Source organism: Pseudomonas bharatica, from assembly GCF_048586865.1.
Taxonomy (GTDB): domain Bacteria; phylum Pseudomonadota; class Gammaproteobacteria; order Pseudomonadales; family Pseudomonadaceae; genus Aquipseudomonas; species Aquipseudomonas bharatica.
In genome coordinates this window covers 56,001-111,889 of record NZ_JBMAWR010000007.1, presented here as the reverse complement: position 1 = coordinate 111,889, position 55,889 = coordinate 56,001, and the positions used below count along the sequence as shown (strand labels likewise).

The window sequence follows — 55,889 nt, the reverse complement described above, 5'->3', positions numbered from 1 at the left end:
CGGCAAGGAACTTGGCCGAGTTGGCCTTGCCCTGGCCGATCTTGCTGCCCTGGTAGCTGTACCAGGCGCCGGATTTCTCCAGCAGACCGTGCAGCACGCCCAGGTCGATGATCTCGCCGTTGCGGTAGATGCCCTTGCCATAGAGGATCTGGAACTCGGCCTGACGGAACGGAGGCGCGACCTTGTTCTTGACGATCTTGACGCGGGTTTCGCTGCCGACCACTTCGTCGCCTTCCTTCACCGCGCCGGTACGACGGATGTCCAGGCGCACCGAGGCGTAGAACTTCAAGGCGTTACCACCGGTGGTGGTTTCCGGGCTGCCGAACATCACGCCGATCTTCATGCGGATCTGGTTGATGAAGATGACCAGGCAGTTGGCGTTCTTGATGTTGCCGGTGATCTTGCGCAGGGCCTGGGACATCAGGCGGGCCTGCAGGCCCACGTGCATGTCGCCCATCTCGCCTTCGATCTCGGCCTTAGGCACCAGGGCCGCGACGGAGTCGACGATGATCACGTCGACGGCGTTGGAGCGCACCAGCATGTCGGTGATTTCCAGGGCCTGCTCACCGGTGTCCGGCTGCGAGACCAGCAGGTCGTCGACATTGACGCCCAGCTTGCCGGCGTATTCCGGGTCCAGCGCGTGCTCGGCGTCGACGAAGGCGCAGGTGGCGCCGGCTTTCTGGGCCTGGGCGATGACCGAGAGGGTCATGGTGGTTTTACCGGACGATTCCGGACCGTAGATCTCGACGATACGGCCTTTTGGCAGGCCGCCGATGCCGAGGGCGATGTCCAGGCCCAGGGAGCCGGTGGAAATGGCCGGGATCGCCTGACGTTCATGGTCGCCCATGCGCATGACCGCGCCTTTACCGAATTGACGTTCGATTTGACCCAGGGCCGCAGCCAAGGCACGCTTCTTGTTGTCGTCCATTGAAGTCCTCACGTAATCGATAGGGCCTGACGGCCAGAAACAACTGTATAAGTAGCCAGTATTATTCCACAGGGTTTTGTTTCCGCCTACCCCCGATTCGTGAATTACTCCGCACCAAGCTGTAACAAGCCCTCTAGCGCGGCTATTACCGTTTGTCGGCGCACGCTTTCGCGATCGCCGTCGAAGTGCCGGCGCTCGCTGCTGACGTGCTCGCCGTCGGCCCAGGCCAGCCATACCGTGCCCACCGGCTTGGCGGCTGAACCACCATCGGGCCCGGCCACGCCGCTGACCGCCACGGCGAACCGCGCGCCGCTGGCAGCACGGGCGCCGCGGACCATGGCCTCGACCACCTCCTGGCTGACCGCGCCGACCTGGTCGAAAAGCGCTTCCGGCACCTGCAACTGACGGGTCTTCTGCGCATTGGAATAGGTCACGTAGCCAGCCTCGAACCAGGCCGAACTGCCGGGCACGCGGGTGATGGCCTCGGCGATGCCGCCACCGGTGCAGGACTCCGCGGTGGTGACCTGGGCATTGAAATGACGCAGACGTCCGCCCAGGCGGATGGAAAGAACGGTGATCGGGTCCATGGCAAGCTCCTTGGGAAAACCGCCCTACCCTACACCACTCAGAAGGCCAGTGCGCGTACGTAGGCCTGGCAGGCATGCAGGGCGATCAATCCTTCGTCGCCGTCGGCGGTGATGGCGATAATTCGTTGAGCATGCGCCGGGTCAAGTCGGGCTCGCGAGGGGCCATGAACCAGGCCGCCGGCGGGGGTGGTGGCAGGCACAATGGTGGAGTCGGTGTCGCTGGCGAGGAGGACTGACAACCGCAGATCAGCAGTAGCCAGGCGGTCGCGCAGGCGCGCCTGAGTCTGTCGGGCATCGATAAGCTCCCGGGAATGGGCCTGGTCAGCGGACTGGATGCGTTGTTCAAGGGCCAGGCGACGGCCCTGCTCATCCTGCAACCGTGCGGCAAAGGCCTCGGCCTGTTGCCGACGCTCGTCGGCGTATTCGTTTTCGCGCACGGCCATGGCCCGCTCATGACGCCAGGCCTGGACCTGCCAGGTCAGCGCGCAGGCCGCCAGCACCAACAGGGCCAGCGCGATCAGCCGTGCACCGGTCAACACAGCACCTCCCGTGCCCGGGCCCAGAGCTTGAGGCGATCCTCCAGCCCGTTGAGCCCGCCATTGATGTGCCGGGTAATGCGATTGAACTCGCCCAGGTCGGCCAAGCGATTGAGCCCGCGCGAATGCCAGAACCAGGCGGCAGACTCCGTCGCCCACTGGGGTTCCTCAAGCATCTGCGGACGCGCCAGCAGGCGCTCGTCCTGGAACAGCGCCATGCTGCAGGCACGGTAGTTGTTGCGTCCGGTGATCTGGATCAGGCCGCGGCCGCAGTACAGTTGACCATCGCCGTCGGCCTCGGGGGTGTTACCCAGGCGCAGGGCCAGGGTGCCGGTGTCGTAGCGCGCCAGGTAGTGGTCCTGGCCCAGTTCCTTCACGTAGCGCAGTTGCCCGGACTCGTGACCGATCTGGGCGAGAAAGGCGGCCATGCGGCGTGGTGTGTCGATGGACCAGTGCGCCATGGCAGCATTCAATGGCGCAACGAAAACGCCCGCTGAGGTGCGGGCGTTGGGATAGATGCGGAACAGCTCGGATTCTGTCAGGTTCATTTGGGCTCCTTGCTCTGCGTAACCTTGAGCGGCTTGCTCTGCCGGGTCTTTTGGCTTTTCGCCGTGGACTTGCCCTGGTTGGTGCCGTTGCATTGCACGGTGGTGTCCCAACCCGAAACGGTGAAGGTCTGGGTTACCGTGTCGATCAGGTAATCGCCATCCAGCCCATCCTTGAAACCCTGCACCCGCAGCATGCGCTCGGCAAACAGGTCGGTGCGTCCGGCCATTTCCAGGGACACCGTGGCGGTACTGCGCTTGAAGGCCTCCATACGGGCCTTGGCTGCCTGTTCCGCGGCGCTTCTGTTCGGATAGATATGCCGCTCGGTAAAGACCGCACCGACATCATCGGGCTTGTCTTCGTTTTCCACCCGGACGGCCTGCTGCTGGCCGCTGGCCGGGTCCTGGTAATGGGTCTGGGCCGCCTTGTACGTAGCCCGGTCCTTCAACTGGAACTTCCAGCGGCGCACATCATGCAGCGCTACCCCGACCACCCCGAGGTCCTTGCCACTGGCGCTCTTGCCAGCCTGGCGGGGCAACACCAACAGCGCACCGTCGGCGATCTTGGCGGTACAACCGTATTGCTGCGCGATGCGGGTAATAAAGTTGAAATCCGATTCCTTGACCTGTTCGACCCGAGGAATGGCGGTGGTCACCGGGCACTGTGGCTGCCAGCCATTGCGCGCGGCGATGTCGCGGACAATCTGCTGCAGCGTCCTGTTCTCCCAGCTACCACTGCGAATGGTCTTGCCGGTCCCGCGCATATCCGCTGCCTTGCCGCGGATTTCCATGGTCTGGGCCGGTCCGCTGAGATCGATCTGATCCACCGTATAGCGCCCCAGCCGTGTCAGCTCCTGACCGGAATAGCCGAGGTAGACCTCCAGTTGCGCTCCCCGCGCCGGCAGGGCCAGGGCACTGTCACGGTCATCGAGCCTGAGCTCGAAGTCATCGGACTCCATCCCCGTCTTGTCGGTAGTACGCAGGAGCAGGACACGGTCGTTGATCAGCGCCGTTATGTCCTCGCCGTCGGCGATGATGCGAAACACAGGTTGCATGTTCAGGCTCCCGAAAAAGCAGACCCCGCACGAGGCGGGGTCTGACACTGCAAATGACTCAATCCCACAGCATGAGCGTGGAGTCGCTGGCGCCGGACAACACCGGCAGCCTGATCAGCACGCCAGCGCGAAACGGCTGGGCTTCGTCGGCCAGGCCCTGGTTGGCTGCCAGCACCGCCTCGACACTGCCGCGCAGATGCCCGTAGTAGTGCTGGCACAGGGTATCGAGCAGATCCCCTTCAGAGGTTCGGCATATCGTCGCCATAGCTCACGAACTCCAATGTGAAGGCTTGCTTGCCCGGGATGCCGCCTGCCAGGAAGCTGTCCTGGGCTTCGGTCACGCTGACCAGGCACCAGTTGCCGAGGATCTCCCCGTAGCCGGTAGTGAGGCTGAAGGGCTTCAGTTGCTGGCCGATGCTGCGCAGGCGCTCCAGTTGACCGAGCCCGCCCTTGAAGGAAGGAAAGACCGCGCCTTCCAGGGTGATCTTGTCATCCCCCATGGCCACGGCCTGCTGCGCCCTGCTGCGCGACAGGCGATCCTGACCGGCCCAGTTGAACGCCTTGGTGCGCTTGAACTGGTTGAACGCTGCGGTATCAAGGTTGAAGTAAAAAGCTTCCGCGCCGTTTTCCAGCGGTTGCAGAACCAGCAGGTGTGGAAAGGGCTTGACCGCTTCTTCCGCCGGGGTCGTCCGGGGCGCGAAAGCGCCGGTCGGCAGGATCGCGCCCAGCGACGGGCTGACCTTGCCGGCAACCCGGTTGATCGCTGCGGCGGCCTTGCCGGCTTGCTCGGAGAAACTCTCCAGCCGGCCCTCGACCTCGCTTATGACACTGACCGCCCGGTTGTACGTCGCCGCAACCGTCCCCACCGTCGATTGCGCCACCTCGATGGCGCGCAGGGTGCGTTGCAGCTTCTTGCCGATGATTTCGCCCACGAAGGGCAGGTTTTCCAGCTCGGTGGCCGCACCGGTGATATCGCTGACGGCGCCATTCAAGGGCCCCAGCATTTCATCGGCACTGCGCCGCCCGGCCTCGCCCGCCGCTACCAGTGAGCGCAGGCTGGATTGCATCGATTCCATATAAGCCATGATTGCTCCTCAGGCGACAAAGGTGACGGCAGGTGTGTCCCAGATATGTCCGCCGCTGTTGGCCTGCGCGGCGTAGCCGTTGAACAGGCGCTGGATCTCCGGTTGCAGGATCCGAACCAGTTCGGCAGGGTCGGTCACGCTGCCCTGGATATTGATGGCAATGGTGGGCGACACCGCAAAATGCTGCGGCATGCTGGTGGTGATCGACACGGGCGCGGAAGCAGAGGGCGCCGGCAAGCCGGCAGCCGACGGAACCGCTTCGCCCAAGGAGCGGACCACGTCACCGCTTTTCAGAGGCAAGGGAGGTCGCTCACCTGCCGGTTGCCCAATCGCCGGATTGGGGCTGTCGATCCTCGCGCCCCGGAACGGGATGACCGGTGCCAAAGGACGAGCGCCCTGCCCCGGATCAACCGTTTCGCCGGGCGCCTTGAGCAACAGGGCAGCCGCCTCGGGCGCCTTGACGACCGTCAGCAACTTGCCGGCATCCGCCCCGGGCAGTTCCGCCAGGGGAGGCCTGGCGCCAGACGTATCCGGCCTGGCCTCGTCGCCCCAGAGTTCATTGACCTTGCGCCCCGCAACCTTTCCGAGCTTGCCACCGATGTAACCACCGGCTAGCGCCCCGACAGGCCCGAGGAACGCGCCAAGCAGGCCCACGGCCAATGCCCCCGCGGCCTCACCATAGCCTTCGGCTTTTTCCCGGCCGGTTTCGGCGTTCTGGTAAGTATTGATCGCCATGGCCGCGCTGCCTGCTACCGCCAGGGCGCCGCCCAAGAGTTTCGACACAAGCGGCACCTTGGAAGGGCGCGGAACTTCTGGCAGAAGCGTCCCGACCTTGGCCACAGCCTGCCCGACACGCGCGCGCCACCCAGGCGCCCCGGGTGCCGGCTTGAACACCGTCGCAGCGGCCTCCGCCAGCACCTTGCCGCGCGGTCCCGCGACCGTCCGTACCGCCTCCAGCAATGCCTTGCCCTTGGCCAGCGCGGCGAACGAGGTCAGCAAAGCGGCCCCACCCACCACGACCCCGCCAAGCACGGTCACCACCGCGCCCAACTGCTCGACCACCGTGCCCAGGATGTTGGCGCCGGTGGTCATCAGGGAGGTCCATTGCGAGTAGAGGGGTGCCAGGGCTCCGCCTACCGCAACCGAGACCCCGTCGTTGGCGGATTGCTGCGCCTTGCCTTGCCACTCGAGCGTTTGACGGCGGTCCGCCAGATCATTTTCGATGTAGTTCGGGGTCGTCCCCTTGGCGCTCGACGGCATGAACGCCTGGCCGTACCGGCCCATGTCGGCCGCGGAATTGCCTCTCTCGCGCTGGTACTCGAGAAAGAGCGCTTTGGAATTGCTGACGATGTCGTTGTAGTTCCCGGTCTTGCCGGATTCCTGTTGAAGAATCGCCGAGAGACGAATGGCGTCCTGCGGATCTCCTCCCACTTGCGGAAGCAGCCGCGTGATCGCCTCGGCTGTCTGGGAAATGCCAAGCGATCCGGTGCCAGCCTGGCCGACAAGGGTATTGAGCAGGCGTTCGAGCCCATCGCTGCCCTGCCCCGGGGAAAGGGTACGAAACAGTCCGGCAGTCACGCCTTCGCTCACCTGCTGGCCATCGCTGAACCTGGCGGCAAGACGCCCCTCCGGCACCAGCGCGTTGAGGCCCATGCCGGCATCGAACATGCCCAGGAGCTGGCTGGCCGCTTCGGTTTTGCTCAGGCTGGTGCCATAGGTCATCCTGCCGATCTGCGCCTCGATCCTTGCCCTCTGTACCTCTCGCTGCGCGGGATCCTTCTCTCCCTGGATCACCAGCTTGCTGACGATGCCCTCGTAGGTGGCGAAACGATCCACTGCACCGTCCGCCGACTGCAGGACGGTTCGGGATGCATCGTTAACCCGTTCCTGCGCATCCTCCCTGCCGGATGACTGCCCGGCAGCCGGAAAACGCACGGCCCCCATGGCCTTGCCCAGCTCGTCGTAGGATTTGGTCAACCTGGGCAAGGTCTCCAGTTGGGTGGACAACCTCTTGCCGATCTCCCCCAGGGAGGCCTGCCATTTCTGCGCCGACTCCGCCGCCGCGTCGTTGGTCATCCTCAAGGCCGAGGCAAGCGGTAACGCCTGCTCGGTGGCGCGCCTCAGAGCCTCGCCGATGCGCAATGCCAACGACTCGATCCGCACCACCTGGGCCTCGACCAGGTCGAAGACCTGGCCAAGGACAGGTTCGACGGCACCTCCTATGTTTATCTGGACTTTCAGTTCGCCCGCCATATGTCCTCCATGCGCGCAAACCGGCTCACTCTGTGAGCCACCAGACCATGTCGGAATACGACATGGTCATGATCTCGGTGGCAGAGAAATTCAGCTCTCTGGCGAGCCGCTTCGCTGCCGCTTTCTGACGCGAGGGATCAAAGCTCGTCGTCCTGCACCAGGCGAAAATAGCCGGCCTGCAGACGGCTGTAGTCCTTCAGGGCCAGGCCTTCCAGATCCTTGACAGCGACTTCGGCGAGGGAGGCGAACAGGTTCAGCTCCCGGGTTTCGTCGTCGGCACCGCCCGATTGCGCGGCGCGCAGGTCACGCACCGTGGGCGCCCGCAGCGACAGGCTGTCGACCTGAATGCCGTTGGCCTCGGTGGCGCGGCTCAACTTAACCACCACGCTGTCCGCGCTGACGGTCAGCCAGGCGGGTACCTTCGTTGCTTGCTTCATACGAGCTTGTCCTTGTGTCAGAGGCCGAGGGCGGTACGCTGGGCGGCGAGCTGGTCAACGCCGTTGACCACGCGCTTCATGCCCAGCGGGTCGATCTCGTACAGCAGCCGGCCATCGATCTCCAGCTTGTAGTAGGTCAGGGACACGACGTGATTGGTCTCCGGCTTTTCGGAGGCTTTCCAGTCACCCATCTCGACCTCCTTGAGCATGCCGCGCAGGGTCACCACCACCGGCGTGATCGCCCCTTTCAGGCCCTTGAATGCACCACGGAACGTGCCGTTGAATGCCGAGCTGTCGGCCAGGCCGAAGAACTTCAGCGCTTCACGGCGAACGCCGGTGGTCTTGAAGCTCGCGCTCAGCGCCTCCATGCCCTGGTCGATCTCGATCGCGGTATCCATGCCACCGACACGGTGGCTCTCGACCTTGATGGCGAGCTTGGGCAGGGTCAGGCTGGTGACGTCGCCCTGGAAGCTGACGCCATCGACGAACAGGTTCAGGTTCGCCAGGGTTTGCGGAATCATTGCCATCTGTTGTTCTCCTTAAGCGTTTTGGTCGAGGACTTCGGTCAGCCACTGGTTGGTGACCTCGACGCGGAAGTTGGGGTTTTCGGCAGGCGGTACGTCGGTGAAGCGGATGTTCCAGTAGACCTTGCCCTGCTCCAGCTGGCTGGCGGTGTTCAGGTCCGGGTCGGCGTAGACCTCGAAATTGATGATCGCGCCCTGGGCCTTCAGGTCGCGCATGAAGTTCTCCAGGCCCTCGGTCACGTCCTTGACGTAGGTCGCGGTGATCGAGCGGTCAACTGCCCATTTGTGGCCGTAGAGGATCGCGTCCATGACGATGTCCATGGTCCGCACGCGGGTGACGAAGGCCCATTTCGGATCGCTGGACAGGGTACGGTTGCCCCACAGGCGGAAGCCGTCATCACGGATGATGGTGGTGATGTTGGCGTTGTTCAGCAGATTGGCCCGGCAGCTTTCATCACCGTCGAGGAACTCCACGGCACGGGTGGTACCGGTGATGCCGACGAACTCCTTGTTCGATGGCGAGGCCCAGAAGCCGTATTCGTTGTCGGTCCAGGCGAACAGACCGGCGACCCAGGCCGAGGCCGGTGCATCGACGGTGGCGTCGGCGCCGGTGTCCCAGTACTGCACGCCCGGATCGACCATGAACGCGCGCTTGGCGCCGAAGTTTTCCGCATAGGCCAGTGCGGCCTCGTCGGTGGTGCCCGGACCGTCGATGATGGCCAGGCCGCGCAGCTTGTCGGCCAAGGCCACCAGGGCGGTGCCGACAGCCTGGGTGGCACTGTGTTTCGGGGTCACCAGCAGACGTGGCTGGGCGTTGAAACGGCTCTTGCCGTCGAGCAGCGCCTGCAGGCCAGTACGCTTGCCGTTGGCCTCGACGCCGCCGATGATCGCCGAGGTCTGCTCGGCGGCATCGCTCAGCCTGGCCACGCCGCAAGCGACGATGACCGCCTTGGCCCGGGCAAAGACAGCCTGGCAGGACTTGGTAATGGCGGCATCGGCGCCGAACGCGGCAACGGCTTCACGCTCGCTGGTGATCAACACCAAGTCGTTGGCCTTGGCCGTGGCGGTCGGGCCTTCGGTGAAGGTGTCGACCAGGCCGATGATGGAAGAAGACGGCAGCGCGATGCTGCGCGCACCGGTGTCGACGTTGGTAACGGTAACGCCGTGGAAGAATCCACTCATAGATATTTCTCCAGATGTGAAAAGGCCCCGTCGGTGCGGGGCCTTCGTAGTGTGTTGCGGGTAAGAAAAAGCCCCGGCGGTGCGGGGCTTCATTGGGTTTGAAGAGAGATCCAAAGCGGCGCTTCAGGCCGCTGCTCACTGTCGGGGAATGCCTCGGAAGCAGGCCAGTCGCGCAGGTGCTGCCGGTATTCCAACAATGCGGAATACTCCTCAAGCGAATTCGACGTGGTCAGCTCGAGGCTGCGCTCTTCGCTGTAGCGCGCGACGAGCCATTGCGTTTCATTGAGCTGACGGTCCCGCCAGGCACGCTCGATTGCGGCGAGTTCCCCCACCGATAGCGGTGGGCGCTCGACCAGGACAGGCAAGCCTTGCTCGTCGTGATCGCGGACTTTCGAGGGATCGGGGTTGCGAATGACCTGGTCATAGCAATCGTCCGAAATAAGGACCGCATCTTGCGGAATGTCGCTATGCAGCCCTTCCAGATAGGTAGCTCCGGTACTGCAGCTATAAAAACGTTTCACGGTGATCTCCTAGTAACCAATGGCGAACCATACACATCCTGAAAGCACTGAGGCGCCGACCCATGTACTCGCATTGCGGTTGTAGGCACCGATATTCAATGCGTTGAAGCCAGTGCTCGTAACGTCGCGGAATTGCCAGAATGTCATGGTGGCTCCGCCAGTCCCGGTCCGGTCATGCTCCAGCAAAGCCAGGCACTTGGTCGGAAAGGCGATGGGGAAGGAAATGGTAGTGTTGTCCGTGACATTCGGGCCGGTACCAAACTGGATGACCAATCCACCCAGCCAGCTCGGGAAAGCAATGTAGCTATTGGTTCCAAAGGACGACGAGAAGCCCCAACGAAGTTTCTTCGGCGTGACGATCGTGGCGTCATCTGTACCGGCATTGACTTGTGCCTGAGTAGCGACCTTGGCAGTGAGCGTGTTCTGGACGAACTCCGTATTGGCCACCTGGAACGAACTATTGCCGAGATTCGCCGTGGAACAGGTCGGCACGCCGGTCATCTGGGCATCCGCCACGTTGAGTTTTCCAACCATCGCATCCATGACGAACTTGGTGCTGGCAACCTGATCGGTCGACGTGCCGGACGCAGCGTTTGGCACTCGCGGGGTGCCGGTAAACGTCGGGCTGGCGAGGTTGGCCTTGAGTGCCGGGGTGAAATTCGCCTCGGTCCAGAGCTTTCGGAACGTACCAGCGCCTTGGTAGCAGGTACGAACGAAGAACTCCTCCTGTCCGTTCAGCGCGCCGAGAAAGTCCACGCACTGTTCGCCTCCCCCCCATGTAACGTGCAGACCGGCCGCGTAGGTAATTCCCGTCGGTCGATCGTCGGTGGCTGCGATAGTCGAAATGAAGCGGGTTTCAGGGATCGCGCTGATACGGCCTTGAACGGCGCCAGCCTGGCTGAGCAGCCCCCCTGCCCCCTTGGGCATGGCATCGGTGATGCCATAACCGGCCAGCGTGGTCGGGTTGGACCCGTCCTGTACCACGCCGCGATCATTGATCCGCACCTTCGTGTAGGTGCCGGCCACCTTGTTCTTCGGCAGCACGCTGATGATCGAGCTGTCGACATACTCCCGCGTCGCCAGCACCACGGCCGGGTCGATCTTGAGTTGCACGTTGGCGGTACTGGTCACCACCAGGTTCAACCGCACCACCTGGGTCTTGCCGGTGCCTTGCGCCAGCAGCGGCTTGTAGCTCGGCGCGCAGTTGGCCACGGCAACCAGGTCTCCGGCCGCATCGTAGAGGCCGATCTCGCGGATCCACCAACCGCCGACGTCCGGCGGAATCACCTGCTCGGCGATGATGATACTGGCATCCTTCGGGTCCACCGAAAGCTGGTTGAGTGGCGCCCGACGGCGCTCGTTGATCAGTCTGGTCTGGGTGCGCGAAGGCACCGGGTCGGTATTGTTGGCATCGCCAACGCCCATCTGGGCGAAGGTCCAGGCCACGCCCAAGGCATTCGCATTGGCCTGCTTGGCCTCCCCCACCGCAGTGAGGATCGCGAAGAACTGGCTGTTCTGGTCAGTCATGAGTAAACGTCCAGGGTTTCGATTTGATGATCACGGCCAATGAAGCCGTGGTTGCCGCGAACCTCGATATCGCGCAAGGCAGGCGGGTAGATGTCGATGACGTCGCCTTCGCTGAGGCCGAGGGCGCTGCGCAGGTAACCCTTGCTGTCGAGGGTGATGGCAAGGCCGATCAGATGCCGGCTTACCGGCCTGGCGTCGTCGATCAGCGCGGTGAGTTCGTCGTAGGTTTCTTCGCTGATACCGGACTCGGAAACACCGATCTTCAGCGCGAAGGTGCCCGGCACTCCCGGCGGTACGGTGTTGAACCATTCGGCGACTTCGATCAGGTAGCCGAACGGTTCGACCACCCGCCGCAACGCACCCAAGGTGCCCTTGCGAGCGTGGACGCTGAACGAACCCCGGATCACCGCGCGCTTGACCGATTCCGGCCAGTTCTCGTCCCAACGGTCCACCGACCAGGCCAGCGCCAGTTGGTGCAGCAAGTGCGCGGGGCAGGTGTCGGGGTTGTACAGGGTACGCAGGGGAATCTCGGTCACCTGCGCAGAGGCCTCTTCGAGCGCCCGCTCCAGCAACGTGCTGTTAAGTGGCAGGAGACTGGTCATTTCAGCCTCCCGCGATGACGTTGAACCCCGTGCACCAGGCCGCCTGGCCCTTGCTCGGACGGATGTCCTGCCAGTCGACCAGTTCGACACGGCCAACACCGCTGATATGCAGTTGGGCGTCGATCCCCGAGCGGGCGACTTCCACGCCGAGACGCCGGCGAGGATTGATCCAGGCCTGCAGGCGGCGTCGACATTCGACCAGGGTCGCCTCGGTTTCCGGGCCATTGCTGGCCATGTGCAGGATCGCGTCGATCCGGTAGGGCAGTATCTCGGCGCTGCGCACAGTCAGGCGGTCTGCCACCGGCCGTACTTCGTCATCGTTGAGGTAGGCGGCGACCTGAGCCAGGAGTTCCGGGCTGGCGACGCCGTCGTCGTCGAAACTGAGCACCGTCACGTCCACCACAGCCGGCGACGGGCTTTCAGCCGTGGCATCGGCGACCTGGCCGGAAGCATTGCGGGCGTGCAGGATGTAGCTGTTGCGCGGGCCAGCGGTAGTCAGTCCTTCATAGACCAGTTCGATGCGCTCGCGCAGCGCGTCGTCTTCTTCCAGTACCTGCTCGGTTGGAGGCACGGTGCTCGGGTCAGCGGCACGTACCACCAGGCGTTGCAGTTGCACGTTGGCGGCCAGTTGGTCCAGGTCGCTACCCTGCGCATACGCCAGCAGCAGTGCCTTGGCCGCATCGTTGACCCGAGCCCGGTTGAGCAGGGTGCGATAGGCACCGACCTCCAACAGCTTGGTCACCGGGTCGCTTTCCAGTTGCGCGGTCCAGCTGTCGCCCATGTGCGCCCGAAAGGTCGCCAGGTCAGCCTGGAAGATGTCCTCGAAATCCAGGTCTTCCAGGACCTGCGGCGCGGGCAGCGCCGAAAGGTTCACGATGCTCATGCCGTCACCTCCAGGATCTGGCTGTCACCCATGTATTGCCCGGTGAGTTGCAGGCTGATCTGTCCGTTCACCACTGCAATCACCCGCACCCGTTCCAGCTTCAGGCGAGGCTCCCAGCGCACCAGCGACCTGGCTACTTCAGCCTGTACCGCGCTTTTCCAGCCTTCGTTGACGGGAAGGTCGACGAAGCGGCGCAGCTTGCTGCCGTAGTCGGGACGCATGCGCCGGCTGCCCAGCGGTGTGGTCAGGATGTCCTCGATGGACTGGCGCAGGTGGGCGAGACCGGAGAGCGGTTGACCAGAGCGGCGATCCATTCCGATCATGGCGCTACTCCTGTACTTGATTGGGGTTGTGCACCGCGGCGCGGACGCCGGGTGCGAAATACTTGTTCGTGGGCGCCATGGCGTTCCTCCGTGGCATGAAAAAGCCCGCAGCAGGCGGGCTTCAGTGCTTGTGGTTCGGCGTGTTGCCTGCGGTATCGATGATCGTGCCGCCGCCGTGGATATTTCCCGTTACCTGTAACGCGCCGTTGATCTGCACCGGGCCATTCAAGGTCAGGCTGCCAGAGGTCAGCGTGATGGAATCGGGGGTGGCCGTCAGCGTGGTGCCGCCGACCTTGAGGGTGATGCTGCCGCGGGGCAGTTCGACGGTGTAGGCACTGGCTTGCCAGTCGTAGACCAGCGAGCCGCCATCGTCGAAACGCCAGGTTTCGACATGCTCGCGGTTGTCCGGCGCGCTGCCGGCGTTGCCATAAAGGCCGGGTATGAAGGTGCCCTGGGCCGGTTCGCCACTGGGACTGATGAGCATGCCTTGCTCGTCCAGGCTCGGTGCCCGCCAATGCCTGGCCTTGCCGGCAGCATGGCTGTGCCAGCGCAACCAGGCGCTGGTCCAGCCGGCGCCGTCGGAAACCCGTACCCGTGCCGCCGCGAGATCGACTGCAACCACCCGGCAGGGAATCAGCAGGCCGGCGATCATGCGGTCGTGCATAGCGCTGACGTAGCTCATGCGAAATCCTCCGGGGCCTTGTAGCCGCTCTCATGTTCTGGTCCGGTGTCAGGGTCGAAAGCAATTACCAACGACCCGGGCGGCTGGTTCGGCCAGAGCCATTGCACCTCGCCGAGGTGCAGCGCCTGTTGCCATTGCACCGTCCAGGTCGAGGATGAGGTGGTCGTCGGCATCGCCTGGATGGCCACGGCTTCCTCGACGAAATCGATGTCCCAGTACTGCTTGCGCAGCAGCACCATCAACTGTGTCGCCAGGATCACGGCGTCCAGCGCCGCCTGCCCATCGCAGCTGATACGGGCTTCGAACGTGGCTACGAGCCGGGAATGACCGTCCACAGGATCGGCGCCCGGCTTTATATCGACGATGCCGTGAAACAACGCAGGTAGCGGTGTGTCCTGTTGCACGCCGGCATAGCTGCCGACCGTCGCCAGTTGCGGCATCGCCGCGTGGATGGTTGCGCTGATGGCCTGATGCAATGCATCGAGGTCGCTCATGATCTCTCCTTGCTGTCGGTGCCGAGCCCCAGGCGCTTGGCGGCCCAGCGCTCGTACAGCCCCATGGTGATGTCCGCGCCGCCTACGGCGGTCAGGCAGCCCAGGGCACTGGCCGCCCACATCGACAGGCCGCTGGCGTACAGCAGCATCACGGTGGATACGCCGCAGACCATGCAGGCCCCCGAACGCAGTACCAATCGCCTGAGCAGGGCGCCGCCGCGCGCCCCTGCCTTGTCCGCTCGCCACATCTCGCCGGAAACCCCGCCCAGCAGCGCCAGGACGATCACCAGCCAGATCGGCATTTCCAGTAGCGTTTGTTGTTCGCTTGTCACGGTCCTGCCTCCTTTCTGTTTCCCGCACGGCGTCGTGCCGAACGGGGAATGGGACCGAGTGTTCACTCGGCATTCCAAAAAGCCCGGGCATGCCCCGGGCTTTTCAGTAATGCGTCGTAGAGATGCCCGCCACTACTGGTGCGCTGGGCATCTGCGCTTCGAATTGTTGACTCCGACCGCGGCCACCTGCCCGCCGGATAACTGCTTCTGGTGCTTTACGCTGCACACCCGGGCCAGTTGCCAACCCTCTGAACAGTCGAGGCCTGTTCATCGCTGCCTTTCTCGTCGCCGGTGTCTGACCGGCTTGAGACAAAAGATATGCATGTATGCATATACAGTCAATGCATTTTTGGAAAAATTTGCACATAGGGATTTGCTTAAATGCATGGAAGCCTTGTCCTACCTGCCTCCAGGCAGTTTCCGACAGGCGAAAAAAAACCCGCCGAAGCGGGTTTTCGATAACTCGTGAAGGGATCAGCGGGCGTACATGCCCCACCAGAACACATGGCCGAGGATGGAAATCTGCTCTTCCTGCATCTGCTGGAAGCTGTAGTCCTCGTCGGGATGTTCGTCGCGATTGAAGCTGCGCAGACGGATGCCGGTGGGCATGCGATACAGCTGTTTTACGCGGAGCTGGCCATTGTGATTGATGGCATAGAGATCACCATCGATGATGTCGCCAATCGAGCACTTGCCCGTATTGACCCCCACGGTGGCGCCATCACGCAGCACCGGCAGCATGCTGTTGCCACGCACCGTCACGCACTTGGCCTGGTCGAACTGCACCCCGTTATGGCGCAGGCTGCGCTTGCCAAAGCGAAGGCGGGCGCGTTCGCTTTCCTCGATGACGAATCTTCCTGATCCTGCTGCCAACTCGACCTCACGGAGAAAAGGAACGGACACCTCGTCGTCCTCGACGGGGGTTTCATCGTCCCACAGGCTGATATCGCGCAATTCATCGTGCCCTGGCTCCCGCTCGGGCACCTGGCTGTCGCCCAGCTCGGCGCGCCCGCGCAACTGATCGGTGCTCACCCCGAAGTACCCGGCGATCTTCGACACATGCTTGTCCGAAGGATCGACGATCTTCTCGCTGAGAATCCGCGACAGGGTAGATTGAGGCACGCCGGTACGACGGTGCAGCTCCGTGGCGGAGATTCCGTGGCGATCCAGCAGTGATTTAAGGACGGTTGCTACATTGCGCTTGTGCATGGCGTGCATAGTGCCGAGGGTTGAATGGAAATGCAATTGCAAAAATGCATCGACCCACAGGCCGGCCAAGGTCGACGCAGCCTGATGCAGACCCGTCGCCCTTCGGTCTCGGCACCTGCTGGAGAATCCCTGTACTATTAGCCGTTTCATACCCTTTCGACGACACCCTGCTCCAAGGCCTTGAATGTCCGATCTTTCCGCACACACTCCGATGATGCAGCAGTACTGGAAGCTGAAGAACCAGCATCCGGACCAGCTGATGTTCTACCGCATGGGCGATTTCTACGAGATCTTCTACGAAGATGCGAAGAAAGCCGCGAAACTGCTGGATATCACCCTGACTGCGCGTGGCCAGTCGGCAGGCCAGTCGATTCCCATGTGCGGTATTCCCTTCCACTCGCTTGAAGGTTATCTCGCCAAGCTTGTGAAGCTGGGCGAGTCGGTGGTGATCTGCGAGCAGATCGGCGATCCGGCTACCAGCAAGGGGCCCGTTGAGCGCCAGGTGGTGCGCATCATCACTCCGGGTACGGTCAGCGACGAGGCGCTGCTGGACGAGCGCCGTGATAACCTGATCGCGGCGGTGCTCGGCGACGAACGCTTGTTCGGTCTGGCAGTGCTGGATATCACCAGCGGCAATTTCACCGTGCAGGAACTCAAGGGTTGGGAAAACCTGCTGGCCGAGCTGGAGCGGACCAATCCGGTGGAACTGCTGATTCCGGACGATTGGCCACAGGGCCTGCCGGCTGAAAAACGCCGCGGTTCCCGCCGTCGCGCGCCATGGGATTTCGATCGCGATTCCGCGCGCAAGAGCCTGTGCCAGCAGTTCGCGACCCAGGACCTGAAAGGCTTCGGTTGCGACAAGCTGACCCTGGCCATCGGTGCTGCCGGTTGCCTGCTGACCTATGCCAAGGAAACCCAGCGGACCGCCCTGCCCCATTTGCGCAGCCTCAAGCATGAGCGCCTGGACGACACTGTCATCCTCGATGGCGCCAGCCGCCGCAACCTGGAACTGGATGTCAACCTGGCCGGCGGTCGCGACAATACCCTGCAGTCGGTGATCGATCGCTGCCAGACTGCCATGGGTAGCCGCTTGCTGACCCGCTGGCTGAACCGCCCGCTGCGCGATCTGAAAGTGCTCCAGGCGCGCCAGGGTTCGATCCGCTGCCTGCTCGACAACTACCGTTTCGAGCGACTGCAACCGCAATTGAAGGATATCGGCGATATCGAGCGGATCCTCGCCCGTATCGGTCTGCGCAATGCCCGTCCCCGCGACCTGGCACGGCTGCGTGATGCCCTCGGCGCCCTGCCCGAGCTGCAGAACGCCATGGCCGAGCTGGAGGCACCGCATCTCGCGCGCCTGGCAGCCATCGCCGGTACTTATCCGGAGCTGGCCGACCTGCTGGACAAGGCAATCATCGACAACCCGCCTGCGGTAATCCGCGACGGCGGCGTACTGAAGGCCGGCTACGATGCCGAGCTCGACGAGCTGTTGTCGATAAGCGAAAACGCCGGGCAGTTCCTGATCGATCTGGAAGCCCGGGAGAAAGCCCGTACCGGCCTGGCCAACCTCAAGGTCGGTTACAACCGCGTCCACGGCTACTTCATCGAACTGCCAAGCAAACAGGCCGAACAGGCCCCGGCCGATTACATCCGCCGCCAGACCCTCAAGGGCGCCGAGCGCTTCATCACGCCCGAGCTGAAAACCTTCGAAGACAAGGCGCTGTCGGCCAAGAGCCGCGCCCTGGCGCGGGAAAAGATGCTCTACGACGCGTTGCTGGAAACCCTGATCAGCCATCTGGCACCGCTGCAGGACACCGCCGCCGCGCTGTCCGAGCTGGACGTGCTGAGCAATATGGCCGAGCGCGCGCTAACCCTGGACCTGAACTGCCCGACCTTCGTCGACGAGCCGTGCATGCAGATCAGCCAGGGACGTCACCCGGTGGTCGAGCAGGTCCTCACCAGTCCCTTCGTGGCCAACGACCTGGCCCTGGACGACAGCACCCGCATGCTGATCATTACCGGCCCGAACATGGGCGGTAAATCCACCTACATGCGCCAGACCGCGTTGATCGTGCTGCTCGCCCATATCGGCAGCTACGTGCCGGCGGCCAGTTGCACACTGTCGCTGGTGGACCGCATTTTCACCCGTATCGGCTCCAGCGATGACCTGGCCGGTGGCCGTTCCACCTTCATGGTGGAAATGAGCGAAACCGCCAACATCCTGCACAACGCCACCGATCGCAGCCTGGTGCTGATGGACGAAGTGGGCCGTGGCACCAGCACCTTCGATGGCCTTTCGCTGGCCTGGGCTGCCGCCGAGCGCCTGGCACAGCTGCGCGCCTACACGCTGTTCGCTACCCACTACTTCGAACTGACCGTATTGCCGGAAAGCGAACCGCTGGTGGCCAACGTGCACTTGAATGCCACCGAGCACAACGAGCGCATCGTTTTCCTGCACCACGTCCTGCCCGGACCGGCCAGCCAGAGCTATGGCCTGGCAGTGGCGCAGCTGGCTGGCGTGCCGACGCCGGTGATCCAGCGCGCCCGCGAACACCTGGGCCGCCTGGAGACTTCCAGCCTGCCCCATGATGTGCCCAAGGCCGCGACCAACAGTCGCAGCGCGCCAGCCGTCCCGCACCAGAGCGATCTCTTCGCCAGCCTGCCCCATCCGGCCATAGAGAAGATCGGCAAGCTCGACGTGGACAACATGACCCCGCGCCAAGCTATCGAAATGCTCTATGAACTGAAGACTCTGTTATAACGCGCGGCCTCACAAGCTGCTAGAATCCCGCGCGGTTTGGCGGAGCGTCGAGTTATTAGCCTGGCTCGCCGCAACCTACCAGACCGAGCGGCCCTGACTGGAAAGGGCATCGCTGCCGTCGCCTGAGGAGAAAATTAGAAATGACCTTCGTCGTCACCGACAACTGCATCAAGTGCAAGTACACCGACTGCGTAGAAGTCTGTCCGGTGGACTGCTTCTACGAAGGCCCGAACTTCCTGGTCATTCACCCGGACGAGTGCATCGACTGTGCGCTGTGCGAGCCTGAATGCCCTGCCCAAGCCATCTTCTCGGAAGATGAAGTCCCTGACGACATGCAGGAATTCATCGAGCTGAACGCCGAGCTGGCAGAGATCTGGCCCAACATCACCGAAAAGAAAGACGCACTGCCGGATGCCGAAGAGTTCGACGGCGTCAAAGGCAAAATCAAGGATCTGGAGCGCTAAGTCCCGGACTCGCTCCCGACCAACGAAAAAGGCCCTCGCGGGCCTTTTTTCATTTTCACCGGGCAAAAAAAAGGGGCGGTTTGACCCGCCCACATTTTTTCCGTAGTCCCTGTATTCCCTATCATCATCCTGATGAATCGCATCCTGCGATGTCCTTGGTCGTCATCCTGACAACCTGTGTCAGTCCGTAGACACAGGGCAAATATTAACGCGTAGAACGCTCGTCGCAACTGGCAATGGCTCTCAAAAAAAGACAGCTGGGTAGCCTGAGCAGAAAATAAAATTCTTTATTTTCATAGAGTTAGAAAATATTCCAATCACAAGCAAGGCAGTTTTTACGCTTCTTTACTGCAATCGCTTACATACGCTGTAAGCGATTGCTTACGCAAAAAGACTCACCGCTGACAGAACTGACTGACGATCCTCAGATACAAACGCAAACGCCCCGATCTGGTCGGGGCGTTTGCGTGCAAGGCGAACGTTCTAGTTATTGAAACAGCGACTCGCTGGACAGGCCGTTCTTTTCCAGAATCTCGCGCAGACGCTTCAACCCTTCGACCTGGATCTGCCGCACCCTCTCGCGAGTCAGGCCGATCTCCAGGCCGACATCCTCGAGCGTGCTGCTTTCATGACCACGCAAACCGAAACGACGGATGACCACTTCACGCTGCTTGTCGGTCAGTTCGCTCAGCCATTGATCGATGCTCTGGGACAGATCGTCGTCCTGCAGCAGCTCACACGGATCGGTTGGCCGATCGTCCGTGAGGGTATCGAGCAATGTCTTGTCCGAGTCGGGCCCGAGGGATACGTCTACCGAGGACACCCGCTCGTTCAGGCCGAGCATACGCTTGACCTCGGCCACCGGTTTTTCCAGCAGGTTGGCGATTTCTTCCGGGGAGGGTTCGTGATCGAGCTTCTGGGTCAGCTCCCGAGCCGCACGCAAATAGACGTTCAGCTCCTTGACCACATGAATCGGCAGGCGGATGGTGCGGGTCTGGTTCATGATCGCCCGCTCGATCGTCTGGCGAATCCACCAGGTTGCATAGGTGGAGAACCGGAAGCCACGCTCCGGGTCGAACTTCTCGACCGCACGGATCAGCCCCAGGTTGCCCTCCTCGATCAGGTCGAGCAGCGAAAGCCCCCGATTCACGTAGCGGCGGGCTATCTTCACCACCAGGCGCAGGTTGCTCTCGATCATCCGCTTGCGACCTGCAGGATCGCCACTTTGCGACAGGCGCGCAAAATGAACCTCCTCTTCAGGCGTCAGCAGCGGGGAAAAACCGATTTCATTGAGATAAAGCTGAGTCGCATCAAGTGCCCGGGTGTAATCGATGTACTTGTGCTGTTTTAGCGAAGAGCCCTGTCTGGCTCTGGTCCGAACCGAAGGTACAGCAGGTTCGTCTGACACCACATCCGTTTCCAAAACGATGCCGGTCTCCATGAGAAGAACCTCATCGTCGATGTCAAACTCCGGCGCTTCTTTGCTGAGAGCCATTGTTATAGTCCTTTGCTGAGTTCGAACTCAGACTCGAGCGTACCTTGTCCATGGCATCGCTAGAGCCTGTCCCCATTACGCTAAGGAACAGGCCGGAATCAACAATCAACGGTTTGGCAGGAACTGCAACGGGTCTACCGGTTTACCCAGGCGGCGAATTTCAAAGTGAAGCTTCACGCGATCGGTGCCCGTGGACCCCATTTCGGCAATTGTCTGCCCTACCTTGACTTGCTGTCCCTCCCGAACCAAAAGCCTACGGTTGTGACCGTAAGCACTCACGTAGGTTTCGTTGTGCTTGATGATTACGAGTTCACCGTAGCCCCGTAGACCACTACCGGCGTACACCACCGAACCATCAGCGGCAGCAAAAACAGGCTGTCCCAAATCTCCGGCGATATCAATGCCTTTATTCAAACTACCGTTTGAAGCGAATTTTCCAATCAGAACGCCGTTCGCCGGCCATGCCCAGCCACCGCTGGAGCGCTCTGCTGCGGGAACCTGGGTCGGCGCCGTGGAGGGTGTCACCACCGGTGTAGTCGCTGCCGTGCTGGTACTTTTCGCTGGCGGCGGCGTACCGGCCGGACGTCGGGTAACCGTGGTCTTGCTCGACGGAGAAGTGGAAGTCACGACACGGGAAGAGCCGGAGGATGGCTCGTCGAAGCGGATCGCCTGGCCCGGGCGGATGGTATAGGGCGGCTCGATGCCGTTGCGCGCAGCCAGGGACTTGTAATCCCAGCCATAACGGAAGGCGATGGAGAACAAGGTATCACCAGGACGCACCACATATTGCCCGGAAGTTACCGCAGGGCGCTTGGGCGCTGCGTTATTACGGTCCACGACCCGTGCGCCACTGGAAGAAGAAGAAGTGCTGGAGCAACCCGTCACCAACATGCCAACGGCAAGTGCAACCACCAGAAGCCTGATGCTTGAAAGACCCATACGCTGCCGAATGACTGTTGAACTCACCCGCCGCTCCCTTAAATGGTGATCGAGTTTGAAAATGCAATAATGTTGCAATTATAACCATGCACCGGACACTTGCGCGCGATATACAAACGCAAAACGTGAACGGTTGCCGCTCCGGACAGGGGGCATCCGCCTCATAGACCTGACGCCACGCCGAGAATTCGCCACTCGCGAAAATAAAGAAGCGTCAGGAGAGTGTGCCGTTGAGCAGCGGAACGAAACGTACCGTTCCCAGCACCCGTCGGGAAAAACCGTGCTCTTCGCGCACGATCAGCAGAAGTTGTTGCACTTCCCCGACATTCCCCACCGGAATCACCATACGCCCGCCCGGAGCCAGCTGGTCCAGCAATGCCTGGGGAACTTCCGGCGCCACTGCGGTAACGATAATGCCGTTGTAGGGCGCCAGGGCTGGCCAGCCTTCGCTGCCGTCGCCCCAGCGAAACACCACGTTGCGCAGGTTCAGTTCGGTCAGGCGTTCCTTGGCCCGATCCTGGAGCACCTTGATCCGCTCCACGGAAAACACGCGCTCCACCAGTTGCGCCAATACGGCGGTCTGGTAGCCGGAGCCGGTGCCGATCTCCATGACCTTGTCCAGCGGACCTGCTTCCAGCAGCACCTCGCTCATATGCGCAACCATGAAAGGTTGCGAGATGGTCTGGTTATGGCCGATCGGCAGGGCAGTATCTTCATAGGCGCGATGCGCCAGTGCTTCATCGACGAACAAATGCCGCGGTGTGCGACGCAGTACATCCAGTACCCGCGGGTTCGAGACCCCTTCCTCGCACAGGCGCTGGATCAACCGCTCGCGGGTGCGCTGGGAGGTCATGCCGATACCGCGGCGCATCATATCGTCCTGATCGCGCATCAGAGCACACCCTCCAGCCAGCCATCCAGGCGATCGAAGGCATCATTGAAGGTTCGGTCCAGTTGCAGCGGGGTGATCGACACATACCCCTGCATGACCGCATGGAAGTCGGTACCCGGCCCGCCATCCTCGACATCACCGGCAACCGCGATCCAGTAACCCTCCTTGCCCCGCGGGTTGACATCCTTGATCGGTGCGGCGGCGCGAGCACGATGCCCCAGGCGGGTCAGCTGCATACCGCGAATATGATCCAGCGGCAGGTTGGGGATGTTCACGTTGAGCACGGTTCGCGGCGGCAACTCCAGGCGCGGGTGCGCTTCGACCAGCTTGCGCGCGACGTAGGCGGCTGTCGGCAGGTTGTCGGGCAGACGCGACAACAGCGAGAAGGCAAACGAGGTATTGCCGAGGAAACGCCCTTCCAGCGCTGCAGCCACGGTTCCGGAGTAAAGAACGTCGTCGCCGAGGTTGGCCCCCAGGTTGATCCCCGACACAACCATGTCCGGGGGCTGCGGCAACAAGCCGTTGAGGCCGAGATGAACGCAGTCGGTCGGGGTGCCGTTGATGCTGATGAAGCCGTTGGGCAGGGTGTGCGGATGCAGCGGACGGTCGAGGGTCAGCGAACTGCTGGCACCGCTCTTGTCCTGGTCCGGGGCGATCACCACGCACTCGGCATAATCCGCCAGCGCGCCGTGGAGCGCAGCGAGTCCGGGCGCGAGAACGCCATCGTCATTGGAAATCAGAATACGCATGGGCTGTCCGTCTGCCCTGCCGGGACCAGATCGACGAGTTCGCGCACCACCACGGTGGCGAAACATCCGGCCGGAAGGACGAATTCCAGTTGCAGGATATCAGGCTCGGGATAATGCCACGTCAGCCGACCAATGGGCAGTCGCAGAATGCGTCGTTCCTGCTTCATCGCGGCGTGCCCAAGCCATTCGCAGAGTGCCGGATTCTCCTCGCCGACACGCTGTTCGAGGGCGCCGGCCGCGCCCTGCGTGGCTGGAAGCCCTTCACCCCAGAGCGGACCGGTGGGATGCAGGTCGAGAATGCCGAGGCGAGGATCGCTGCATTCCGACTCACCTGCCGGAAAGAAGCTACGGCTATCAGTGAACGCCAACAGGTCGCCGATCTGCGCACGCTGCCAACTGCCATCCTCGACACGCTGGGCGAGGACACGGTTGAACAGGTAGCTACGCGCGCTCGACAGCAACCGCGAGCGCAGGTTGCGCTGCTCCGGCAACGCCTTGCGTTCGGCCCAATGGCGCGCCTCCTCGACGTTGCCTCCGTCATGACCAAAGCGCTGCGCCCCGAAGTAGTTCGGGACGCCTTGGGCGCGCAGCCGTTCGAGACGGGCATCGAGCGCGGCGTGATCGGCCTGGAGCCGGGTCAGGCGCAGGGTGAAGCCGTTGGCCGAATGGGCACCGCGTTGCAGCTTGCGTGAATGCCGGGTGCGCTCGAGGATGCGCAAGCTTTCATTTTCGGCGGCAGTGAAATCGGGATCGGCCTTGCCCGGCAGATGCAGGCTGAACCACTGGCGGGTCAAGGCCTGGCGATCCTTGAGGCCGGCATAGCTGATGGTCTTCAGCGGCACACCGGCGGCACGGGCCAGGCGGCGGGCAGCTTCCTCGGTATTGAGATCGCGCTTTTCCACCCACAACCACAGGTGTTCGCCCTGGCCGGACAGCGGGATGTCCAGCACTTCATCGACCTGGAAATCCTCCGCCACCGCTTTCAGTACCGCGCTGCCCAGCGCCGGCCCGCTGGCGCGCGGGCCGAGCAGTTCGAGTTCGTTCATGCTGGCAGCAACAAGGCGACGGCGTGTACCGCAATACCTTCCTCACGACCGGTGAAACCGAGCTTCTCGGTGGTGGTGGCCTTGACATTGACCTGGTCGAGCCCGACCTGCAGGTCGGCCGCGATCAACTCGCGCATGCGTTCGATGTGCGGTGCCATCTTCGGCGCCTGGGCGACGATGGTGGCGTCGACATTGCCGACCTTCCAGCCCTTGGCCTGGACGATGGCGACCACATGACGCAGCAGCACGCGGCTATCGGCGCCCTTGAATTGCGGATCGGTATCGGGGAAATGACGACCGATGTCACCCAGTGCGGCAGCGCCGAGCAAGGCATCGCTCAGGGCGTGCAGCAGCACATCGCCGTCGGAATGGGCCAACAGCCCGTATTTGTGCGCGATCTGCACGCCGCCCAAGGTGATGAAATCGCCCTCCGCAAAGCGGTGCACGTCGTAGCCGTGGCCAATACGCATAAAAAAACGCCCTGATTGAGTCAGGGCGTGATTCTACCTGCTTTGCCGGGCGTTGGGCTTGAATTGTCGCCTCAAGCGCGCTCTACACCCAGCGCTGCGGCATGATGCCGCAAGTGATCATCGATGAAACTGGCGATGAAGTAGTAGCTGTGGTCGTAGCCTGGCTGCAGACGCAGTTGCAGCGGATAGCCCGCAGCTTGCGCAGCCTGTTGCAACACCTGCGGCTTGAGCTGGTTTTCCAGGAAATCATCGCGATCACCCTGGTCCACCAGCAGCGGCAGGCGCTCGCTGGCCTGGGCGATCAGCACACTGGCATCCCACTCGCGCCAACGCGCGCGGTCTTCACCGAGGTAGCGGCTGAAGGCCTTCTGCCCCCAAGGGCAATCCATCGGGTTGCTGATCGGCGCAAAGGCCGACACCGACGAATAACGCCCGGGATTGCGCAAGGCGCAAACCAGCGCACCGTGCCCGCCCATGGAATGACCGCTGACGGAGCGCTTGTCCGAAGCCGGGAAATGCGCCTCGATCAGGGCCGGCAGTTCGGCCACCACATAGTCGTACATGCGGTAGTTGGCTGCCCACGGTTGCTGGATCGCATTGACGTAGAAGCCGGCGCCAAGGCCGAAGTCCCAGGCACCGTCCGGATCCCCCGGCACCTGGGGACCCCGCGGACTGGTGTCCGGCGCGACGATGATCAGCCCCAGCTCGGCGGCCAGCTTGTGCGCACCGGCCTTCTGCATGAAATTCTCGTCGGTGCAGGTCAGCCCGCTCAGCCAATACAGCACTGGCAGCTTGCCACCCTGCTCGGCCTGCGGTGGCAGGTATACGGCGAAAACCATGTCGCAGCCCAGTACGTCGGAGCGATGACGGTAACGCTTGTGCCAGCCACCGAAGCTTTTCTGGCAGGAAATGTTTTCCAGGCTCATGAGCGACCTCAGAAGTGGATGACGCTGCGGATGCTCTTGCCTTCATGCATCAGGTCGAAGGCCTTGTTGATGTCTTCCAGGCCCATGGTATGGGTGATGAAGGTATCCAGCGGGATCTCGCCCTTCTCGGACATCTCGACGTAGCTCGGCAGCTCGCTGCGACCACGCACGCCACCGAAGGCGGAACCGCGCCAGACGCGGCCGGTCACCAACTGGAACGGACGGGTGGCGATTTCCTGGCCGGCACCCGCCACGCCGATGATCACCGACTCGCCCCAGCCCTTGTGGCAGCACTCCAGCGCCGCACGCATCAGATTGACGTTGCCCACGCACTCGAAGGAGAAGTCCACGCCGCCATCGGTGAGGTCGACGATCACTTCCTGGATCGGACGATCGTAGTCCTTCGGATTGACGCAGTCGGTGGCGCCGAGCTGGCGGGCGATCTCGAATTTGCCCGGGTTGATGTCCACGGCAATGATGCGCGAGGCCTTGGCCTTGACCGCACCGATGATGGCCGACAGGCCGATGCCGCCCAAGCCGAAGATGGCCACGGTGTCACCTGGCTTGACCTTGGCGGTGTTAAGCACCGCGCCGATACCGGTGGTCACGCCGCAACCGAGCAGGCAGACCTTCTCCAGCGGGGCTTCCTTCTGGATCTTGGCCACGGAGATTTCCGGCAGCACGGTGTATTCGGAGAATGTCGACGTGCCCATGTAGTGGAAGAGCTGCTGCCCCTTGTAAGAAAAGCGCGTGGTGCCGTCCGGCATCAGGCCCTTGCCCTGGGTGGCGCGGATGGCCTGGCACAGGTTGGTCTTGCCCGACAGGCAGAATTTGCACTTGCCGCATTCCGGGGTGTACAGCGGGATCACATGATCGCCCACGGCCAGGGAGGTCACGCCCTCGCCAACGGCCTCGACGATTGCACCGCCTTCATGACCGAGGATCGACGGGAAGATGCCTTCCGGATCGGCACCGGAAAGGGTGTAGGCGTCGGTATGGCAGACACCGGAAGCGACCACGCGCAGCAGCACCTCACCGGCCTTGGGCATGGCTACGTCGACTTCGACGATTTCCAGCGGTTTCTTGGCCTCGAAGGCTACGGCGGCACGGGACTTGATCATCAATCTTCTCCAATGAAAGGACATTTCAGACAGCCAGTGTAATTCAAGGCTTTTTGATGAATAATCCGGCCAAAGACAAAACATTATTGCCACACAGGGATAATCAATGAGTAGCCGCTGGGAAGGCATAGACGAATTCGTCGCCGTGGCCGAATCCGGGCAGTTCACGGCAGCCGCCGACCGCCTTGGGGTGTCCTCCTCCCACATCAGCCGCCAGGTCGCGCGGCTTGAAGAGCGCCTGCAAACCCGCCTGCTGTACCGCAGCACCCGCCGCGTCACCCTGAGCGAGGCAGGCCAGACCTTTCTCCAGCATTGCCAGCGCTTGCAGGACGGCCGCGAGGAAGCCCTGCGCGCCATGGGCGACCTGACCAGCGAGCCCAAGGGGCTGTTGCGCATGACCTGCGCAGTCGCCTACGGCGAACGCTTCATCGCGCCACTGGTTGCCAGTTTCATGAGCCAATACCCGCAACTGAGGGTGGATATCGAGCTGACCAACAACACCCTTGACCTGCTCCACGAAGGCATGGACCTGGCGATCCGTCTCGGTCGCTTGCAGGAGTCACGGCTGGTAGCTGCGCGATTGGCGCCACGGCGCATGTACCTGTGCGCCTCGCCGGATTACCTGAATCGTTATGGCCGCCCGCACAGCCTGTCCGAACTGGCGCGACACAACTGCCTGATCGGCAGCTCCGATATTTGGGTAATGCAGCAGGATGGGCGGGAAGTCACCCAGCGGGTTCAGGGCAACTGGCGCTGCAACAGCGGGCAGGCGGTGCTCGACGCGGCCTTGCAGGGCATGGGGTTGTGCCAGTTGCCGGACTACTACGTGCTGGAGCACCTGGGCAGCGGCGCCCTGGTGTCGCTGCTGGAAACCCACCAGCCGCCCAACACCGCGGTGTGGGCGCTGTATCCGCAGCAGCGGCACCTGTCGCCGAAGGTGCGCAAGCTGGTGGATCACTTGCGCGAAGGGTTGGCGCTGAGACCGGAATATCAGAATACATAACTCATTGATTTGGCAAAGACCTGTGGGAGCGGGTTTACCCGCGATTGCGGCAGTGAGTTCACCGACGTAATCGCGGGTAAACCCGCTCCCACAGGTCCGCGTCGATTGCGCAAATCCTGCTTCAGCAGCGCTGGGACCAGCGCTGACGCAGCCATTCCAGATCTTCGGGACGGGTAACCTTGATGTTGTCGTTGCGCCCTTCGATCAGCCGCGGCGCCTGGCCGGACCACTCGATGGCAGACGCTTCGTCGGTGATCGCCACATCCGCCACGAGGCTGTCGGCCAGGGCCCGGTGCAAGGCGCCAAGCCGGAACATCTGCGGGGTATAGGCCTGCCAGATGGTACTGCGATCGACCGTGACCTCGACCCGACCATGGGCATCGGCGCGCTTGAGGGTATCCCGGGCCGGAACGGCGAGCAGTCCGCCCACCGGATCATCCGCCAGTTCCAGGAGCAGGCGATCCAGGTCATCACGCGACAGGTTGGGCCGCGCAGCATCGTGGACCAGTACCCAATCGCCGTCCGCCGCCCCTTGCGCATGCAGGAGCAACAGGGCGCTGAGCACCGAGTCGGCACGCTCGCGGCCACCGGCAGCGCGCTGTATACGTGGGTCGCTGGCGCAGGCGAGGCCGGGCCAGAAAGGATCGTCAGCAGCAATGCTGACCACCACCCCTTTCAACGAGGGATGGTCGAGAAAACAGTTGAGGCTGTGTTCGAGAATCGTGCATCCGCCCAGTTGCAGGTACTGCTTGGGCCGGTCGGCGGCCATGCGCGCACCCACGCCGGCGGCGGGGATCACTGCCCAGAAGGCAGGCAGGGACGTGCTCATTGGGCCAGTTGGTAGAGGGTTTCACCCTCCTTCACCATTCCCAATTCGTGGCGGGCCCGCTCTTCGACGGTTTCCATGCCCTTTTTCAATTCCAGCACCTCGGCATCGAGCACGCGGTTGCGCTCCAGCAGACGCTCGTTCTCGGCGTGCTGGTCGGCGATCTGTTGCTTGAGTTCGGCCACCTGGGCCAGGCTGCCATTGCCCACCCACAGCCGGTACTGCAAGCCACCGAGCAGTGCGAGAAGGACAAGGAACAACCAGTAAGGACTACGCATCAGGACATCCAGTGGCGAAAGACCGCGTGTGCGAAGGGCTGATGGCACGAAGCCTGACCGAAGCCAGGCTTTGTGATTCAAGCATTCGCAGCGCCCGTGAAAGACACCAGGACAAAGCCCTGGGTTTCACGGTGCTGTCTTTTTACCATCTATCGCTTAGCCGCGAAACTCGTCGCGACCACGGTATACCGCCTTGGCGCCCAGTTGCTCTTCGATACGCAGCAGCTGGTTGTACTTGGATACGCGGTCGGAACGGCACAGCGAACCGGTCTTGATCTGACCAGCGGAAGTACCTACGGCCAGGTCGGCGATGGTCGAATCTTCGGTTTCGCCCGAACGGTGCGAGATCACCGCGGTGTAGCCAGCGGCCTTGGCCATCTGGATGGCTTCCAGGGTTTCGGTCAGCGAGCCGATCTGGTTGAACTTGATCAGGATGGAGTTGGCGATCTTCTTGTCGATGCCTTCCTTCAGGATCTTGGTGTTGGTCACGAACAGGTCGTCACCGACCAGTTGAACCTTGTCGCCGATCTTGTCGGTCAGGACTTTCCAGCCAGCCCAGTCGGACTCGTCCAGACCGTCTTCGATGGAGATGATCGGGAAGCGCTCGGTCAGGCCTTTCAGGTACTCGGCGAAACCTTCGGCGTCGAACGACTTGCCTTCACCGGACAGGTTGTACTTGCCGTCTTCGAAGAACTCGCTGGCGGCGCAGTCCAGAGCCAGGGTCACGTCGGTGCCCAGCTTGTAGCCGGCGTTGGCCACGGCTTCGGCAATGGCGCCCAGGGCGTCTTCGTTGGAGGACAGGTTAGGCGCGAAACCGCCTTCGTCACCGACCGCAGTGTTCAGGCCACGGGCCTTCAGCACGGCCTTGAGGTGATGGAAGATCTCGGTGCCCATGCGCAGCGCGTCGGAGAAGGTCTTGGCGCCAACCGGCTGGACCATGAACTCCTGGATATCGACGTTGTTGTCGGCGTGCTCGCCGCCGTTGATGATGTTCATCATCGGTACCGGCATGGAGTACTGGCCAGGGGTGCCGTTCAGGTTGGCGATGTGCGCGTACAGCGGCAGGTCCTGGTCCTGGGCGGCAGCCTTGGCAGCGGCCAAGGACACGGCGAGGATGGCGTTGGCGCCCAGCTTGGCCTTGTTCTCGGTACCGTCCAGCTCGATCATGGCGCGGTCCAGGGCTTTCTGGTCTACCGGGTCCTTGCCCAGCAGCAGGTCGCGGATCGGGCCGTTGATGTTGGCGACGGCTTTCAGCACGCCCTTGCCCAGGTAACGGCTCTTGTCGCCATCACGCAGCTCCAGTGCCTCGCGGGAGCCGGTGGAAGCACCCGACGGCGCGCAGGCGCTGCCGATGATGCCGTTGTCGAGCAGCACGTCCGCTTCCACGGTCGGGTTGCCGCGGGAGTCGAGAACTTCACGACCTTTGATGTCGACGATTTTTGCCATTGTTGTAAGCACTCCAGAATTGACGAAAACAACGCAGCTTGAAGAATCCGCTCTTTCGCAGGCACGGGGCACGGGCAGGCCTGACGCGGAGAACCCCCGACCGCGAGGTCAGGGGTGAAACGGGCGGTACTTTACCGGAGAAACGCAGCTTATGCGGTTTCTACCGTCGGAAAACTCTTCACCAGGTCATCCAGTTGCTTGAGCTGGGTCAGGAAAGGCTCCAGCTTGTCCAGGCGCAGGGCGCAGGGACCGTCGCACTTGGCGTTGTCCGGGTCCGGGTGGGCCTCGAGGAACAGGCCGGCCAGGCCCTGGCTGAGACCGGCACGGGCCAGTTCGGTGACCTGGGCACGACGACCGCCGGCCGAATCGGCACGACCGCCCGGCATCTGCAGGGCGTGGGTCACGTCGAAGAACACCGGGTACTGGAACTGCTTCATGATGCCGAAGCCGAGCATGTCCACCACCAGGTTGTTGTACCCGAAGCTGGAACCGCGCTCGCAGAGGATCAACTGGTCGTTACCCGCTTCCTCGCACTTGGTCAGGATGTGTTTCATTTCCTGGGGGGCAAGGAACTGGGCTTTCTTGATGTTGATCACCGCACCGGTCTTGGCCATCGCCACCACCAGGTCGGTCTGGCGCGAGAGGAAGGCCGGCAGCTGGATGATGTCGCAGACCTTGGCCACGGCTTCGGCCTGGTAAGGCTCGTGCACATCGGTGATGACCGGAACGCCGAAGGTCTTCTTCACTTCCTCGAAGATCCGCAGGCCTTCTTCAAGGCCGGGACCGCGGTAGGAATTGATCGACGAGCGATTGGCCTTGTCGAAGCTGGCCTTGAACACGTAGGGGATACCGAGTTTCTCGGTAACCCGCACGTATTCCTCGCAGACCTTCAGGGCCAGGTCACGGGACTCCAGGACGTTCATGCCGCCGAACAGGACGAACGGCTTGTCGTTGGCGATCTCGATGTTACCGACGCGAATGATCTTCTGGGTCATGGATCAGGCCTTGTTCTTCTGCGCCAGGGCCGCCTTGACGAAGCCGCTGAACAGCGGATGACCGTCACGCGGGGTCGAGGTGAACTCGGGGTGGAACTGGCAGGCGACGAACCATGGGTGATCCTGGGACTCGACCACTTCCACCAGTGCACCGTCGCCGGAACGACCGGAAACCTTGAGGCCGGCTTCGACCAGTTGTGGCAGCAGGTTGTTGTTCACTTCGTAGCGATGGCGGTGACGCTCGACGATCACGTCCTTGGCGTAGCAGTCGTGAACCTTGGAGCCGCTTTCCAGCTGGCATTCCTGGGCGCCCAGGCGCATGGTGCCGCCCAGGTCGGACGCTTCGGTACGGGTTTCCACGGCGCCGGTGGCATCGGCCCACTCGGTGATCAGGCCAACGACCGGGTGGCCGCTGTTGCGATCGAACTCGGTGGAGTTGGCGTCCTTCCAGCCCATGACGTTACGGGCGAACTCGATGACCGCCACCTGCATGCCGAGGCAGATACCCAGGTACGGCACCTTGTTCTCGCGAGCGTACTGGACGGCGGTGATCTTGCCTTCCACGCCGCGCAGACCGAAGCCGCCCGGCACCAGGATGGCATCAACGCCTTCCAGCAGACCGGTGCCCTGGTTCTCGATGTCTTCGGAATCGATGTAGCGCAGGTTGACCTTGGTACGGTTCTGGATGCCGGCGTGGCTCATCGCTTCGATCAGCGACTTGTACGCGTCAAGCAGTTCCATGTACTTGCCGACCATGGCGATGGTGACTTCGTGCTCGGGGTTCAGCTTGGCATCGACGACCTTTTCCCATTCGGAGAGGTCGGCACCGTTGCATTGCAGGCCGAAGCGCTCGACGACGAAGTCGTCCAGGCCCTGGGCGTGCAGCACGGCAGGAATCTTGTAGATGGTGTCGACGTCTTCCAGCGAGATGACCGCACGTTCTTCGACGTTGGTGAACAGGGCGATCTTGCGACGGGACGACACATCAACCGGATGGTCGGAACGGCAGATCAGCACGTCAGGCTGCAGGCCGATGGAGCGCAGTTCCTTGACCGAGTGCTGGGTCGGCTTGGTCTTGGTCTCGCCGGCGGTGGCGATGTACGGGACCAGGGTCAGGTGCATCAGCATCGCGCGCTTGGAGCCGACTTCGACGCGCAGTTGACGGATGGCTTCGAGGAACGGCTGCGACTCGATGTCGCCGACGGTGCCGCCGATCTCGACCAGGGCCACGTCGGCATCGCCGGCACCCTTGATGATGCGACGCTTGATCTCGTCGGTGATGTGCGGGATGACCTGGATGGTGGCGCCCAGGTAGTCACCACGACGCTCCTTGCGCAGCACGTGCTCGTAGATGCGGCCGGTGGTGAAGTTGTTGTTCTGGGTCATTGTCGTGCGGATGAACCGCTCGTAGTGGCCCAGGTCCAGGTCGGTCTCGGCGCCGTCGTGGGTGACGAACACTTCGCCGTGCTGGAACGGGCTCATGGTGCCCGGGTCGACGTTGATGTACGGGTCCAGCTTGAGCATGGTGACCTTGAGCCCCCGCGCCTCCAGGATGGCCGCCAATGAAGCCGAGGCAATGCCTTTCCCCAATGAAGAAACAACACCGCCCGTGACGAATATGTAGCGCGTCATGAAAAACCCTAGAAGTCTGCGTTAAAGCGGTCTGCGCCGCCGGGGAAAGCGAAGGAAGGCCGAAGCCCCCGATCACCTGCGTCAATCACAGTGCATCCGAAAATACTGCCGCGTCTGTACAGACCGGGGGTTGAAATCCCGGTACGGAGCTCGCTACACATTTTGAGAATCGCCCAGCAAAAAACTGCTTGGTAATCGGCAACTCCTGCGGCTCGAATCGGGCTCACAGAAGCTGTATCAAGAAGGGAGCGTAGTCTACCCGAAGATGCCCATCACCTCAAACCTTGCTCACTCGTCGGTACCTGCCACACAAGTTGCAAATCGCCATCAACGAGGTCCGGCAGGTTGGCCACGGCGACCAGTCGATCACCGGCGAACAGCAGTGGCAAACGGCCGCGAACGAAGGCGGGAACCCCGCGTTCATTGAGCAAACGCTTGAGATCGCGATGGCCGCGACCGGCGATATGCATGCTTTCGCCGCCTTGGCGGTAGGCGATTCGCAGGGTCTCCCCGGGCTTATTCCCTTTCAGGATAACGAATCCGTTGCCAGGCAGTTCCAGCGCCAGTGGTGGATCTTTCCAGCATTCCGCGCCATCGGGAGCGCCGAGCCACTCGCCACTCAACCAGTAGATGCGCTCACCGGCCCGGTGCAGCTCGCCATCGGCGAGTTTCCAGATCGGTGAAGCATCGGGACGGGCATCGCGCAGAGCGTCCCAGCCGGCCCAATGATCGGCATCGGGCAGGCGAGTGAAATATGCAAGCCAGAATCGCAGGGCATTACGCTGGCGCGCTGGAGAAAGCCGGAGCAGACCCGGTAAATGCAGGGAGGGAAGACCGAGCCAGGGAAAATCGCCCTGCGTCTGGGCCTGCGCCAGATCGCCCGAGGCCAGTGCATCGAGCAACTCGCCCGCCTCGGCGAGATGATCGGCAGTACGGGCCAGCGTTCGACTGACCTGTGGCCAGCGTGAAGACAGGGCCGGAAGCACCTCTTGTCGCAGGTAATTGCGCGTGAATCGGATATCGCCATTCGACGGATCTTCGATCCAGTCCAGGCCACGATCACGGGCATAGCGCAGAAGCTCGTCACGAGAGCTGTCGAGCAAGGGCCGAAGCAGCCAGGCGTCACCCAACTGCCGCAGTCCGCGCATTGCCATCAACCCACGCAGTCCGGCACCACGAAGCAGGCGCAACAACAGGGTTTCGGCCTGGTCCTCGCGATGCTGGCCGGTCAGCAGGACTTCTCCATCCCGAAGGACTTCACTGAAGGCGGCATAGCGGGCATTGCGCGCGGCCTGTTCGAGGCTGGCGCCCTCTTCCACTGTCACATGGCGTACCAGCAGCTCGACGCCCAGCGAGTCGCACAGGCGCTGGCAGTGTTCCGGCCAGGCATCCGCGACCGGTTGCAAGCCGTGATGGACATGGATGGCGCGCAGTGCCGGGCGATCCGTCATGGCGGCCAGCAGGTGCAGGAGTACGGTGGAATCCAGACCGCCCGACAAGGCCACGCACCAGCCGGGAGCGTTCTGCCAGGGGGCTAGCTTGTCCTTCAGGCGGGCGACGAGGTCGGTCATGTTCAGGGTCCGACAAAAGCAATTGGGGCCGCTTTGCGGCCCCAATTTCTGACAGATGGCTTCAGGTCAGAGACCGTAGCTCATCAGGCGGTCGTAACGGCGCTTGAGCAGCGCGTCGTTGTCGAATTTCTTCAGCATGTCCAGCTGCTCGAGCAGCTCACTGCGAACCGAGGCTGCCATGGCTGCCGGATCACGGTGCGCACCGCCCAGGGGTTCGGAGATGACCTTGTCGACAATGCCCAGGCCTTTCAGGCGTTCGGCAGTGATGCCCATGGCCTCGGCGGCGTCGGCGGCCTTTTCGGCGGTTTTCCACAGGATCGAGGCGCAACCTTCCGGCGAGATCACCGAGTAGGTCGAGTACTGCAGCATGTTGAGCTGGTCGCAGACACCGATGGCCAGCGCACCGCCAGAACCACCCTCGCCGATAACGGTGGCGATGATCGGGGTCTTCAGGCGCGCCATGACCCGCAGGTTCCAGGCGATGGCTTCGCTCTGGTTGCGCTCTTCGGCATCGATGCCCGGATACGCACCCGGGGTATCGATGAAGGTCAGGATCGGCATCTTGAAGCGTTCAGCCATTTCCATCAGGCGACAGGCCTTGCGGTAGCCTTCCGGACGCGGCATGCCAAAGTTGCGGCGAACCTTCTCGCGCACTTCACGGCCCTTCTGGTGGCCGATGACCATTACCGGACGGTCGTCCAGGCGGGCGATACCGCCGACGATCGCGGCGTCGTCGGCGAAGTGACGGTCGCCGTGCAGTTCGTCGAACTCGGTGAAGATGTGCTCGATGTAGTCCAGGGTGTACGGCCGGCGCGGATGGCGCGCCAGGCGGGCGATCTGCCAGCTGGTCAGATTGCCGAAGATGCTCTTGGTCAGCTCGCTGCTCTTGTCCTGCAGACGGCCGATTTCATCGCCGATGTTCAACGAGTTGTCATTGCCTACCAGGCGCAGCTCTTCGATCTTGGCTTGCAGGTCAGCAATCGGCTGTTCGAAATCCAGAAAATTCGGGTTCATAGGCATCCGTCTTGGGTCGACGGCCAGGCGGCCGGCCGGTTGATCCGTTTGGCGCCCTACCTTAAGGGAGAGGCGCGTTCAGGTCGAGTTTAAAAATTCATCGATAGTGCAAAAAGACGTTCTCACGGCCGAACTGGTCACGCAGGGCCTGAATCAAGCCATCGGCCGGGTCGATCCGCCAATCCTCGCCGAACTGCAACTGGGCCTTCGCGTCACTGCCGGTGTACTCCATGCTCACCGGGCAGGCGCCGCGGTGGCGCTTGAGCAGGTCGCCCAGCCAGGCCAAACGATCGCCCTTGAGTGCATCGGCGTGCAGCTTCAGGCGCAGGCTGTCGGCCAGGTTGGTGCGCGCATCCTCCATGCTCATCACCCGCTTGACGCGCAGGCGCAGGCCGCCCGAGAAGTCGTCATTGCTGACCTCGCCCTCGACCACCACCATGGCATCGTTCTGCAGCAGCGCTTGCGAGGCCATGAAGGCATCGGCGAACAACGAAGCCTCGATCCGCCCGGAACGGTCATCGAGGGTGACGAAGCCCATCTTGTCGCCTTTCTTGTTCTTCATCACCCGCAGAGCAATGATCATGCCGGCGACGGTCTGGGTATCGCGTGCCGGCTTCAGGTCGACGATACGCTGGCGGGCGAAACGGCGAATCTCGCCTTCGTACTCGTCGATGGGGTGGCCGGTGAGATAAAGGCCGAGGGTGTCCTTCTCGCCGCGCAGACGTTCTTTCAGGGTCAGCTCGCGGGCCTTGCGATGGTTGGCGTAGACATCGGCACCCGGCTCGTCGAACAGGCCGCCGAAGAGGTCCGAGTGACCGCTGTCATGGGTGCGGGCGGTCTGCTCCGCCGATTTGATCGCTTCTTCCATCGCCGACAGCAGGACTGCACGGTTGCGATCGATATTGGCCTGGTAGGCCTTGATCTCGTCATGGAAGAACGGCCCGAGGCGGTCCAGCGCACCGCTGCGCACCAGGGCGTCGAGGGTGCGTTTGTTGATGCGCTTGAGGTCGACCCGGGCGCAGAAATCGAACAGGTCGCTGAACGGACCACCTGCGGCCCGCGCCTCCATGATCGCTTCCACCGGCCCCTCGCCGACGCCCTTGATCGCACCGAGGCCATAGACGATGCGTCCGTCGTTGTTCACGGTGAACTTGAAGTCGGAGAAATTCACGTCCGGCGCGTCGAGGCGCAGCTTCATGCTGCGCACTTCCTCGATCAGGATCACCACCTTGTCGGTGTTGTGCATATCCGCCGAGAGCACCGCGGCCATGAACGCAGCCGGGTGGTGGGTCTTCAGCCAGGCAGTCTGGTAGGAGACCAGGCCGTAGGCCGCAGAGTGGGACTTGTTGAAGCCGTAGCCGGCGAACTTTTCCACCAGGTCGAAGATGTTGCCCGCGAGGTCGGCGTCGATTCCGTTGTTGACGCACCCCTCGATGAAACCGCCGCGCTGCTTGGCCATTTCCTCGGGCTTCTTCTTGCCCATGGCCCGACGCAGCATGTCCGCGCCGCCGAGGGTGTAACCGGCCATGACCTGGGCAATCTGCATCACCTGTTCCTGGTACAGGATGATGCCGTAGGTCGGTGCCAGTACGGGCTTCAGGCCATCGTACTGGTAATCCGGATGCGGATAGGCCAGCTCGGCGCGACCGTGCTTGCGGTTGATGAAGTCGTCCACCATGCCCGATTGCAGCGGGCCGGGACGGAACAACGCCACCAGTGCGATAAGGTCTTCCAGGCAGTCGGGCTTGAGCTTCTTGATAAGCTCCTTCATGCCGCGGGATTCGAGCTGGAATACCGCTGTTGTTTCTGCCCGCTGCAGCAGTTCGTAGGTCTTGCGGTCGTCCAGCGGGATGAAGTCGATGTTCACATCCGGCAGGCCGGCCTTGGCCTGCTCGCGGTTGATGATCTCCATCGCCCATTTGATGATGGTCAGGGTACGCAGGCCGAGGAAGTCGAACTTCACCAGGCCGGCGGCCTCGACATCGTCCTTGTCGAACTGGGTTACCAGGCCGCCGCCTTCTTCGTCACAGGCGATCGGCGAGAAGTCGGTGAGCTTGGTCGGCGCGATGACCACGCCCCCGGCGTGCTTGCCGGTACCCCGGGTGACACCCTCGAGCTTGAGGGCCATGTCCCAGATTTCCTTGGCGTCCTCGTCGGTCTTGAGGAAGTCCCGCAGCATTTCTTCCTGTTCGTAGGCCTTTTCCAGGGTCATGCCGACTTCGAACGGAATCATCTTCGACAGACGATCCGCCAGGCCGTAGGACTTGCCCTGTACCCGCGCCACGTCGCGCACCACCGCCTTGGCCGCCATGGTGCCGAAGGTGATGATCTGGCTCACCGCATTGCGCCCGTAGGCCTCGGCCACGTAGTCGATCACCCGGTCGCGGCCATCCATGCAGAAGTCGACGTCGAAGTCGGGCATGGAAATACGTTCGGGGTTGAGGAAGCGCTCGAACAGCAGGTCATAGGCCAAGGGGTCGAGGTCGGTGATCTTGAGCACATAGGCCACCAGCGAGCCAGCTCCCGAACCACGGCCCGGGCCCACCGGCACGCCGTTGTTCTTGGCCCATTTGATGAAGTCCATAACGATCAGGAAGTAACCGGGGAAACCCATCTGGATGATGATGTCCAGCTCGAACTTGAGCCGATCCAGATAGACCTGGCGTTTCTCTTCGTAGTCGGGCGTGGTTTCCTTTGGCCAGAGCACGGCCAGGCGCTCTTCCAGGCCTTCATGGGAAACATGGCGCAGATAGTCGTCGATCCCCATGCCGTTGGGCGTGGGGAAATCGGGAAGGAAGTATTTGCCCAACTGGACGGTGATGTTGCAGCGCTTGGCGATCTCGACGCTGTTTTCCAGGGCCTCGGGCAGGTCGCTGAACAGCTCGGCCATTTCCTCCGGGCTCTTCAGGTACTGCTGGTCGCTGTAGTTGCGCGAACGGCGCGGATCGTCGAGGGCACGGCCTTCACCGATGCATACGCGGGTCTCGTGGGCATCGAAATCGGATTGCTTGATGAAACGCACATCGTTGGTCGCCACCAGCGGCGCCCCCAGGCGATCGGCCAGGGCCACCGCGGCATGCAGATACTCTTCGTCGCCAGCGCGATTGGTGCGCTGCACCTCGACGTAGAAGCGGTCGGGGAACATCGCCATCCAGTCCTGCAGCAGCGCCTCGGCTTCAGCCTCGTTGCCGTTCATCAGGGCCATGCCGATATCGCCTTCCTTCGCTGCGGAAAGGGCGATCAGGCCTTCTGCAGCCTCGGCGATCCATTCCCGCTGGATGACCACCAGGCCATTGCGCTGGCCGTCGGTCCAGCCACGGGAGATCAGTTCGGTGAGATTGCGGTAGCCCTTGGCATCCATCACCAGGAAGCAGATACGTGCCAGGGGCGCTTCCGGGTCGTCGCCGGCCAGCCACAGGTCGGCGCCACAGATCGGCTTGATGCCGGCGCCCATGGCCGTCTTGTAGAACTTGACCAGCGAACACATGTTGCTCTGGTCGGTCACCGCCACCGCCGGCATGTTCATCCCGGCCAGGGCCTTGGCGAGCGGCTTGATCCGCACCAGTCCGTCGACCAGCGAGAATTCGGTATGCAGGCGAAGATGAACGAAGGAAGCCGACATGTTGATCCTATAGCAGCGCAAAACGACAAGGCCCGGATTGTACCGGGCCCCGATCAAAACAACAGCCGGTGCGAAGTGATCCGGACTGGTGGTGGAAGTGTGGGCTCAGACCAGGATGGACTGGCCGCCGAGCAGCTCGCGCGCCTCGTACGCCGCACGTACCGGGGCGAAGGAGCGCCGATGGATCGGCGTCGGCCCCAGGCGGGCCAGTGCTTCAAGATGTATCGGCGTAGGGTAGCCCTTGTGCCCGCCGATACCGTAACCCGGGTAAATCAGCTCGAAAGCGGACATCTCGCGGTCGCGGGTGACCTTGGCCAGGATCGACGCCGCCGCGATTGCGGGCACCTGGCTATCCCCCTTGACCACCGGGGAGGCCGGAACCTGGAGTTTCGGGCAGCGGTTGCCGTCGATCAGCGCCAGTTTCGGGGTCACGTGCAGCCCTTCCACGGCTCGCTGCATGGCCAGCATGGTGGCATGCAGGATGTTCAGTTCGTCGATTTCATCGACTTCGGCGCGGGCGATGCAGAAGCTCAAGGCTTTTTCGCAGATCTCGTCGAAAAGCTTCTCGCGCCGCGCTTCGGTGAGTTTCTTCGAGTCGTTGAGGCCAAGAATGGGGCGCGCAGGGTCGAGGATCACCGCAGCAGTCACCACCGCGCCGCACAACGGGCCGCGGCCGACTTCATCGACACCGGCGACCAGGTCTTCGACCAGATTGAAGTCAAGTCCCATTTGCATTATCGATCTTCCAGCAAAGCCAGCACGGCATCGGCAGCCTGGTTCGAGGCGTCCAGACGCAAGGTGCGATGAATACGGTCGAAACCGTCGGTCTGTTGCGCACCATCGCCAACCAGCGGCGCCAGGGTTTGCGCAAGCGCCTCCGCAGTGGCGGCATCCTGCAACAATTCCGGCACCAGCAGGCGCTGGGCCAGCAGGTTGGGCAAGGAAACGTAAGGGCTTTTTACCAGGCGCTTGAGAATCCAGTAGCTCAATGGCGCCAGGCGGTAGGCTACCACCATCGGCCGCTTGAACAGCAAGGCTTCGAGGGTCGCAGTGCCCGAGGCGATCAAGACCGCGTCACACGCCGCCAGGGCCTGATGGGAGCGGCCATCGAGCAGAGTCAGCGGCAGGTCACGACCGACCAGCATCTGCTCCAATTGTGCACGGCGTGCGGCATTGGCGCAGGGCGAAACGAAGCGTACACCAGGGATCAGTTCGCGAAGGCGCTGTGCAGTATCGAGGAACAAGGCGCCCAGACGCCCCACCTCGCCGCCGCGACTACCCGGCATCAGCGCTACCAAAGGCCCGTCGGGCAAGCCCAGCGCCTGGCGCGCAGCCTGACGGTCGGCTTCCAGCGGTATGGTGTCGGCCAGCGGATGCCCGACGAAACGAACCGGCACGCCCTGCTCTTCGTAGAACTTCGCTTCGAAGGGGAACAGGGTCAGCATCAGGTCGCAGCCCTCGCGAATCTTCAGCACCCGCTTCTGCCGCCAGGCCCAGACCGACGGGCTGACATAGTGAACGGTCCTGATCCCGGCCCGACGCAGCTTCAACTCGATATTGAGGGTGAAATCCGGTGCGTCGATGCCGATGAAGACATCGGGTTTTTCCTCGATCAGCGTCTGGATCAACAGTTTGCGACGCTTGAGCAACTCTGGCAGGCGGCCGAGCACCTCGACCAGGCCCATGACGGCAAGGCGCTCCATCGGGAAGTAGGAGGACAGGCCTTCGGCCTCCATCAATGGACCGCCGACGCCGATGAAACGGATATCAGGATGGCGTGCCTTGAGCGCTCGCATCAGCCCCGAGCCGAGAATGTCGCCGCTGGCCTCGCCAGCCACCAACGCTACGCAGAGTGCCGACATATCAGCGGGTGATGCCGCGGGCGGAATTCTGGATCGACTGACGGAACAGTTCGACTTCGGGGAACTGCTGCGCCGAGGCTTCCAGTTCGATGACAGCCTGCTCGACGGTCAGGCCCTGGCGGTAGACCACCTTGTAGGCGCGACGCAGGGCGTGGATGGCATCCTCGCTGAAACCACGGCGGCGCATGCCTTCGAAGTTCATGCTGCGCGCTTCGGCGGGGTTGCCGAACACGGTGACGAAAGCCGGGACATCCTTGCCGATCGCCGTACCCATGCCGGAGAAACTGTGGGCACCGATATGGCAGAACTGGTGAACCAGGGTGAAACCCGAGAGGATCGCCCAGTCTCCCACATGCACGTGGCCGGCCAGCGCGGTGTTGTTGACCAGGATGCAGTGGTTGCCGATCACGCTGTCGTGGCCGATGTGGGCATAGGCCATGATCAGGTTGTGATTGCCGATCGTGGTTTCCGAACGGTCCTGGATGGTGCCACGGTGGATGGTCACCCCCTCGCGAATGACATTGTCGTCACCGATCACCAGGCGCGTGGGTTCGCCTTTGTACTTGAGGTCCGGGGTGTCTTCACCGACCGAGGAAAACTGGTAGATGCGGTTGTTGCGGCCGATACGGGTCGGCCCCTTGAGCACCACATGCGGACCGACGACGGTTCCTTCGCCGATCTCGACATCCGGGCCGATGATCGACCAAGGACCGACCTCGACACCCTCGGCCAGCCTGGCCGAAGGATCGATGATTGCCCGAGGGTCAATCAAACTCATAGTTTACGTTCCGCGCAGATGATCTCGGCGGAGCACACCGGCTTGCCGTCGACCGAGGCCTGGCAGTCGAACTTCCAGATCTGGCGTTTGCAACTGATGAACTTCGCTTCGAGGATCAGCTGATCGCCCGGCAGCACCGGCTGGCGGAAGCGCAGCTTGTCGGAACCGACGAAGTAGTAGAGGGTGCCGTCCGTCGGCTTGGCATCGAGCATCTTGAAGCCGAGAATGCCGGCAGCCTGAGCCATTGCCTCGATGATCAGCACGCCCGGCATGATCGGGTGCGCAGGGAAGTGACCATTGAAGAAAGGTTCGTTGATGCTGACATTCTTGTAGGCACGAATGCGCTGACCCTCGACGTCCAGTTCCACTACCCGATCCACGAGCAGGAACGGATAACGGTGGGGCAGGTATTCGCGAATCTCGTTGATGTCCATCATTTCTGGGGGAAGCCTGTAGTAAAGATAGGAAACACGTGCATGGCGCCGTGCACCTTGGGCTATGCGGGACCATCACTGGACAGTCCCGCGGCCTTGATCAGGAAAAAGGTGTCAGCCATCAGATGAAGGCTGGCCGCCCGAGGTCACGGCATCGACGCGCTTTTCTACCTGTTGAAGTCGTTTGGCCATGTCGTCCAGTTGACGAATCCGCGCGGCGCTCTTGCGCCAGTCGGCCAGGGTCTGCATCGCCGTGCCGGAGGAATAGCCGCCTGGCTCGGTGATGGAGCGGGTGACCATGGTCATGCCGGAGACGAAAACGTTGTCACAGACATCGATGTGACCCACCATGCCCACGCCACCGGCGATGGTGCAGTGCTTGCCGATCTTCGTGCTGCCGGAGATACCGACACAGGCCGCCATGGCCGTATGGTCGCCGACCTGGACGTTGTGGGCGATCTGGATCTGGTTATCGAGCTTGACGCCATCACCGATACGGGTGTCGGCCAGCGCGCCCCGATCGATCGCGGTATTCACCCCGATCTCCACGTCGTCGCCGATGGTCACGCCACCGATCTGGGCGATCTTCTGCCAGATACCCTTCTCGTTGGCGAAGCCGAAGCCCTCGCCGCCAAGCACCGCACCGGACTGGATGACCACGCGCTTGCCGATGCGCACGTCGTGGTACAGGGTCACGCGCGGTGCGAGCCAGCCACCCTCGCCGATCACACTGCGGGCACCGATGAAGCAATGGGCACCGAGGGTGACATTGGCCCCGATCACCGCGCCGCTCTCGATGACCACGAAAGGACCGACACTGGCACTGGCATCGACCTGCGCGTCCGCCGCCACCACGGCGCTGGGATGAATCCCCGCCACAGCCTTGGGTTTGGGGTCGAACAGGTGGGAAATGCGGGCGTAGGCCAGGTAGGGATCGGGCACGAGCAGCGCGTTGCCGGAGAAGCCTTCGGCATCGGCGGCACGCAGCAGCACCGCGGCAGCCTGGGTATCGACCAGGTATTTGCGGTACTGGGGATTGGCGAGGAAGCTCAATTGGCCAGGGCCGGCTTCCTGCAGGGTCGCGAGGCCGGAGATTTCGAGCTCGGCGGGACCTTGCAGGGTCGCGCCGAGGAACTCGGACAACTGGCCAAGTTTCATGGTCGCCGTCATATCAACGGGACTGGTTCATGCGCTCGATGACCTGGCGGGTGATGTCGTACTGAGGCTTGACATCGATGACCGCGCCACGCTCGAGAACCAGGTCGAAGCCGCCTTTCTTGATGACTTCCTCGACAGCGCCATCGAGCTTCGGCTTGAGCTGCTTGAGCATGTCACGATCGGCGACGGCCTTGGCCTCGTTCAGTTCCTTGGACTGGAACTGGAAATCACGGGCCTTCTGCTTGAATTCCAGCTCCAGGCGCTCGCGTTCAGGCTGGGCCATCTTGTCGCCGCCCTTGACCAGGCGGTCCTGGATGCCCTTGGCGCTGCTTTCCAGGTTCTTCAGCTTGGTCAGCTGCGGACCGAATTTCTTCTCGGCATCGACCGCATACTGCTTGGCCGAGTCGGACTCGAGCAGGGCCATTTGATAGTTGAGAACGGCAATCTTCATTTCGGCAAACGCCGGGGTCGCGACCAGGGCCGCAGCCAGTACCGCCAGTTGAGTCAGCTTACGCACGATGCACTCCTACAGAATCCGTTGTCGTTTACGTGGACCAGACCCTTAGAAGGTCTGACCCAGAGAGAATTGGAACACCTGGGTATCGGCATCGTCCGGTTTCTTCACCGGCATCGCCAGGCTGAAGCTCAACGGACCCAGTGCTGTGATCCAGGTCACGCCCAGGCCGACGGAGCTGGCCAGGCCGGAAAGGCCGACCTTCTCGCAGTCAGGCTTGGAACCGCAGTTGGTATCGAAGACGTTACCCACATCCCAGAATACCGAGGTACGCAGGGAGCGCTGGTCCTTGACGAACGGCAGCGGGAACAGCAATTCGACGCCGCCCTGCACCAGGACGTTGCCACCGAACGGCAGTGGATCCTGATCCGGGTCAAGTGCGGTACCGGGATTGGTTCCCTTGCTCGGCGTACTGCGCGGGCCAAGGCTGCTGTCCTTGAAACCACGAACCGAGTTGAAGCCACCAGCATAGTAGTTTTCATAGAACGGCAGGCCCGAGGTCGAACCATAGCCGTCGCCGTAGCCCAGCTCGGTATGCAGGCGCAGGGTGTAGTCGTTGGTGATCGGCTTGAACAGCTGGCCACGGTAGTCGAGCTTGAAGAACGACAGGTCGCTGCCCGGCGTGGTCGCTTCCAGGGTCAGGCTTTGCGAGTGACCGCGGGTCGCCAGCACGCCCTTGTTCAGGGTCGATTCGGACCAGCCGGCCGAAGCCTTGAAGTTCAGGAAGCTGTCGTCACCCTCTTGGTTCAGGAAGTCGAAGATTTCGTCGACGGTGTAGGTACCGGTCTTGATCTTGTCCTGCTGCACGCTCAGGCCGAAGGTCAGGCGCGACGTCTCGCTGATCGGGTAGCCGACGTTGACACCGGCACCCAGGCTGTCCACCGCATAGCTCGCCACGTCGACATCGAGGTCGTCGTAGTTGGTGGTGCGATAGAAGGCGTTGTAGCCCAGGCTGACGCCGTCGGCGGTCCAGTAGGGGTCGACGAAGCCGAAGTTGTATCGGCTCTGGTACTCGGAACGGGTCAGGCCGATGGAGACCTTGTTACCGGTACCCAGGAAGTTGTTCTGGCTGATCGAACCACCGAGGATCAGGCCCGCGCTCTGGGCAAAGCCGACGCTGGCGGTGATCGAGCCGGAAGCCTGCTCTTCCACGGTGTAGTTCACATCGACCTGGTCGTCGGTACCCGGAACGGCCGGGGTCTCGACGTTGGCTTCCTTGAAGAAGCCCAGGCGCTCAAGGCGGGTCTTGGACTGGTCGATCAGGTAGGTCGAAGCCCAGCCACCTTCCATCTGGCGCATTTCGCGACGCAGCACTTCGTCTTCGGACTTGGTGTTGCCACGGAAGTTGATGCGGTTGACGTAGGCACGCTTGCCCGGATCGACCACGAAGGTGATATCGACGGTGTGGTCTTCGTCGTGGGGTTGCGGCACGCCGTTGACGTTGGCGAAGGTATAGCCTTCGTTGCCCAGGCGGCGGGTGATCAGCTCGGAAGTGGTGGTCATCACCTTGCGCGAGAATACCTGGCCCGGCTGGGCCAGCAGCAACGCCTTGACCTGGTCTTCCGGAACCTTGAGGTCGCCGGAGAGCTTGACGTCGCGGACGGTGTACTTCTCGCCTTCGTTGATGTTGACGGTGATGTAGACGTGCTTCTTGTCCGGGGTGATGGAGACCTGGGTGGAAGCGATATCCATGTTGATGTAGCCGCGGTCCAGGTAGTAGGAACGCAGGCGCTCAAGGTCACCGGAGAGTTTTTCACGGGCGTACTTGTCGTCGTTCTTGAAGAACGACAGCCAGTTGGTGGTCTTGAGTTCGAACAGGCCTTGCAGGTCTTCGTCGGAGAACACGGTGTTGCCCACGACGTTGATGTGCTGGATCGCAGCGACCGTGCCTTCGTTGATCTTGATCTTCAGGCCGACGCGGTTGCGCGGCTGTGGCACCACCTCGGCGTCTACCTCGGCCGAGTAGCGGCCCTGGGCGACGTACTGGCGCTGCAGCTCGTTGCGCACGCCTTCGAGGGTCGCGCGCTGGAAGATCTCGCCTTCGGCCAGGCCGGACTGTTTCAGGCCCTTCATCAGGTCTTCGGTGCTGATCGCCTTGTTGCCCTCGATCTCGATGCTGGAGACCGACGGACGCTCGACGACGTTGATGATCAGGACGTTGCCGTCGCGGCTGAGGTTGATGTCCTGGAAGAACCCGGTCTTGAACAGCGAGCGGGTCGACTCCACCAGGCGGCTGTCATCAGCCTGGTCACCGACGTTCAGAGGCAGGGCGCCGAAAACGCTGCCGGCGGAAACCCGCTGCAGACCGTTGACGCGAATATCGGAGATGGTGAAGGACTCGGCGTGAACTTCAGCGATCATCAGTGCGGCGAGAGCCGCAGTTAGCAGCAGACGTTTCATGAAGTCCTTTTTTATTCCAACTGGCAATGAACGACCCGCCGCAAGGGCGCGGCAGAATCGCAATTGAGCGAAGCGTTACAGTCGACCCAGATCGTTGATCAGGGCGAGCAACATCACCCCGACTACCAAACTGATACCGATCTGGACCCCCCAACCTTGCACCCGGTCCGACAGCGGACGACCACGCACCCACTCGACCAGGTAAAACAGCAAATGCCCCCCATCCAGTACCGGAATGGGCAGCAAGTTAAGAACCCCCAGGCTAATGCTCAGATAGGCCAGGAAATTCAGGAAATCTCCGAGGCCGGACTGGGCCGAAGCGCCCGCCACTTTAGCAATGGTTATCGGTCCGCTCAAGTTTTTTACCGAGAGCTCGCCGAAGAGCATTTTCTTCAGCGAATCAAGGGTCAGGACGCTCATGTTCCAGGTCCTGGAAAGGCCCTCGCCTACCGCTTCCAGCGGCCCGTAGCTGACCTCGCGAAGCATCGTGGCGGGCCACTCCACCGCAGCGACACCGGCTCCGAGGTAACCGGCGGCGGCCTTGCCCTCGCCGCGGCTGGCCAGGGTCACCGGCACATCGAGGCGGGCACCGTCGCGCTCCACGGCCAGTACCACGCGACTGCCGGCACGACTGCGCACGCTATCGACCACCTGCTGCCAGTCGGTCAGCGCCTGCCCGTCCAGGGCCAGCAGGCGATCACCGGTTTTCAGACCGGCGGCCTGGGCCGGACCTTTCGGGTCGAGCTCAGCAAGCACCGGGGCCAAGGCCGGGCGCCACGGGCGAATACCCAGGGAATTGATCGGATCAGGCTCGTCGGCGCCCTTGAGCCATTGCTCGAGCGCCACCGTATGGGTGCTGCCGGTAGAGGCGCCGTCGTCGCGAACATCGATACGCAGCGAACCGCTCTCACCCAGGCGCCGCACCAGCTGCAGATTGACCGCAGCCCAGCCGCTGGTCGGCTTGCCATCGATGGAAACGATCTCCTGACCGGCACTCAAGCCTGCTACCGCGGCCAGGCTCCCCGGCTCGACGGCACCGATGACCGGGCGCACCTGCTGGCTGCCGAGCATGGCCAGGATCCAGAAGAACAGGATGGCGAGCAGGAAGTTGGCGATCGGCCCGGCAGCGGTGATGGCGATACGCTGGCCAACGCTCTTGCGATTGAAGGATTGCTCCAGCAGCGCCGAAGGCACGTCGGCCTCGCGCTCGTCGAGCATCTTCACGTAGCCGCCGAGAGGAATGGCGGCGATCACGAACTCGGTGCCCTGGCGATCATGCCAGCGCACCAGCGGCGTACCGAAGCCGACGGAGAAACGCAGGACCTTGACGCCGCAACGCCGAGCCACCCAGAAGTGCCCGAACTCGTGGAAGGTAACCAGTACACCCAGTGCGATCAGGGTGCCGATGATCATGTAGAGCGCGCTCATGTCTTTCTCCGAATAACCTTCAACCGGGCCGGGTTCGACAGCTCATCGGCCGTGACGCGTCAACCACTCTCCCGCCAGTTCCCTGGCGCGCTGGTCAGCGGCGAACACTGCATCGAGCGAGTCCAGCGCAACCACCGGTTCGCGTTCGAGCACCTGCCCGATCATACTCGCGATCTCCGGGAAGCGGATGCGCCCCCGAAGAAAGGCATCCACCGCGATCTCGTTGGCCGCGTTGAGCACCGCCGGGGCGCTGTTGCCCGCCTCGGCCGCTTCACGGGCCAGGCGCAGGCAGGGGAAACGCCGCTCGTCAGGCGCCTCGAAATCGAGGCGGGCAATGGCGAACAGATCCAGCGCCGGAACCCCGGAGTCGATGCGCTCTGGCCAGGCCAGGGCATTGGCGATCGGCGTGCGCATATCGGGATTGCCCAGCTGGGCCAGGACCGAACCGTCGACATAATCGACCAGGGAGTGAATCACACTTTGCGGATGCACCACCACCTCGACCCGCGATGGTGGCGCATCGAACAGCCAGCACGCCTCGATCAGCTCGAGGCCCTTGTTCATCATGCTCGCGGAATCGACCGAGATCTTGCGACCCATGGACCAGTTGGGATGGGCACAGGCCTGCTCAGGAGTGACACGCTCGAGTTCAGCGGACGGCGTCTGACGGAACGGACCGCCGGACGCGGTCAGCAGGATCCGTCGCACCCCGACCCGGTCAAGGCCGCGTGCATAGTCGCCAGGCAGGCACTGGAAGATGGCGTTGTGCTCGCTATCGATGGGCAGCAGTACCGCGTTGTTGCGCCGTACGGCCTGCATGAACAGGGCGCCGGACATCACCAGAGCCTCCTTGTTGGCCAGCAGGACCTTCTTGCCCGCCTCTACCGCCGCCAGGGTCGGGCGCAGGCCTGCCGCGCCGACGATGGCCGCCATCACCGCATCGACCTGCGGGTCCGACGCCACGGCACACAGGCCACGTTCGCCGGTCAGGACTTCGGTACGCGAGCCCGCGGCATCGAGCCCTGCACGCAGGGTTGCAGCTGCGGCTTCATCCGGTACCACGGCGAACACCGGAGCGTGCTTCAGGCACAGCGCCAGCAACTCGTCCAGCCGCGAGTAGCCGCTCAGGGCAAAGGTTTCGTAGCGATCCGGATGCCGGGCAATGACATCCAGCGTGCTCAGGCCGATGGAGCCGGTAGCTCCCAGCACGGTAATGCGCTGCACGCGACTCACATCACGCCCCAGTCGGCAGCCCAAAGCAGCACGGCGAACAACGGGACGGCTGCGGTCAGGCTGTCGATGCGATCGAGGATGCCACCATGCCCCGGCAGCAGGTTGCTGCTGTCCTTGATACCGGAGCGGCGCTTGAACATGCTTTCGGTCAGATCGCCAACCACCGAGCCCATGACGATCAACGCAGCGCCGAACAGGCCCAGCAGCAGCTCGCCAACGCTCCAATGTCGCACCAGGCCGACGCCCAGGGTGATGGCCAGGCTCAAGGCCAGGCCACCATAGACGCCTTCCCAGCTCTTGCCGGGACTGACCTGCGGCGCCAGCTTGCGCTTGCCAAAGGCCCGACCGGAGAAGTAGGCACCGATGTCGGCCCCCCACACCAGGACCATGACCGCAAGGATCAGCCAGTTGCCCATGGACCAGTGCTTCAGCAGCACCAGCCCCTGCCAGGCAGGCAGCAGGATAAGCGCGCCGATCAGCAGCCGGCAGGCCGCACTGGCCCACAGTTCGCTGCTGCGTGGATAGGTCATCACCAGCCAGGTCGCCAACCCCCACCACAACACCGAAGCGCCCAGCACCCAGGGCGCCAGGTCCGGCATCAGGTAGAGCAGCATCAGCAAGCCGGCGATCACCGCGGCATAGGCCACCCGCAGCACCTGTGCCTCAAGGCCGGCAAGCCGGGCCCACTCCCAGGCGCCCAGCGTGACCACCAGGCCGATGAACAGGGCGAAATCCGCCCCATCGAGCAGGAAGAAGCCACCGAGGGCGATCGGCAACAGGACAAGGGCAGTAATGATGCGTTGTTTGAGCATTAAGCACGGGCTCCGGCTTCGACCTGCTCGCTGGTTTTACCGAAGCGGCGCTGGCGCGAAGCGAAATCAGCCAATGCACTACGCATGGCCTCGTGTTTGAAGTCCGGCCAGAACAGGTCGGAGAAGTACAGCTCGGCGTACGCCAACTGCCATAGCAGGAAATTGCTGATGCGGTGCTCGCCGCCAGTGCGGATGCACAGGTCCGGCAGTGGCAGGTCACCGGTAGCCAGGCAGGTCTGCAACAGTTCGGGAGTGATGTCCTCCGGGCGCAGATGGCCAGCCTGGACTTCGCGCGCCAGACGCTGGGCGGCCTGGGCGATATCCCACTGACCGCCGTAGTTGGCGGCGATCTGCAGGATGAAGCGATTGTTGCCGGCAGTCAGCGCTTCGGCTTCGCGCATGGCTGCCTGCAACTCGGGATGGAAACGCGAACGATCGCCGATGATGCGCAAACTGATGTTGTTCTCGTTGAGGCGCCTGGCTTCCCGGCGCAAGGCCGAGAAGAACAGCTCCATCAACGCACCGACCTCATCGGCCGGGCGCTGCCAGTTTTCGCTGGAGAAGGCGAACAGGGTCAGCACCTCGACCCTGGCTTCGGCGCAGACCTCGATCACGGCCCGCACCGCATCCACGCCGGCCTTGTGCCCGGCGACGCCGGGCAGCAGGCGCTTCTTCGCCCAGCGATTGTTCCCGTCCATGATGATCGCGACATGGCGCGGCACCGAGGACGGCACACCTTGCTTGCTCTTTTCCATTGAAAAAACCCCGACCTTAGACGGCCATCAGGTCCTTTTCCTTGGCTTCCAGAGCCTTGTCGACTTCAGCGACGAACTTGTCGGTGAGCTTTTGCAGCTCGTCGGAGGCGCGACGCTCTTCGTCTTCGCTGATTTCCTTGTCCTTGGCCAGCTTCTTCAGGTCAGCCAGGGCATCGCGACGCACGTTGCGCACGGCAACCTTGGCTTCTTCGGCAACGCCACGGGCCTGCTTGGTGTAGCCCTTGCGGGTTTCCTCGGTCAGGGCCGGCATCGGCACGCGAATGGTGGTCCCGGCGCTGCTCGGGTTCAGCCCCAGGTCGGAGGTCAGGATGGCCTTCTCGATCGCGGCGCTCAGGTTCTTGTCGTGAGCGACGATCTTCAGGGTGCGGGCGTCCTCGACGGAAACCGCAGCGACCTGGTTCAGCGGCATCTCGCTGCCCCAGGCTGGCACCTTGACGCTGTCCAGGATGCTCGGGTGGGCGCGACCGGTACGGATCGCCGCCAGGTTGCGACCCAGGGCCTCGATGGACTTGCCCATGCGGTCCTGGGCATCTTTCTTGATATCGTTGATCATTGTTCGCCTTCCTCGATCAGAGTTCCTTCAGCGCCGCCCACTACGATGTTCAGCAAGGCGCCAGGCTTGTTCATGTTGAAAACCCGCAATGGCATCTTGTGGTCACGGCACAGGCAGATTGCGGTCAGGTCCATCACACCCAGTTTGCGGTCGAGTACTTCATCGTACGTCAGATGGTCGAACTTCTCGGCATGCGGATCCTTGAACGGATCGGCAGTGTACACGCCGTCGACCTTGGTTGCCTTCAGCACGACGTCGGCATCGATCTCGATCGCCCGCAGGCAGGCAGCGGAGTCGGTGGTGAAGAACGGGTTGCCGGTACCGGCGGAGAAGATCACCACGTCACCGGAGTTCAGGTGGCGGATGCCCTTGCGGCGATCATAGTGATCGGTGACACCGACCATGGAAATGGCCGACATGACGATAGCGGGGATATTCGAGCGCTCCAGGGCATCGCGCATGGCCAGGGCGTTCATGACGGTGGCCAGCATGCCCATGTGGTCGCCGGTGACGCGATCCATGCCCGCTGCACTCAGGGCCGCACCCCGGAACAGGTTGCCGCCGCCGATCACCAGGCCGACCTGGACGCCGATACCGACCAACTGGCCGACTTCCAGGGCCATCCGGTCCAGCACCTTCGGGTCGATCCCGAAGTCTTCCGAGCCCATCAGGGCCTCGCCGCTAAGTTTGAGCAAAATGCGTTTATAGCGAGGTTGACGACCACTCACCTGCTGAGCCATTGCGAATCTCTCCTGCGGCGTTTGTATAAATTCCGGGCGGGCTGTTTTCAGCCTGCGCCAACTGTAGCTTGGCACCCACGGGGCGCCAGCGCGCTGGCGAATCTCGGCTTGTGGCTCGAAAAGCGCCTGCGCTTTGACAAAGAGGCTGCGCGCGTGAGCGGGCAGCCTCTTTGGGGCGACAGATGTGAATCCGTCTTATTGCTTCTGGGCAGCAGCCACTTGAGCGGCAACTTCGTCAGCGAAGTTGTCGACTGGCTTCTCGATGCCTTCACCTACCGCGAAGCGGGTGAACGAAACGATTTCAGCGCCGCCTTTCTTGGCCAGAGCACCAACGGTGATGTCCGGATCCTTGACGAAGGCTTGCTCGACCAGGCTGGCTTCCGACAGGAACTTGGTGATACGGCCGCTGATCATCTTCTCGACGATTTCAGCAGGCTTGCCTTTCATCTTGTCTTCGTTGAGGCTCAGGAACACGCCTTTCTCGCGCTCGATCGCTTCAGCGGAAACTTCCGATGGCAGCAGGAACTCAGGGTTGCTGGCAGCCACGTGCATGGCGATGTCCCTGGCCAGCTCGACGCTGCCGCCCTTCAGGGAAACAACGACACCGATCTTGTTGCCGTGCAGGTACGAACCCAGAACGTCGCCTTCAACACGCGCCAGACGGCGGATGTTGACGTTTTCGCCAGTCTTGGCAACCAGGGCGAGGCGAGCCTCTTCCTGAGCTTCGATCAGCGGAGCGACTTCGGTCAGCTTGTCGTTGAAGGCTTTTTCGACGCTGGCAGCAACGAATGCCTTGAAGTCGTCTTGCAGGGCCAGGAAGTCGGTCTGCGAGTTGACTTCGATCAGAACGGCGGTCTTGCCGTCGTCCTTGATGGCGATGGCGCCTTCGGCGGCAACGTTGCCAGCCTTTTTGGCAGCCTTGATGGCGCCCGAAGCGCGCATGTCGTCGATGGCTTTTTCGATGTCGCCGCCGGCCTTGGTGAGGGCTTTCTTGCAGTCCATCATGCCTTCGCCAGTACGCTCACGCAGTTCCTTGACCAACGCTGCAGTAATTTCTGCCATTTCAAAATCCTCTTGGATAGGTTTTCAACCATTCCACCCGCGATTAACGGGGGCTCAATTCTGGAAATCAACAACCTGTCTCAAAGGCGAAGCGTCGATGATGCGGACACTTGGCGACAGGAGGATTTCAAGGTGGCAAAAAGGGGGCCTAGCCCCCTTTTTGCGTGCCAAGTCGACGCGAGCGTCGCTTACTCGGCAGCTGGCGCTTCTTCAGCGTAAACTTCGGTGCCGCCGGCAACGTTGTTGCGACCACGGATGACGGCATCAGCCATCGAACCCATGTACAGCTGGATTGCGCGGATGGCGTCGTCGTTACCTGGGATAACGTAGTCAACGCCTTCCGGGCTGCTGTTGGTATCGACAACGCCGATGACCGGAATGCCCAGTTTGTTTGCTTCGGTGATGGCGATGCGCTCGTGCTCGACGTCGATCACGAACAGTGCGTCCGGCAGGCCGCCCATGTCCTTGATACCACCCAGGCTGCGATCCAGTTTTTCCAGATCACGGGAGCGCATCAGGGCTTCTTTCTTGGTCAGCTTGGCGAAGGTACCGTCTTCAGCCTGGGTTTCCAGCTCGCGCAGACGCTTGATCGAAGCGCGGATGGTCTTGTAGTTGGTCAGCATGCCGCCCAACCAGCGGTGATCGACGTACGGCGAACCGCAACGTGCTGCTTCTTCAGCAACGATCTTGCCAGCGGAACGCTTGGTGCCGACGAACAGGATCTTGTTCTTGCCCTGGGCCAGACGCTCTACGAAGGTCAGAGCCTCGTTGAACATTGGCAGGGTTTTTTCCAGGTTGATGATGTGGATCTTGTTGCGCGCGCCGAAAATGAACTTGCCCATTTTCGGGTTCCAGTAACGGGTCTGGTGGCCGAAGTGCACACCGGCCTTCAGCATATCGCGCATGTTGACTTGGGACATGATAGTTCCTTGATAAGTCGGGTTGGGCCTCCACGCATCCCAATGACCAACCCGCGGATCCAGAGGATCGGGGCACCCAGGTCACCGTGTCGATACGTGTGTGGGTTTATGCTTTGGGGGCCATCCCCACAAAGCGGCGCACTTTATACCACACTCGGATGACCAACGAAACCTGATTTGCCAATCGTGTTGCGGCCTGTACATCACCCCGACTACCACACCAGAATGCCATCATCTATATAGGCAGCCATGCGCCGCACAACACCCAGAACGCCGGCGCGCTCTGTTAGAATCGCCACTTTCCTGTTCGCCCGCGCCACCAAGGCGCCGTAGAGAGCCTGCAATGACCGTCACCATCAAAACCGCCGAAGACATCGAAAAGATGCGCATCGCCGGCCGCCTTGCCGCCGAAGTCCTGGAAATGATCGAGGAACACGTCAAGCCCGGCGTGACCACCGAGGAACTGGACCGCATCTGCCACGACTATATCGTCAACGTCCAGCAGGCCATTCCCGCGCCGCTCAACTACAAGGGCTTCCCCAAGTCGATCTGCACCTCGATCAACCACGTGGTGTGCCACGGCATTCCCAACGAGAAGCCGCTCAAGGCCGGTGACACCCTGAACATCGACGTCACCGTGATCAAGGACGGCTACCACGGCGACACCAGCCGCATGTTCCACGTCGGCACCGTGCCGGTCTGGGCCGAGCGCCTGTCGAAGGTCACCCAGGAGTGCCTGTACAAGGCCATCGAGATCATCAAGCCGGGTACCCGCCTGGGCGATATCGGCGAAGTGATCCAGAAACACGCGGAAAAGAACGGTTTCTCGGTGGTTCGCGAATTCTGCGGCCACGGTATCGGCAAGGTCTTCCACGAGGAGCCGCAGATCCTCCACTACGGCCGCGCCGGCACCGGCATGGAGCTGCAGGAAGGCATGACCTTCACCATCGAGCCGATGATCAACCAGGGCAAGGCCGACACCAAGGTCCTGGGCGACGGCTGGACCGCCATCACCAAGGACCGCAAGCTTTCCGCCCAGTGGGAACACACCCTGGTGGTGACCGCCACCGGTTATGAAATCTTCACCTTGCGCAAAGACGACACCATTCCCCGTACTTCAGCCTGACCAGACAGGACGATTCGATGCCCCAGGTGGATCCCGAGCTGTTCGATCGCGGTCAGTTCCAGGCGGAACTGGCCCTCAAGTCAAGCCCCATCGCGGCGTTCAAGAAAGCCATCCGCCGCGCCGGCGAGGTGCTTGACCAGCGTTTCCGCGAAGGCCGCGATATCCGCCGCCTGATCGAGGACCGCGCCTGGTTCGTCGATAACATCCTGCAACAGGCCTGGAACCACTTCGATTGGAGCGACGAAGCCGATATCGCCCTGGTCGCGGTGGGTGGCTACGGTCGTGGCGAGCTGCATCCGCATTCGGACATCGACCTGCTGATCCTGCTGGACCACGCCGACCATGAGATTTTTCGCGACTCGATCGAGCGTTTTCTTACGCTTTTGTGGGACATCGGCCTGGAAGTGGGCCAAAGCGTCCGTTCGGTGGAGGAATGCGCCGAACAGGCCCGCGCCGATCTCACGGTGATCACCAACCTGATGGAAAGCCGCACCATCGCCGGCCCCGAGCGCCTGCGCCAGCGCATGCTGGAGGTCACCAGCACCGCGCATATGTGGCCGAGCAAGGAGTTTTTCCTGGCCAAGCGCGCCGAGCAGAAGGCCCGCCACCACAAGTACAACGACACCGAATACAACCTGGAACCCAACGTAAAGGGTTCCCCTGGCGGCCTGCGCGACATCCAGACCGTGCTCTGGGTCGCCCGGCGCCAGTTCGGTACCCTCAACCTGCACGCCCTGGCGGGCGAAGGCTTCCTGCTGGAAGACGAGAACAAGCTGCTGGCGTCGTCCCAGGAATTCCTCTGGAAAGTCCGCTATGCCCTGCACATGCTCGCCGGGCGCGCCGAAGACCGCCTGCTGTTCGACCACCAGCGCAGCATCGCCGCCCTGCTCGGCTTCGTGGATGAAAACCCGAAGCGCGCCATCGAGCAGTTCATGCAGCAGTATTACCGGGTGGTCATGAGCATCGCCGAGCTCAGCGACCTGATCATCCAGCATTTCGAGGAAGTCATCCTCGCCGACGACAGCAGCGCCAGCACCCAGCCGTTGAATGCGCGCTTCCAGTTGCATGATGGCTATATCGAGGCGGTACGCCCGAACGTGTTCAAGCGCACGCCGTTCGCCATGCTGGAGATCTTCGT

General features: G+C 62.4%; 56 protein-coding genes (2 of these 56 cut by a window edge). 5 read left to right on the top strand and 51 right to left on the bottom strand.

What is annotated here, in order from left to right; genetic code table 11:
- From recA to ACKLLE_RS10945, 20 genes are all read right to left on the bottom strand, one after another.
- On the bottom strand, positions 1-928 hold the 5' portion of the coding sequence (recA, locus tag ACKLLE_RS11040; protein WP_009395182.1) for a recombinase RecA. The gene continues 140 nt to the left of window position 1, outside the view; only the first 928 of its 1,068 coding nucleotides appear in the window; the start codon lies at positions 926-928; its stop codon lies beyond the left edge, outside the window.
- Between the two features lie 104 nt (positions 929-1,032).
- The gene (locus tag ACKLLE_RS11035; protein WP_009395184.1) at positions 1,033-1,515 is read right to left on the bottom strand and encodes a CinA family protein; all 483 of its coding nucleotides are present in this window, start codon (positions 1,513-1,515) and stop codon (positions 1,033-1,035) included.
- Positions 1,516-1,553: 38 nt separating this feature from the next.
- Positions 1,554-2,051: a lysis system spanin subunit gene (locus ACKLLE_RS11030; protein WP_420057933.1), complete on the bottom strand. Its 498-nt coding sequence runs from the start codon at positions 2,049-2,051 to the stop codon at positions 1,554-1,556.
- Positions 2,048-2,599 (bottom strand): glycoside hydrolase family 19 protein, encoded by a 552-nt coding sequence (locus ACKLLE_RS11025; RefSeq protein WP_420057932.1) that lies wholly within the window; start codon positions 2,597-2,599, stop codon positions 2,048-2,050. The genes ACKLLE_RS11030 and ACKLLE_RS11025 overlap by 4 nt, the downstream gene beginning before the upstream one ends.
- Positions 2,596-3,651, bottom strand: coding sequence for a phage late control D family protein (locus tag ACKLLE_RS11020; protein ID WP_420057930.1), 1,056 nt, complete (start codon positions 3,649-3,651; stop codon positions 2,596-2,598). The genes ACKLLE_RS11025 and ACKLLE_RS11020 overlap by 4 nt, the downstream gene beginning before the upstream one ends.
- Positions 3,652-3,709: 58 nt before the next feature.
- On the bottom strand, positions 3,710-3,916 hold the full coding sequence (locus tag ACKLLE_RS11015; RefSeq protein WP_420057928.1) for a tail protein X: 207 nt from the start codon (positions 3,914-3,916) through the stop codon (positions 3,710-3,712).
- Entirely contained in the window at positions 3,891-4,736 is an 846-nt protein-coding gene (locus ACKLLE_RS11010; protein WP_420057927.1) for a phage tail protein, read from the bottom strand. The genes ACKLLE_RS11015 and ACKLLE_RS11010 overlap by 26 nt, the downstream gene beginning before the upstream one ends.
- Before the next feature lie 9 nt (positions 4,737-4,745).
- Positions 4,746-6,989, bottom strand: a complete 2,244-nt coding sequence (locus tag ACKLLE_RS11005; RefSeq protein ID WP_420057926.1) for a hypothetical protein — start codon at positions 6,987-6,989, stop codon at positions 4,746-4,748.
- 137 nt (positions 6,990-7,126) lie between these two features.
- On the bottom strand, positions 7,127-7,426 hold the full coding sequence (locus tag ACKLLE_RS11000) for a phage tail assembly protein (protein ID WP_009395200.1): 300 nt from the start codon (positions 7,424-7,426) through the stop codon (positions 7,127-7,129).
- A 17-nt stretch (positions 7,427-7,443) separates the two neighbouring features.
- Complete coding sequence (locus ACKLLE_RS10995; protein ID WP_279897019.1) at positions 7,444-7,953, bottom strand: phage major tail tube protein; 510 nt, start codon at positions 7,951-7,953, stop codon at positions 7,444-7,446.
- A 12-nt stretch (positions 7,954-7,965) separates the two neighbouring features.
- Positions 7,966-9,132, bottom strand: coding sequence for a phage tail sheath subtilisin-like domain-containing protein (locus ACKLLE_RS10990; RefSeq protein ID WP_064302330.1), 1,167 nt, complete (start codon positions 9,130-9,132; stop codon positions 7,966-7,968).
- An 89-nt stretch (positions 9,133-9,221) separates the two neighbouring features.
- Positions 9,222-9,653 carry a phage tail assembly chaperone gene (locus ACKLLE_RS10985; protein ID WP_064302331.1) on the bottom strand — a complete coding sequence of 144 codons (432 nt, stop codon included), beginning with the start codon at positions 9,651-9,653 and terminating at the stop codon, positions 9,222-9,224.
- 9 nt (positions 9,654-9,662) lie between these two features.
- Positions 9,663-11,180: a phage tail protein gene (locus tag ACKLLE_RS10980; protein WP_081263122.1), complete on the bottom strand. Its 1,518-nt coding sequence runs from the start codon at positions 11,178-11,180 to the stop codon at positions 9,663-9,665.
- On the bottom strand, positions 11,177-11,782 hold the full coding sequence (locus ACKLLE_RS10975) for a phage tail protein I (RefSeq protein WP_064302332.1): 606 nt from the start codon (positions 11,780-11,782) through the stop codon (positions 11,177-11,179). Before ACKLLE_RS10975 ends, ACKLLE_RS10980 begins: the two co-directional genes overlap by 4 nt.
- A gap of 1 nt (position 11,783) precedes the next feature.
- Positions 11,784-12,665, bottom strand: a complete 882-nt coding sequence (locus ACKLLE_RS10970; protein ID WP_420057924.1) for a baseplate assembly protein — start codon at positions 12,663-12,665, stop codon at positions 11,784-11,786.
- Positions 12,662-12,988: a GPW/gp25 family protein gene (locus ACKLLE_RS10965; protein WP_420057923.1), complete on the bottom strand. Its 327-nt coding sequence runs from the start codon at positions 12,986-12,988 to the stop codon at positions 12,662-12,664. The genes ACKLLE_RS10970 and ACKLLE_RS10965 overlap by 4 nt, the downstream gene beginning before the upstream one ends.
- A gap of 121 nt (positions 12,989-13,109) precedes the next feature.
- The gene (locus ACKLLE_RS10960) at positions 13,110-13,670 is read right to left on the bottom strand and encodes a phage baseplate assembly protein V (RefSeq protein ID WP_420057922.1); all 561 of its coding nucleotides are present in this window, start codon (positions 13,668-13,670) and stop codon (positions 13,110-13,112) included.
- Positions 13,667-14,164 carry a hypothetical protein gene (locus ACKLLE_RS10955; protein ID WP_420057920.1) on the bottom strand — a complete coding sequence of 166 codons (498 nt, stop codon included), beginning with the start codon at positions 14,162-14,164 and terminating at the stop codon, positions 13,667-13,669. The genes ACKLLE_RS10960 and ACKLLE_RS10955 overlap by 4 nt, the downstream gene beginning before the upstream one ends.
- Entirely contained in the window at positions 14,161-14,496 is a 336-nt protein-coding gene (locus tag ACKLLE_RS10950) for a phage holin family protein (protein ID WP_009395213.1), read from the bottom strand. Before ACKLLE_RS10950 ends, ACKLLE_RS10955 begins: the two co-directional genes overlap by 4 nt.
- Before the next feature lie 474 nt (positions 14,497-14,970).
- Entirely contained in the window at positions 14,971-15,714 is a 744-nt protein-coding gene (locus ACKLLE_RS10945) for a LexA family transcriptional regulator (protein ID WP_064302374.1), read from the bottom strand.
- 175 nt (positions 15,715-15,889) lie between these two features.
- On the opposite strand from ACKLLE_RS10945, the gene mutS reads away from it, so the two are divergent.
- Positions 15,890-18,466 (top strand): DNA mismatch repair protein MutS, encoded by a 2,577-nt coding sequence (mutS, locus tag ACKLLE_RS10940; protein ID WP_009395215.1) that lies wholly within the window; start codon positions 15,890-15,892, stop codon positions 18,464-18,466.
- A 140-nt stretch (positions 18,467-18,606) separates the two neighbouring features.
- Positions 18,607-18,930, top strand: a complete 324-nt coding sequence (fdxA, locus tag ACKLLE_RS10935; RefSeq protein WP_009395216.1) for a ferredoxin FdxA — start codon at positions 18,607-18,609, stop codon at positions 18,928-18,930.
- A 487-nt stretch (positions 18,931-19,417) separates the two neighbouring features.
- On the opposite strand, the gene rpoS is transcribed toward fdxA, so the two are convergent.
- From rpoS to ACKLLE_RS10895, 8 genes are all read right to left on the bottom strand, one after another.
- Positions 19,418-20,425 carry an RNA polymerase sigma factor RpoS gene (gene rpoS, locus ACKLLE_RS10930; protein WP_009395217.1) on the bottom strand — a complete coding sequence of 336 codons (1,008 nt, stop codon included), beginning with the start codon at positions 20,423-20,425 and terminating at the stop codon, positions 19,418-19,420.
- Between the two features lie 105 nt (positions 20,426-20,530).
- Positions 20,531-21,391 (bottom strand): peptidoglycan DD-metalloendopeptidase family protein, encoded by an 861-nt coding sequence (locus ACKLLE_RS10925; protein WP_158467775.1) that lies wholly within the window; start codon positions 21,389-21,391, stop codon positions 20,531-20,533.
- A 187-nt stretch (positions 21,392-21,578) separates the two neighbouring features.
- The gene (locus tag ACKLLE_RS10920; protein WP_009395221.1) at positions 21,579-22,217 is read right to left on the bottom strand and encodes a protein-L-isoaspartate(D-aspartate) O-methyltransferase; all 639 of its coding nucleotides are present in this window, start codon (positions 22,215-22,217) and stop codon (positions 21,579-21,581) included.
- A gap of 38 nt (positions 22,218-22,255) precedes the next feature.
- Entirely contained in the window at positions 22,256-23,005 is a 750-nt protein-coding gene (gene surE / locus ACKLLE_RS10915) for a 5'/3'-nucleotidase SurE (protein ID WP_420057919.1), read from the bottom strand.
- The gene (gene truD, locus ACKLLE_RS10910) at positions 22,993-24,051 is read right to left on the bottom strand and encodes a tRNA pseudouridine(13) synthase TruD (RefSeq protein WP_064303300.1); all 1,059 of its coding nucleotides are present in this window, start codon (positions 24,049-24,051) and stop codon (positions 22,993-22,995) included. Before truD ends, surE begins: the two co-directional genes overlap by 13 nt.
- On the bottom strand, positions 24,048-24,521 hold the full coding sequence (gene ispF, locus ACKLLE_RS10905; protein WP_009395225.1) for a 2-C-methyl-D-erythritol 2,4-cyclodiphosphate synthase: 474 nt from the start codon (positions 24,519-24,521) through the stop codon (positions 24,048-24,050). Before ispF ends, truD begins: the two co-directional genes overlap by 4 nt.
- Positions 24,522-24,592: 71 nt before the next feature.
- Complete coding sequence (gene fghA / locus ACKLLE_RS10900; RefSeq protein ID WP_420057918.1) at positions 24,593-25,447, bottom strand: S-formylglutathione hydrolase; 855 nt, start codon at positions 25,445-25,447, stop codon at positions 24,593-24,595.
- 8 nt (positions 25,448-25,455) lie between these two features.
- Complete coding sequence (locus ACKLLE_RS10895) at positions 25,456-26,568, bottom strand: S-(hydroxymethyl)glutathione dehydrogenase/class III alcohol dehydrogenase (RefSeq protein WP_064303302.1); 1,113 nt, start codon at positions 26,566-26,568, stop codon at positions 25,456-25,458.
- A 106-nt stretch (positions 26,569-26,674) separates the two neighbouring features.
- On the opposite strand from ACKLLE_RS10895, the gene ACKLLE_RS10890 reads away from it, so the two are divergent.
- Complete coding sequence (locus ACKLLE_RS10890) at positions 26,675-27,571, top strand: LysR substrate-binding domain-containing protein (protein WP_009395231.1); 897 nt, start codon at positions 26,675-26,677, stop codon at positions 27,569-27,571.
- A gap of 121 nt (positions 27,572-27,692) precedes the next feature.
- Here ACKLLE_RS10890 and ispD read toward each other — a convergent pair whose 3' ends face one another.
- From ispD to rpsB, 23 genes are all read right to left on the bottom strand, one after another.
- The gene (gene ispD, locus ACKLLE_RS10885; protein ID WP_064303303.1) at positions 27,693-28,400 is read right to left on the bottom strand and encodes a 2-C-methyl-D-erythritol 4-phosphate cytidylyltransferase; all 708 of its coding nucleotides are present in this window, start codon (positions 28,398-28,400) and stop codon (positions 27,693-27,695) included.
- Entirely contained in the window at positions 28,397-28,675 is a 279-nt protein-coding gene (gene ftsB / locus ACKLLE_RS10880) for a cell division protein FtsB (protein WP_009395237.1), read from the bottom strand. Before ftsB ends, ispD begins: the two co-directional genes overlap by 4 nt.
- A 156-nt stretch (positions 28,676-28,831) precedes the next feature.
- Entirely contained in the window at positions 28,832-30,121 is a 1,290-nt protein-coding gene (gene eno, locus ACKLLE_RS10875; protein WP_064303304.1) for a phosphopyruvate hydratase, read from the bottom strand.
- Positions 30,122-30,270: 149 nt separating this feature from the next.
- Positions 30,271-31,116: a 3-deoxy-8-phosphooctulonate synthase gene (kdsA, locus tag ACKLLE_RS10870; protein ID WP_064303305.1), complete on the bottom strand. Its 846-nt coding sequence runs from the start codon at positions 31,114-31,116 to the stop codon at positions 30,271-30,273.
- A gap of 3 nt (positions 31,117-31,119) precedes the next feature.
- Positions 31,120-32,748 carry a CTP synthase gene (locus tag ACKLLE_RS10865; RefSeq protein ID WP_420057916.1) on the bottom strand — a complete coding sequence of 543 codons (1,629 nt, stop codon included), beginning with the start codon at positions 32,746-32,748 and terminating at the stop codon, positions 31,120-31,122.
- A 272-nt stretch (positions 32,749-33,020) separates the two neighbouring features.
- A complete protein-coding gene (gene tilS, locus ACKLLE_RS10860; protein ID WP_064303306.1) occupies positions 33,021-34,319 on the bottom strand; it encodes a tRNA lysidine(34) synthetase TilS in 1,299 nt (432 codons plus the stop codon).
- 66 nt (positions 34,320-34,385) lie between these two features.
- Positions 34,386-35,333 carry an acetyl-CoA carboxylase carboxyl transferase subunit alpha gene (gene accA, locus ACKLLE_RS10855; protein WP_009395248.1) on the bottom strand — a complete coding sequence of 316 codons (948 nt, stop codon included), beginning with the start codon at positions 35,331-35,333 and terminating at the stop codon, positions 34,386-34,388.
- Positions 35,334-35,430: 97 nt separating this feature from the next.
- Positions 35,431-38,955: a DNA polymerase III subunit alpha gene (gene dnaE, locus ACKLLE_RS10850; RefSeq protein WP_420057914.1), complete on the bottom strand. Its 3,525-nt coding sequence runs from the start codon at positions 38,953-38,955 to the stop codon at positions 35,431-35,433.
- A gap of 105 nt (positions 38,956-39,060) precedes the next feature.
- Positions 39,061-39,690: a ribonuclease HII gene (gene rnhB, locus ACKLLE_RS10845; RefSeq protein ID WP_064303308.1), complete on the bottom strand. Its 630-nt coding sequence runs from the start codon at positions 39,688-39,690 to the stop codon at positions 39,061-39,063.
- Positions 39,690-40,817 (bottom strand): lipid-A-disaccharide synthase, encoded by a 1,128-nt coding sequence (gene lpxB, locus ACKLLE_RS10840; RefSeq protein ID WP_009395251.1) that lies wholly within the window; start codon positions 40,815-40,817, stop codon positions 39,690-39,692. The genes rnhB and lpxB overlap by 1 nt, the downstream gene beginning before the upstream one ends.
- 1 nt (position 40,818) lies before the next feature.
- On the bottom strand, positions 40,819-41,595 hold the full coding sequence (gene lpxA / locus ACKLLE_RS10835; protein ID WP_009395252.1) for an acyl-ACP--UDP-N-acetylglucosamine O-acyltransferase: 777 nt from the start codon (positions 41,593-41,595) through the stop codon (positions 40,819-40,821).
- Positions 41,592-42,032, bottom strand: coding sequence for a 3-hydroxyacyl-ACP dehydratase FabZ (fabZ, locus tag ACKLLE_RS10830; protein ID WP_009395253.1), 441 nt, complete (start codon positions 42,030-42,032; stop codon positions 41,592-41,594). The genes lpxA and fabZ overlap by 4 nt, the downstream gene beginning before the upstream one ends.
- Positions 42,033-42,143: 111 nt before the next feature.
- Positions 42,144-43,199, bottom strand: a complete 1,056-nt coding sequence (gene lpxD / locus ACKLLE_RS10825; protein ID WP_064303310.1) for a UDP-3-O-(3-hydroxymyristoyl)glucosamine N-acyltransferase — start codon at positions 43,197-43,199, stop codon at positions 42,144-42,146.
- A gap of 1 nt (position 43,200) precedes the next feature.
- A complete protein-coding gene (locus ACKLLE_RS10820; RefSeq protein WP_064303311.1) occupies positions 43,201-43,704 on the bottom strand; it encodes an OmpH/Skp family outer membrane protein in 504 nt (167 codons plus the stop codon).
- A gap of 45 nt (positions 43,705-43,749) precedes the next feature.
- Entirely contained in the window at positions 43,750-46,101 is a 2,352-nt protein-coding gene (bamA, locus tag ACKLLE_RS10815) for an outer membrane protein assembly factor BamA (RefSeq protein ID WP_420057912.1), read from the bottom strand.
- 75 nt (positions 46,102-46,176) lie between these two features.
- Complete coding sequence (rseP, locus tag ACKLLE_RS10810; RefSeq protein ID WP_009395258.1) at positions 46,177-47,529, bottom strand: sigma E protease regulator RseP; 1,353 nt, start codon at positions 47,527-47,529, stop codon at positions 46,177-46,179.
- Between the two features lie 42 nt (positions 47,530-47,571).
- Complete coding sequence (ispC, locus tag ACKLLE_RS10805) at positions 47,572-48,762, bottom strand: 1-deoxy-D-xylulose-5-phosphate reductoisomerase (RefSeq protein ID WP_064303313.1); 1,191 nt, start codon at positions 48,760-48,762, stop codon at positions 47,572-47,574.
- Entirely contained in the window at positions 48,759-49,574 is an 816-nt protein-coding gene (locus ACKLLE_RS10800; RefSeq protein ID WP_420057910.1) for a phosphatidate cytidylyltransferase, read from the bottom strand. Before ACKLLE_RS10800 ends, ispC begins: the two co-directional genes overlap by 4 nt.
- Complete coding sequence (gene uppS / locus ACKLLE_RS10795; protein ID WP_064303314.1) at positions 49,574-50,329, bottom strand: polyprenyl diphosphate synthase; 756 nt, start codon at positions 50,327-50,329, stop codon at positions 49,574-49,576. The genes ACKLLE_RS10800 and uppS overlap by 1 nt, the downstream gene beginning before the upstream one ends.
- Positions 50,330-50,345: 16 nt before the next feature.
- Positions 50,346-50,903, bottom strand: coding sequence for a ribosome recycling factor (gene frr / locus ACKLLE_RS10790; RefSeq protein WP_009395264.1), 558 nt, complete (start codon positions 50,901-50,903; stop codon positions 50,346-50,348).
- Entirely contained in the window at positions 50,900-51,643 is a 744-nt protein-coding gene (pyrH, locus tag ACKLLE_RS10785; RefSeq protein WP_009395265.1) for a UMP kinase, read from the bottom strand. Before pyrH ends, frr begins: the two co-directional genes overlap by 4 nt.
- 195 nt (positions 51,644-51,838) lie before the next feature.
- Positions 51,839-52,705, bottom strand: a complete 867-nt coding sequence (gene tsf / locus ACKLLE_RS10780; RefSeq protein ID WP_009395266.1) for a translation elongation factor Ts — start codon at positions 52,703-52,705, stop codon at positions 51,839-51,841.
- A 188-nt stretch (positions 52,706-52,893) separates the two neighbouring features.
- Positions 52,894-53,625 carry a 30S ribosomal protein S2 gene (rpsB, locus tag ACKLLE_RS10775; protein WP_009395267.1) on the bottom strand — a complete coding sequence of 244 codons (732 nt, stop codon included), beginning with the start codon at positions 53,623-53,625 and terminating at the stop codon, positions 52,894-52,896.
- Between the two features lie 343 nt (positions 53,626-53,968).
- Between rpsB and map the strand changes: the two genes are divergently transcribed.
- Both map and ACKLLE_RS10765 read left to right on the top strand, forming a co-directional pair.
- Entirely contained in the window at positions 53,969-54,751 is a 783-nt protein-coding gene (gene map, locus ACKLLE_RS10770) for a type I methionyl aminopeptidase (RefSeq protein WP_009395272.1), read from the top strand.
- A gap of 17 nt (positions 54,752-54,768) precedes the next feature.
- On the top strand, positions 54,769-55,889 hold the beginning of the coding sequence (locus tag ACKLLE_RS10765) for a [protein-PII] uridylyltransferase (RefSeq protein ID WP_420057907.1). Its footprint extends 1,582 nt past the window's final position; only the first 1,121 of its 2,703 coding nucleotides appear in the window; it begins with the start codon at positions 54,769-54,771; the stop codon falls past the right edge of the window.

What these genes read in the sequence shown, in the direction of transcription:
- ACKLLE_RS11035 (WP_009395184.1), bottom strand. Translation starts at nt 1,515, where the DNA reads ATGGACCCGATCACCGTTCTTTCCATCCGCCTGGGCGGACGTCTGCGT.
- ACKLLE_RS11025 (WP_420057932.1), bottom strand. Translation starts at nt 2,599, where the DNA reads ATGAACCTGACAGAATCCGAGCTGTTCCGCATCTATCCCAACGCCCGC.
- ACKLLE_RS11020 (WP_420057930.1), bottom strand. Translation starts at nt 3,651, where the DNA reads ATGCAACCTGTGTTTCGCATCATCGCCGACGGCGAGGACATAACGGCG.
- ACKLLE_RS11015 (WP_420057928.1), bottom strand. Translation starts at nt 3,916, where the DNA reads ATGGCGACGATATGCCGAACCTCTGAAGGGGATCTGCTCGATACCCTG.
- ACKLLE_RS11010 (WP_420057927.1), bottom strand. Translation starts at nt 4,736, where the DNA reads ATGGCTTATATGGAATCGATGCAATCCAGCCTGCGCTCACTGGTAGCG.
- ACKLLE_RS11005 (WP_420057926.1), bottom strand. Translation starts at nt 6,989, where the DNA reads ATGGCGGGCGAACTGAAAGTCCAGATAAACATAGGAGGTGCCGTCGAA.
- ACKLLE_RS11000 (WP_009395200.1), bottom strand. Translation starts at nt 7,426, where the DNA reads ATGAAGCAAGCAACGAAGGTACCCGCCTGGCTGACCGTCAGCGCGGAC.
- ACKLLE_RS10995 (WP_279897019.1), bottom strand. Translation starts at nt 7,953, where the DNA reads ATGGCAATGATTCCGCAAACCCTGGCGAACCTGAACCTGTTCGTCGAT.
- ACKLLE_RS10990 (WP_064302330.1), bottom strand. Translation starts at nt 9,132, where the DNA reads ATGAGTGGATTCTTCCACGGCGTTACCGTTACCAACGTCGACACCGGT.
- ACKLLE_RS10980 (WP_081263122.1), bottom strand. Translation starts at nt 11,180, where the DNA reads ATGACTGACCAGAACAGCCAGTTCTTCGCGATCCTCACTGCGGTGGGG.
- ACKLLE_RS10975 (WP_064302332.1), bottom strand. Translation starts at nt 11,782, where the DNA reads ATGACCAGTCTCCTGCCACTTAACAGCACGTTGCTGGAGCGGGCGCTC.
- ACKLLE_RS10970 (WP_420057924.1), bottom strand. Translation starts at nt 12,665, where the DNA reads ATGAGCATCGTGAACCTTTCGGCGCTGCCCGCGCCGCAGGTCCTGGAA.
- ACKLLE_RS10965 (WP_420057923.1), bottom strand. Translation starts at nt 12,988, where the DNA reads ATGATCGGAATGGATCGCCGCTCTGGTCAACCGCTCTCCGGTCTCGCC.
- ACKLLE_RS10960 (WP_420057922.1), bottom strand. Translation starts at nt 13,670, where the DNA reads ATGAGCTACGTCAGCGCTATGCACGACCGCATGATCGCCGGCCTGCTG.
- ACKLLE_RS10955 (WP_420057920.1), bottom strand. Translation starts at nt 14,164, where the DNA reads ATGAGCGACCTCGATGCATTGCATCAGGCCATCAGCGCAACCATCCAC.
- ACKLLE_RS10945 (WP_064302374.1), bottom strand. Translation starts at nt 15,714, where the DNA reads ATGCACGCCATGCACAAGCGCAATGTAGCAACCGTCCTTAAATCACTG.
- mutS (WP_009395215.1), top strand. Translation starts at nt 15,890, where the DNA reads ATGTCCGATCTTTCCGCACACACTCCGATGATGCAGCAGTACTGGAAG.
- fdxA (WP_009395216.1), top strand. Translation starts at nt 18,607, where the DNA reads ATGACCTTCGTCGTCACCGACAACTGCATCAAGTGCAAGTACACCGAC.
- rpoS (WP_009395217.1), bottom strand. Translation starts at nt 20,425, where the DNA reads ATGGCTCTCAGCAAAGAAGCGCCGGAGTTTGACATCGACGATGAGGTT.
- ACKLLE_RS10920 (WP_009395221.1), bottom strand. Translation starts at nt 22,217, where the DNA reads ATGACCTCCCAGCGCACCCGCGAGCGGTTGATCCAGCGCCTGTGCGAG.
- surE (WP_420057919.1), bottom strand. Translation starts at nt 23,005, where the DNA reads ATGCGTATTCTGATTTCCAATGACGATGGCGTTCTCGCGCCCGGACTC.
- truD (WP_064303300.1), bottom strand. Translation starts at nt 24,051, where the DNA reads ATGAACGAACTCGAACTGCTCGGCCCGCGCGCCAGCGGGCCGGCGCTG.
- ispF (WP_009395225.1), bottom strand. Translation starts at nt 24,521, where the DNA reads ATGCGTATTGGCCACGGCTACGACGTGCACCGCTTTGCGGAGGGCGAT.
- fghA (WP_420057918.1), bottom strand. Translation starts at nt 25,447, where the DNA reads ATGAGCCTGGAAAACATTTCCTGCCAGAAAAGCTTCGGTGGCTGGCAC.
- ACKLLE_RS10895 (WP_064303302.1), bottom strand. Translation starts at nt 26,568, where the DNA reads ATGATCAAGTCCCGTGCCGCCGTAGCCTTCGAGGCCAAGAAACCGCTG.
- ACKLLE_RS10890 (WP_009395231.1), top strand. Translation starts at nt 26,675, where the DNA reads ATGAGTAGCCGCTGGGAAGGCATAGACGAATTCGTCGCCGTGGCCGAA.
- ispD (WP_064303303.1), bottom strand. Translation starts at nt 28,400, where the DNA reads ATGAGCACGTCCCTGCCTGCCTTCTGGGCAGTGATCCCCGCCGCCGGC.
- ftsB (WP_009395237.1), bottom strand. Translation starts at nt 28,675, where the DNA reads ATGCGTAGTCCTTACTGGTTGTTCCTTGTCCTTCTCGCACTGCTCGGT.
- eno (WP_064303304.1), bottom strand. Translation starts at nt 30,121, where the DNA reads ATGGCAAAAATCGTCGACATCAAAGGTCGTGAAGTTCTCGACTCCCGC.
- kdsA (WP_064303305.1), bottom strand. Translation starts at nt 31,116, where the DNA reads ATGACCCAGAAGATCATTCGCGTCGGTAACATCGAGATCGCCAACGAC.
- ACKLLE_RS10865 (WP_420057916.1), bottom strand. Translation starts at nt 32,748, where the DNA reads ATGACGCGCTACATATTCGTCACGGGCGGTGTTGTTTCTTCATTGGGG.
- tilS (WP_064303306.1), bottom strand. Translation starts at nt 34,319, where the DNA reads ATGACCGACCTCGTCGCCCGCCTGAAGGACAAGCTAGCCCCCTGGCAG.
- accA (WP_009395248.1), bottom strand. Translation starts at nt 35,333, where the DNA reads ATGAACCCGAATTTTCTGGATTTCGAACAGCCGATTGCTGACCTGCAA.
- dnaE (WP_420057914.1), bottom strand. Translation starts at nt 38,955, where the DNA reads ATGTCGGCTTCCTTCGTTCATCTTCGCCTGCATACCGAATTCTCGCTG.
- rnhB (WP_064303308.1), bottom strand. Translation starts at nt 39,690, where the DNA reads ATGCAAATGGGACTTGACTTCAATCTGGTCGAAGACCTGGTCGCCGGT.
- lpxB (WP_009395251.1), bottom strand. Translation starts at nt 40,817, where the DNA reads ATGTCGGCACTCTGCGTAGCGTTGGTGGCTGGCGAGGCCAGCGGCGAC.
- lpxA (WP_009395252.1), bottom strand. Translation starts at nt 41,595, where the DNA reads ATGAGTTTGATTGACCCTCGGGCAATCATCGATCCTTCGGCCAGGCTG.
- fabZ (WP_009395253.1), bottom strand. Translation starts at nt 42,032, where the DNA reads ATGATGGACATCAACGAGATTCGCGAATACCTGCCCCACCGTTATCCG.
- lpxD (WP_064303310.1), bottom strand. Translation starts at nt 43,199, where the DNA reads ATGACGGCGACCATGAAACTTGGCCAGTTGTCCGAGTTCCTCGGCGCG.
- bamA (WP_420057912.1), bottom strand. Translation starts at nt 46,101, where the DNA reads ATGAAACGTCTGCTGCTAACTGCGGCTCTCGCCGCACTGATGATCGCT.
- rseP (WP_009395258.1), bottom strand. Translation starts at nt 47,529, where the DNA reads ATGAGCGCGCTCTACATGATCATCGGCACCCTGATCGCACTGGGTGTA.
- ACKLLE_RS10800 (WP_420057910.1), bottom strand. Translation starts at nt 49,574, where the DNA reads ATGCTCAAACAACGCATCATTACTGCCCTTGTCCTGTTGCCGATCGCC.
- uppS (WP_064303314.1), bottom strand. Translation starts at nt 50,329, where the DNA reads ATGGAAAAGAGCAAGCAAGGTGTGCCGTCCTCGGTGCCGCGCCATGTC.
- frr (WP_009395264.1), bottom strand. Translation starts at nt 50,903, where the DNA reads ATGATCAACGATATCAAGAAAGATGCCCAGGACCGCATGGGCAAGTCC.
- pyrH (WP_009395265.1), bottom strand. Translation starts at nt 51,643, where the DNA reads ATGGCTCAGCAGGTGAGTGGTCGTCAACCTCGCTATAAACGCATTTTG.
- tsf (WP_009395266.1), bottom strand. Translation starts at nt 52,705, where the DNA reads ATGGCAGAAATTACTGCAGCGTTGGTCAAGGAACTGCGTGAGCGTACT.
- rpsB (WP_009395267.1), bottom strand. Translation starts at nt 53,625, where the DNA reads ATGTCCCAAGTCAACATGCGCGATATGCTGAAGGCCGGTGTGCACTTC.
- map (WP_009395272.1), top strand. Translation starts at nt 53,969, where the DNA reads ATGACCGTCACCATCAAAACCGCCGAAGACATCGAAAAGATGCGCATC.